The 57275-nt window shown below is 47.7% G+C and carries 54 protein-coding genes (2 of these 54 only partly in view); 20 read left to right on the forward strand and 34 right to left on the reverse strand.

From position 1 onward, the window contains the following. Nucleotides 1-940, forward strand: the 3' portion of a protein-coding gene (locus tag J0A67_RS02145) for an amidohydrolase family protein (protein WP_206567625.1). Its footprint begins 146 nt before the window's first position; 940 of the gene's 1086 nt are visible here — the last part of the coding sequence; its start codon lies beyond the left edge, outside the window; it ends in the stop codon at nucleotides 938-940. 29 nt (nucleotides 941-969) lie between these two features. On the opposite strand, the gene J0A67_RS02150 is transcribed toward J0A67_RS02145, so the two are convergent. From J0A67_RS02150 to J0A67_RS02175, 6 genes are all read right to left on the reverse strand, one after another. Continuing rightward, entirely contained in the window at nucleotides 970-1593 is a 624-nt protein-coding gene (locus J0A67_RS02150) for a hypothetical protein (protein ID WP_206567626.1), read from the reverse strand. Between the two features lie 31 nt (nucleotides 1594-1624). After that, nucleotides 1625-2884 (reverse strand): LVIVD repeat-containing protein, encoded by a 1260-nt coding sequence (locus J0A67_RS02155; RefSeq protein WP_206567627.1) that lies wholly within the window; start codon nucleotides 2882-2884, stop codon nucleotides 1625-1627. Nucleotides 2885-3085: 201 nt separating this feature from the next. Next, nucleotides 3086-3424: an avidin-fold protein gene (locus J0A67_RS02160; protein ID WP_206567628.1), complete on the reverse strand. Its 339-nt coding sequence runs from the start codon at nucleotides 3422-3424 to the stop codon at nucleotides 3086-3088. Nucleotides 3425-3591: 167 nt separating this feature from the next. Next, the gene (locus tag J0A67_RS02165) at nucleotides 3592-4212 is read right to left on the reverse strand and encodes an MCP four helix bundle domain-containing protein (protein ID WP_206567629.1); all 621 of its coding nucleotides are present in this window, start codon (nucleotides 4210-4212) and stop codon (nucleotides 3592-3594) included. Nucleotides 4213-4239: 27 nt separating this feature from the next. Next, a complete protein-coding gene (locus tag J0A67_RS02170) occupies nucleotides 4240-4632 on the reverse strand; it encodes a GreA/GreB family elongation factor (RefSeq protein WP_206567630.1) in 393 nt (130 codons plus the stop codon). Nucleotides 4633-5024: 392 nt separating this feature from the next. Beyond that, complete coding sequence (locus J0A67_RS02175; protein ID WP_206567631.1) at nucleotides 5025-6026, reverse strand: amidohydrolase family protein; 1002 nt, start codon at nucleotides 6024-6026, stop codon at nucleotides 5025-5027. A gap of 349 nt (nucleotides 6027-6375) precedes the next feature. On the opposite strand from J0A67_RS02175, the gene J0A67_RS02180 reads away from it, so the two are divergent. Next, entirely contained in the window at nucleotides 6376-6990 is a 615-nt protein-coding gene (locus J0A67_RS02180; protein WP_206567632.1) for a hypothetical protein, read from the forward strand. Nucleotides 6991-7044: 54 nt separating this feature from the next. Further along, the gene (locus tag J0A67_RS02185) at nucleotides 7045-7791 is read left to right on the forward strand and encodes a hypothetical protein (RefSeq protein WP_206567633.1); all 747 of its coding nucleotides are present in this window, start codon (nucleotides 7045-7047) and stop codon (nucleotides 7789-7791) included. Between the two features lie 125 nt (nucleotides 7792-7916). Here the strand turns inward: J0A67_RS02185 and J0A67_RS02190 are convergent, their stop codons facing one another. The 4 genes from J0A67_RS02190 to J0A67_RS02205 all read right to left on the reverse strand — a co-directional run bounded on the left by J0A67_RS02190 (nucleotide 7917) and on the right by J0A67_RS02205 (nucleotide 11996). Continuing rightward, a complete protein-coding gene (locus tag J0A67_RS02190) occupies nucleotides 7917-9068 on the reverse strand; it encodes an eCIS core domain-containing protein (protein WP_206567634.1) in 1152 nt (383 codons plus the stop codon). Nucleotides 9069-9246: 178 nt separating this feature from the next. Next, entirely contained in the window at nucleotides 9247-10278 is a 1032-nt protein-coding gene (locus tag J0A67_RS02195) for a YncE family protein (RefSeq protein WP_206567635.1), read from the reverse strand. Nucleotides 10279-10346: 68 nt separating this feature from the next. Further along, the gene (gene tssD / locus J0A67_RS02200) at nucleotides 10347-10853 is read right to left on the reverse strand and encodes a type VI secretion system tube protein TssD (protein WP_206567636.1); all 507 of its coding nucleotides are present in this window, start codon (nucleotides 10851-10853) and stop codon (nucleotides 10347-10349) included. 303 nt (nucleotides 10854-11156) lie between these two features. Further along, entirely contained in the window at nucleotides 11157-11996 is an 840-nt protein-coding gene (locus J0A67_RS02205; protein ID WP_206567637.1) for a TlpA family protein disulfide reductase, read from the reverse strand. Between the two features lie 469 nt (nucleotides 11997-12465). Here J0A67_RS02205 and J0A67_RS02210 point away from each other — a divergent pair, with 469 nt between their 5' ends. The 3 genes from J0A67_RS02210 (at nucleotide 12466) to J0A67_RS02220 (ending at nucleotide 16432) form a co-directional block, all read left to right on the forward strand. Next, entirely contained in the window at nucleotides 12466-12813 is a 348-nt protein-coding gene (locus tag J0A67_RS02210) for an MmcQ/YjbR family DNA-binding protein (RefSeq protein WP_206567638.1), read from the forward strand. 128 nt (nucleotides 12814-12941) lie between these two features. Then, nucleotides 12942-13901 (forward strand): ABC transporter ATP-binding protein, encoded by a 960-nt coding sequence (locus tag J0A67_RS02215; protein WP_206567639.1) that lies wholly within the window; start codon nucleotides 12942-12944, stop codon nucleotides 13899-13901. 257 nt (nucleotides 13902-14158) lie between these two features. Then, nucleotides 14159-16432 carry a glycoside hydrolase family 20 protein gene (locus J0A67_RS02220; protein ID WP_206567640.1) on the forward strand — a complete coding sequence of 758 codons (2274 nt, stop codon included), beginning with the start codon at nucleotides 14159-14161 and terminating at the stop codon, nucleotides 16430-16432. Between the two features lie 69 nt (nucleotides 16433-16501). Here the strand turns inward: J0A67_RS02220 and J0A67_RS02225 are convergent, their stop codons facing one another. After that, nucleotides 16502-17086, reverse strand: a complete 585-nt coding sequence (locus tag J0A67_RS02225; RefSeq protein ID WP_206567641.1) for a hypothetical protein — start codon at nucleotides 17084-17086, stop codon at nucleotides 16502-16504. A 208-nt stretch (nucleotides 17087-17294) separates the two neighbouring features. Between J0A67_RS02225 and J0A67_RS02230 the strand changes: the two genes are divergently transcribed. Beyond that, complete coding sequence (locus J0A67_RS02230; protein WP_206567642.1) at nucleotides 17295-18137, forward strand: alpha/beta hydrolase; 843 nt, start codon at nucleotides 17295-17297, stop codon at nucleotides 18135-18137. A gap of 343 nt (nucleotides 18138-18480) precedes the next feature. Here J0A67_RS02230 and J0A67_RS02235 read toward each other — a convergent pair whose 3' ends face one another. Genes J0A67_RS02235 through J0A67_RS02245 form a run of 3 tightly spaced genes read right to left on the reverse strand, consistent with a single transcriptional unit; the run spans nucleotide 18481 to nucleotide 22150 of the window. After that, a complete protein-coding gene (locus J0A67_RS02235) occupies nucleotides 18481-19005 on the reverse strand; it encodes an FKBP-type peptidyl-prolyl cis-trans isomerase (RefSeq protein WP_206567643.1) in 525 nt (174 codons plus the stop codon). A 12-nt stretch (nucleotides 19006-19017) separates the two neighbouring features. Further along, nucleotides 19018-19749 carry a class I SAM-dependent methyltransferase gene (locus tag J0A67_RS02240; protein ID WP_206567644.1) on the reverse strand — a complete coding sequence of 244 codons (732 nt, stop codon included), beginning with the start codon at nucleotides 19747-19749 and terminating at the stop codon, nucleotides 19018-19020. Next, on the reverse strand, nucleotides 19736-22150 hold the full coding sequence (locus tag J0A67_RS02245) for a YfhO family protein (RefSeq protein ID WP_206567645.1): 2415 nt from the start codon (nucleotides 22148-22150) through the stop codon (nucleotides 19736-19738). Before J0A67_RS02245 ends, J0A67_RS02240 begins: the two co-directional genes overlap by 14 nt. A 275-nt stretch (nucleotides 22151-22425) precedes the next feature. Between J0A67_RS02245 and ffh the strand changes: the two genes are divergently transcribed. Next, on the forward strand, nucleotides 22426-23766 hold the full coding sequence (ffh, locus tag J0A67_RS02250) for a signal recognition particle protein (RefSeq protein WP_206567646.1): 1341 nt from the start codon (nucleotides 22426-22428) through the stop codon (nucleotides 23764-23766). 57 nt (nucleotides 23767-23823) lie between these two features. Here ffh and J0A67_RS02255 read toward each other — a convergent pair whose 3' ends face one another. From J0A67_RS02255 to J0A67_RS02305, 11 genes are all read right to left on the reverse strand, one after another. Next, complete coding sequence (locus tag J0A67_RS02255; RefSeq protein WP_206567647.1) at nucleotides 23824-25089, reverse strand: NAD(P)/FAD-dependent oxidoreductase; 1266 nt, start codon at nucleotides 25087-25089, stop codon at nucleotides 23824-23826. Between the two features lie 101 nt (nucleotides 25090-25190). Further along, on the reverse strand, nucleotides 25191-26297 hold the full coding sequence (locus J0A67_RS02260) for an Ig-like domain-containing domain (RefSeq protein WP_206567648.1): 1107 nt from the start codon (nucleotides 26295-26297) through the stop codon (nucleotides 25191-25193). Then, complete coding sequence (locus tag J0A67_RS02265) at nucleotides 26297-27415, reverse strand: hypothetical protein (RefSeq protein WP_206567649.1); 1119 nt, start codon at nucleotides 27413-27415, stop codon at nucleotides 26297-26299. The genes J0A67_RS02260 and J0A67_RS02265 overlap by 1 nt, the downstream gene beginning before the upstream one ends. 356 nt (nucleotides 27416-27771) lie before the next feature. Beyond that, nucleotides 27772-28710 carry an FAD-dependent oxidoreductase gene (locus J0A67_RS02270; protein WP_206567650.1) on the reverse strand — a complete coding sequence of 313 codons (939 nt, stop codon included), beginning with the start codon at nucleotides 28708-28710 and terminating at the stop codon, nucleotides 27772-27774. A gap of 7 nt (nucleotides 28711-28717) precedes the next feature. Beyond that, nucleotides 28718-28885 (reverse strand): hypothetical protein, encoded by a 168-nt coding sequence (locus J0A67_RS02275; protein WP_206567651.1) that lies wholly within the window; start codon nucleotides 28883-28885, stop codon nucleotides 28718-28720. After that, entirely contained in the window at nucleotides 28830-30509 is a 1680-nt protein-coding gene (locus tag J0A67_RS02280) for a serine hydrolase (RefSeq protein ID WP_206567652.1), read from the reverse strand. The genes J0A67_RS02275 and J0A67_RS02280 overlap by 56 nt, the downstream gene beginning before the upstream one ends. Before the next feature lie 275 nt (nucleotides 30510-30784). Continuing rightward, entirely contained in the window at nucleotides 30785-31360 is a 576-nt protein-coding gene (locus tag J0A67_RS02285) for a hypothetical protein (protein WP_206567653.1), read from the reverse strand. 575 nt (nucleotides 31361-31935) lie between these two features. Continuing rightward, entirely contained in the window at nucleotides 31936-32640 is a 705-nt protein-coding gene (locus J0A67_RS02290) for an SGNH/GDSL hydrolase family protein (RefSeq protein ID WP_206567654.1), read from the reverse strand. 84 nt (nucleotides 32641-32724) lie between these two features. Continuing rightward, entirely contained in the window at nucleotides 32725-33201 is a 477-nt protein-coding gene (locus J0A67_RS02295) for a nucleoside deaminase (RefSeq protein WP_206567655.1), read from the reverse strand. A 212-nt stretch (nucleotides 33202-33413) separates the two neighbouring features. Further along, complete coding sequence (locus J0A67_RS02300) at nucleotides 33414-34157, reverse strand: LytR/AlgR family response regulator transcription factor (RefSeq protein WP_206567656.1); 744 nt, start codon at nucleotides 34155-34157, stop codon at nucleotides 33414-33416. Continuing rightward, nucleotides 34154-35236, reverse strand: coding sequence for a sensor histidine kinase (locus tag J0A67_RS02305; RefSeq protein ID WP_241265039.1), 1083 nt, complete (start codon nucleotides 35234-35236; stop codon nucleotides 34154-34156). The genes J0A67_RS02300 and J0A67_RS02305 overlap by 4 nt, the downstream gene beginning before the upstream one ends. Nucleotides 35237-35494: 258 nt before the next feature. Between J0A67_RS02305 and J0A67_RS02310 the strand changes: the two genes are divergently transcribed. Next, nucleotides 35495-38026 carry a TonB-dependent receptor gene (locus J0A67_RS02310; protein WP_206567657.1) on the forward strand — a complete coding sequence of 844 codons (2532 nt, stop codon included), beginning with the start codon at nucleotides 35495-35497 and terminating at the stop codon, nucleotides 38024-38026. Between the two features lie 270 nt (nucleotides 38027-38296). On the opposite strand, the gene J0A67_RS02315 is transcribed toward J0A67_RS02310, so the two are convergent. From J0A67_RS02315 to J0A67_RS02325, 3 genes are all read right to left on the reverse strand, one after another. Further along, the gene (locus J0A67_RS02315) at nucleotides 38297-39277 is read right to left on the reverse strand and encodes a pyruvate dehydrogenase complex E1 component subunit beta (protein WP_206567658.1); all 981 of its coding nucleotides are present in this window, start codon (nucleotides 39275-39277) and stop codon (nucleotides 38297-38299) included. Nucleotides 39278-39362: 85 nt separating this feature from the next. Continuing rightward, nucleotides 39363-40733 carry an NAD-dependent succinate-semialdehyde dehydrogenase gene (locus J0A67_RS02320; RefSeq protein WP_206567659.1) on the reverse strand — a complete coding sequence of 457 codons (1371 nt, stop codon included), beginning with the start codon at nucleotides 40731-40733 and terminating at the stop codon, nucleotides 39363-39365. Next, entirely contained in the window at nucleotides 40730-41125 is a 396-nt protein-coding gene (locus tag J0A67_RS02325) for a rhodanese-like domain-containing protein (RefSeq protein WP_206567660.1), read from the reverse strand. The genes J0A67_RS02320 and J0A67_RS02325 overlap by 4 nt, the downstream gene beginning before the upstream one ends. 70 nt (nucleotides 41126-41195) lie before the next feature. Here J0A67_RS02325 and J0A67_RS02330 point away from each other — a divergent pair, with 70 nt between their 5' ends. The 3 genes from J0A67_RS02330 (at nucleotide 41196) to J0A67_RS02340 (ending at nucleotide 43697) form a co-directional block, all read left to right on the forward strand. Further along, nucleotides 41196-41699 carry a metallophosphoesterase family protein gene (locus tag J0A67_RS02330; RefSeq protein WP_206567661.1) on the forward strand — a complete coding sequence of 168 codons (504 nt, stop codon included), beginning with the start codon at nucleotides 41196-41198 and terminating at the stop codon, nucleotides 41697-41699. A gap of 143 nt (nucleotides 41700-41842) precedes the next feature. Beyond that, entirely contained in the window at nucleotides 41843-42649 is an 807-nt protein-coding gene (locus tag J0A67_RS02335; RefSeq protein ID WP_206567662.1) for a helix-turn-helix transcriptional regulator, read from the forward strand. 223 nt (nucleotides 42650-42872) lie between these two features. Further along, nucleotides 42873-43697 carry a helix-turn-helix domain-containing protein gene (locus J0A67_RS02340; protein WP_206567663.1) on the forward strand — a complete coding sequence of 275 codons (825 nt, stop codon included), beginning with the start codon at nucleotides 42873-42875 and terminating at the stop codon, nucleotides 43695-43697. On the opposite strand, the gene menD is transcribed toward J0A67_RS02340, so the two are convergent. The 3 genes from menD to J0A67_RS02355 are packed head-to-tail and all read right to left on the reverse strand — an operon-like array spanning nucleotide 43678 to nucleotide 46993. Beyond that, nucleotides 43678-45420, reverse strand: a complete 1743-nt coding sequence (menD, locus tag J0A67_RS02345) for a 2-succinyl-5-enolpyruvyl-6-hydroxy-3-cyclohexene-1-carboxylic-acid synthase (RefSeq protein WP_241265040.1) — start codon at nucleotides 45418-45420, stop codon at nucleotides 43678-43680. The two genes, J0A67_RS02340 and menD, sit on opposite strands and share 20 nt — an antisense overlap. Further along, nucleotides 45357-46574, reverse strand: a complete 1218-nt coding sequence (locus tag J0A67_RS02350) for a chorismate-binding protein (protein ID WP_206567664.1) — start codon at nucleotides 46572-46574, stop codon at nucleotides 45357-45359. The genes menD and J0A67_RS02350 overlap by 64 nt, the downstream gene beginning before the upstream one ends. Continuing rightward, nucleotides 46571-46993, reverse strand: coding sequence for a hotdog fold thioesterase (locus tag J0A67_RS02355; protein WP_206567665.1), 423 nt, complete (start codon nucleotides 46991-46993; stop codon nucleotides 46571-46573). The genes J0A67_RS02350 and J0A67_RS02355 overlap by 4 nt, the downstream gene beginning before the upstream one ends. Nucleotides 46994-47046: 53 nt before the next feature. Here J0A67_RS02355 and J0A67_RS02360 point away from each other — a divergent pair, with 53 nt between their 5' ends. Beyond that, the gene (locus J0A67_RS02360; protein WP_206567666.1) at nucleotides 47047-47676 is read left to right on the forward strand and encodes a histidine phosphatase family protein; all 630 of its coding nucleotides are present in this window, start codon (nucleotides 47047-47049) and stop codon (nucleotides 47674-47676) included. Here the strand turns inward: J0A67_RS02360 and J0A67_RS02365 are convergent. From J0A67_RS02365 to J0A67_RS02375, 3 genes are all read right to left on the reverse strand, one after another. After that, the gene (locus tag J0A67_RS02365; protein WP_206567667.1) at nucleotides 47636-48076 is read right to left on the reverse strand and encodes a hypothetical protein; all 441 of its coding nucleotides are present in this window, start codon (nucleotides 48074-48076) and stop codon (nucleotides 47636-47638) included. The genes J0A67_RS02360 and J0A67_RS02365 overlap by 41 nt on opposite strands. Before the next feature lie 103 nt (nucleotides 48077-48179). Then, nucleotides 48180-48950, reverse strand: coding sequence for a zinc ribbon domain-containing protein (locus tag J0A67_RS02370; protein WP_206567668.1), 771 nt, complete (start codon nucleotides 48948-48950; stop codon nucleotides 48180-48182). Nucleotides 48951-48953: 3 nt separating this feature from the next. Next, nucleotides 48954-50054 (reverse strand): Nif3-like dinuclear metal center hexameric protein, encoded by a 1101-nt coding sequence (locus J0A67_RS02375; RefSeq protein ID WP_206568608.1) that lies wholly within the window; start codon nucleotides 50052-50054, stop codon nucleotides 48954-48956. A 41-nt stretch (nucleotides 50055-50095) separates the two neighbouring features. Here J0A67_RS02375 and lpxK point away from each other — a divergent pair, with 41 nt between their 5' ends. The 7 genes from lpxK to pnuC all read left to right on the forward strand — a co-directional run. Continuing rightward, entirely contained in the window at nucleotides 50096-51142 is a 1047-nt protein-coding gene (gene lpxK, locus J0A67_RS02380) for a tetraacyldisaccharide 4'-kinase (RefSeq protein ID WP_206567669.1), read from the forward strand. Then, nucleotides 51139-53088, forward strand: coding sequence for a putative porin (locus J0A67_RS02385; RefSeq protein WP_317195030.1), 1950 nt, complete (start codon nucleotides 51139-51141; stop codon nucleotides 53086-53088). The genes lpxK and J0A67_RS02385 overlap by 4 nt, the downstream gene beginning before the upstream one ends. A 123-nt stretch (nucleotides 53089-53211) precedes the next feature. Further along, nucleotides 53212-53823, forward strand: coding sequence for a MiaE family protein (locus J0A67_RS02390; RefSeq protein WP_206567670.1), 612 nt, complete (start codon nucleotides 53212-53214; stop codon nucleotides 53821-53823). 119 nt (nucleotides 53824-53942) lie between these two features. Then, nucleotides 53943-55187 carry an ABC transporter permease gene (locus J0A67_RS02395; protein WP_206567671.1) on the forward strand — a complete coding sequence of 415 codons (1245 nt, stop codon included), beginning with the start codon at nucleotides 53943-53945 and terminating at the stop codon, nucleotides 55185-55187. A gap of 378 nt (nucleotides 55188-55565) precedes the next feature. Next, the gene (locus J0A67_RS02400; protein ID WP_206567672.1) at nucleotides 55566-55910 is read left to right on the forward strand and encodes a PadR family transcriptional regulator; all 345 of its coding nucleotides are present in this window, start codon (nucleotides 55566-55568) and stop codon (nucleotides 55908-55910) included. Next, nucleotides 55907-56521: a hypothetical protein gene (locus J0A67_RS02405; RefSeq protein WP_206567673.1), complete on the forward strand. Its 615-nt coding sequence runs from the start codon at nucleotides 55907-55909 to the stop codon at nucleotides 56519-56521. The genes J0A67_RS02400 and J0A67_RS02405 overlap by 4 nt, the downstream gene beginning before the upstream one ends. A gap of 359 nt (nucleotides 56522-56880) precedes the next feature. Continuing rightward, nucleotides 56881-57275: the 5' portion of a nicotinamide riboside transporter PnuC gene (gene pnuC / locus J0A67_RS02410; RefSeq protein WP_206567674.1), read on the forward strand. 232 nt of this gene lie beyond the right edge of the window; 395 of the gene's 627 nt are visible here — the first part of the coding sequence; its start codon is at nucleotides 56881-56883; its stop codon lies beyond the right edge, outside the window.

Here is a 57275-nt window from a genome sequence, read left to right on the forward strand (position 1 = left end):
GACGGAGGCTGCGATTGAAGCGAATTTTCACTTGCTCACTGTGAGTGTGGATGTGCCGGACTATCCTAGCCTAGATGAGCAAATCCGGCTGGCTTTGCTGCAAAAAAGTCAAAACCCAAACGCGATAGATTTTCTTGCGACCATTTCCCTTGAGAATTGGACCGACCCTGGCTGGGCAGAACAGGAAATAGCGCGAATAGAAAAGGCATTTGAACAGGGCGCGCTGGGGATTAAGATTTGGAAAAATATAGGCATGACCTACCGGTATGAAAACGGTGACTTCATCATGGCGGACCATCCAAGGCTGGAGCCGATATTCCGTTTTATACAGGCGAAAGACAAGACGCTGATGGCTCATCTGGGCGAACCGCGAAATTGTTGGTTGCCGTTGGAGGAAATGACTGTAAACAATGACAGAAGCTACTTTGCCAGACATCCTGAATACCATATGTACCTGCATCCCGAGTTTCCCGGCTACGAGGAGCAACTGGCCGCGAGGGACAGACTCCTGGCAAAGTTTCCCGATTTAAGGTTTGTTGGCGCGCATTTGGGAAGTCTGGAGTGGAGCGTGGACGAACTTGCCCAGCGCCTTGACCGCTATCCCAACCTTTCAGTGGATATGGCTGCTAGAATAGGACATCTTCAATTTCAAAGTCAGAAAGATCACGAAAAGGTCAGGGACTTCATGATCCGCTTTCAGGATAGGCTGATATACGGTACGGATCTGGAAATCTCGGGGGAAGTTGATCCAGAAAAAGTCAAGATCAATGCACTGGCCGTCTGGCAAAAAGACTGGAAATACCTGGTAAGTGAGGAATGGATGGATTCAGGGGATGTGAATGGAAGTTTTCAGGGACTGAAACTTCCCCAATCTGTCGTGGACAAGATCTATTTTCACAACGCACTGAAGTGGTTCAAGATCGCTTCGACTCCAGGATAGTAGGCTTGGATTTTCCAGACTGGGAGAAATCAGAAACTCAAACCTACCCGCAACACCATGCTTTGCAGCAAATAGTTTGTCTCCGTAAGGTAGCTGAATCCTGGGGGAAGGTTCGAATTGGCAATTTGTAATGCTGGATTCACCTGGTCATAGGTGCCGTTATACTGGAATACCTCCTGTCGCTTGTAGGCGACGGTGACGGTCAGCGATGTTTTACCATTTTTTCCGGGAAAGAAGCCACCGACCGACGGGCTCAACATCATTCCACCTTCCCACCAGCTTTCACCCCACTCGGTTTTTTCCTCGTCCTGCAGTATCGTGGAGCCGCCACCGATATCAAATCCTCCGATTAATTGCGCTTTGCCTTCATCTCCAAAAAAACCTCTCCAGCCGAAGGCGACGGGGATGATCTTGACACTCTCATAATTATCATAGCCTAGAGAAAGTCCCACCACATGATATCTGGCTACCCATGCACCGTGGAAGGTTAGCATACTGAAGCCGACGCGGTCTTCGGTGGTTCCGCTCCATTGGTCCTCTACCTTGCCAATCATCACGCCCAGCTCGGTCTGGTTGTAATAGGCTTTTTCTTGGGCGTAGCTTGTGGTGATGGCGAGGAAATAGATGAACAAAAACAGGAACTGAACTTTCATTTTCGGACTCTTCGACTGCATGCTGGATTGATCATTTGACTACGACAGGGTTTTTCACATCTATGCAGCTTAGCTTTTTCAGTTTGGAAGGTGTGCTATAGTCAAACTGGCACACGCCATCCGGTCCGATTACGATTAGGGATTTTGGTCCAGGGATCAGATCCACTGACTTCATCGATTCCAGAAATTCCATTTGGTTTTGGTCAATCGCCATCACGTCACTCACTTTGAAGCTTTTTAGGCCATGTTGTCCTTCTGCAATGTAGAGGTTGTCGCCAGCCAAGCCGAGACCGTGGGGATTGAGCATGGGATAGGACGTCATCATATAAGGTCTATAAGGATCTTCGATGTTAATGACCTGGAGTTGGTTGATGTTGTTGACACAGAAGTTGCCGCTGCGTAGGGTGACAAAGGCGAAGTCCTCATTGACTACGACGGGATCACAGGCCACGATGTGTTCGTACACAGCCATTCGCGTGGGGCTTGCCGGTGTAGATGCATCGTAGATGTGCATGCCCCTGTTGGAACCAATGAACAGTTTGTCCTGAAACGGGAAGATGGTCTCTATACCCCAGCCTAGGTCTATGGGCTTTATGAATTTGGGATCTGCGGGACTCTTCACGTCAAAAACCCGCATGGTACTCTCATCAACCGCATAGAGATGTCCACTAGACAGCGTAAATCTCGCCATCGAGCCTCCTGTGCCGTAGCTCTGCGCTGCTGCGGCGTAGTTGGCTGTGAAGCTCAAGCTGGCATTCATGGTATAAAACTCGCAGTTGGCGCATCCTCCCCAGTAGGGATTTTCGGTAGTGAGTACGGTGTCCTTGTACGTGATGATCTCACCGGTATCGTGGCGATAAAGGTGGGTAAACACGTCCTCGACCCGCTTCACCAGACGGATGTTGCTCAGGTTGCTAATGTCAAAGGCCAACAAATCAACATAGTTGTCTGCATAGAGGATGTTGTTGTTAATTGCCAAATCCACATTTCCCTCGATGGGGATAAAGTTTTTGTTGATGGGATTTGAAGGATTGGTGTTGTCCAGGATATGGATTCCCTTGGTGGGTTCATTGATCAGCAGATAGTCTCCGTAGATATAGATTTTGCCAGGATTGTCGAGGGGTTGCGCAGGTTCGATCTCGATGGTTCTGGCCCGTATATCACTCATTTCGAGATAAACAGGGACCATGGTTCGAAAGGTGTGGGTGGTTGTGATTTCGTCTTGGCAGGAAAACGAAAGAACCGAAACCACCAAAATCCAGAGAAGGGAATGTAATCCTGAAGTTTTCATAAGCGAAAGGTTTGGTTGTTGGAAAAATCCTAGCTTACTGTCCAGACGGGAGAAATTTATCCATTGCTACAATCAAGAAATAATATTTTGAAAAAAAGTAAGAATTTCCAAAAAAGAGTAAGCTTCAGGATGAAATTGAAGTACAACTGAACATTGCGCTACTTCAAAAAATGGCAGGCGAGCCATTGCCGAGAGACGAATTTAAACCTCTTCCAGAATGGATTTGCCGTTTGAAAGGTCACCAGACGTCCAAAGCCAGGTTTCGTGTAGGCGTATTTTTCCATTGGGCAGCAGTTCAGGAACGGACTGGCAGATACCTGTCATCAACTCATTGCTGGAGTTGACCTGATGGTAACGCATCTCGATACGACCCTGTTCATCCACAAGACCGATCAGGTGTCCTGCTTTTATTCTTCCCCCTGAGTATTCGGACGTGAGGATGTTTCCTTTTTGAACATAGTGAAAAACCGTCTCAGCCGAGGTCTCTCCATTTACGGAGTTTTGGACAGGACGGAAGATTTTGCCGTGATAGTCGATCATAGGGGTGAAAAATACCGGATTTTGCGAAAGTACAAAAAGAAAAGCTTTCTCGGCGAATCCTATTGGTCGCCATAAAATGGGATGTTGCTCCCATTTCCAATCAATCCTCTAAGCAAAAGCAATGAACAGGCCTTTGAATCAGCAAATTCAAAGGCCTGTTGTCACTTCTAGTTTAGATTTTCCGGGACTTGTTTTTCTCGAACTTGCAGCGATTTGGAAGCGAATAACATCCCCTGCACCATCAATCCAATCAAGATCACCAGCCCTATTTCAAATTGTGAAATGAGCGATCCCGAACGGAATATCTGCGCAGTTTTTGTTAGGAGGCTTTGTGCTTCGGAGACCTGGATTTCCGAAAGAAGGTGCAGGTCCCTCAATGCAGCATCGATATCGGATATAGCTCTTTTATGCTTGCCTTCTCTGAGCGATTTTGTGATTTCCCAAGTGAGCGTTTCGAAGTGATCGAAGTGCCTCTCTTCGTCTTCAGTCAGTTTGGTGTCCAGGTAAAGGAGGTTGATCCGGTCGATTTCCGAAAGATTTTGTTCCAAGGCCTTGTCTTTGTCAGCAGGGGATGTCTCCAGCAATTCTTGGATTTGGTGCAGTTGTTCCGAAAGACTGAGAATGTAGCTCTCAGCCATCAGGCGGTCCGCATAGATCGACTCAAATGCCGTTTCGAGCTGTTTTGAATTTGAACGTTCCCTAAGGTTGTTGACCAAGACTAGTGCCAATACGACCATCAGCAATAGGGAGGTGCCAAGTTTGTTCGGAATACGGTAAGTCCATTTCATGTTTTCGATGTCAGCGTAGGAAGATAATCAGAATTTGGACACCTGAGGACTGTTGTCCACTTTCAAGATCTTTAGTCTTTTAGGACCGCCGGGCAATACCCAGTCAACAAGCATCCCTTCTCCAAATCCAATCAAAGCCACGCCTAGAGGACTGAGGATCGAGATTTTTTGCTCGGCAAGGTTTGCCATTTTGGGCATGACGAGCCGAAGCTGAAAGGTTTTTCCGCTGTCGAGGTCCATCACTTCGAAATAGGAGTTGATTCGGATGATGCCAGCTTCGAGCCCTCCATCCGGAACTTTGGTGGCGGATTCGATCTCATTTTGCATTTGGCCCATTTCTTTGGTGCGCTGTGAAGCTGGCAGGTCTTGGATTAGGGAATAGATGGCTCTATAGTCGGTATTTGAAATGATAGGTTTCATAATGTGTAGATGTAAATGAATAATCACTTTCCGGGGAAATCAGAAAGCGTAATAATTGAAAAAGACGGAAAGGATGCCCTCCGTCCAAGATCCCAACGGAGGGTTAGTTGATAAAGGCCTTGCTATGGGATACAATTCTCCCGCATGCTGTCAGGCCGGTTTTACCTGCAGGTTTCAAAAATTCAATGGATGGGAGGCTGTACGTGAAAATCATCGTGTTACCTAATGTAGGCAATTTGCCGCACCAGACAAGTAAGTGACGTTTAATAAGGGGAAATGGTTCCAATATGGGTTTTTCTCAGATTCCACGGGATGTAGAGGGAAGAAAAAAAATACGGCCCGCATTGCTACGGGCCGTGATCTAGGGTAGGTGGTCTATTGGGTAAACTTTGCTATTCAAACTTTTTTGGGTCCCAGTTGAAGAAGCGAATGGCGTTGTTGAAGAAGATGTCCCGCTTTTGGTCTTCGCTGAGGTAGTTGGCGTTTTCGATCACGCCAATGGATGTCTCCAGCAGCTCAGGCCACATCATCAGGTCGGTACCGTAGAGTATTCTTTTTCCAAAGCCTGCCTGAACCAAGCGACGCAGATACATGTGAATCTCCTCCAAAGGATAACTCCAGATAAAACCCGCCAGATCCACATAAACATACGCGTTAGCTCCCATGAGGGCAATCATCTCGTCTATCATGGGATAGCCGGCATGCATCACCCAGATTTTCAGCTTGGGATGGCGCGCCAACACGTCTTCCAGCAAAAAGGGATTTCCCATTGAAGCCCTATACTTGGGAGAGGTTAGGTTTGCCATGCCGTTGCCACCGGTACCCATGTGGATGCCCACCGGGATTCCCAGCTTTTCAGCGACCCCGAAATATTCGTCCAGCGTCATATCTGCGGGTGACATTCCCTGGTACTGTGGGGCGATTTCTCCCATTACTTGATAGAAACCATTGTTTAAAGAGTCCTCAAAAGCCTGTACACTCATGCCGGGACTAACACCAATCGAAGGAACCACGCGTTCCGGTGCGGCATTTTTCCAGCGGTGCAAAATCTCTGCGTCCCCGGAGGCCACAAAGGTGATGTTTAGCCTTTCAGCCGTCTCCATCAGTTTCTGCTGAAACTCCTCGTTTGATTTGGCGGCTTTCAAAGGACGTGCGCAATCAGTGTTGATAAAAGATGGGGCGTCAGCTCCGGGAATGCTTCCCGGCATGCTGCTGAGAAACCAAGGGCACAGATCGGCTGAGAAATTCGGGTTGACCTTCATCGCGTGGACATGGACATCGATGATGGGCTTGGGCTTCGGTTTGTCTTGGGCGATGGCGAGTGTCGCCTGAAAAATAAGGGTTGACAATGTAAAGAAAGCCGTCCAGATGTGACGAGAAAGGATAGGTTTCATGGGCTGAGGTTAATGACCAACTATGATTTTGCCTGTCCAAAATAAATCAGAAATTCTATTAATCCAAATTGAGACAATAGGATGACAGGTATCACAACTGTCGAAAAGTTTTTATGGGAGGCTATCTCTGGAACTACTTTTTTATCAGCTAAAATCGAAGATTAGCACAGAATATGAAATTTAATCAAGTAGCACGCTGCAAAAAGCCGCTCTCCTAATCGTAAAGCGGCGCTGAGGCAAAATTCCAAAATTGTAGAGTGTGTCTTAGCTGGTCGGATTGAGGAGGTTCGCATCTAAAATCATCGGCGTGTCGAAGCTTTTTTTAAACCTAAAATTTAAAATAGAGCCCATGAAAATCTTATCTAACGTTTTTTTTAAACCTGTTTTTTTGATCGGGCTCCTTTTAGTATTCGGTGGCTGTGATCTGATTCAGGATACCTTTCCCGAAAGTGATGCTAAAGGAAAAATTTCCTGCAAGGTGAACGGGGAGGCATTTGAGGCTGCCGGCAACAAAAGCATCGCTGCAATGGATTTTGTTGTAGCGGAGATGGAGCGGGAGGGCAATACTTTTTTGTTGACGGTTGTCGGAGTCAGTCAACACGACGGAGGAGGGGCTTTGGCAGTTGGCTTCAAGCTAGGCGGCTACTCCTTGGCAGATATCCAGGCCGGCACGACACTGACTCAATGGAACTATGACGAAAGCATCATCGGGGACTTTGAGGGCGTGATGGGTGGTGTGGAAGAAAGGGCTTCGGCCAATTCTGACGAGGCGAAGTATAAGGCGAGCTCCAACCATGCAGACCTGATGAGTCTGACGGTGACGGAATTTGATACACTCCAAAAGAAACTCTCGGGTACTTTTTATTTCAAAGCCAAAGATCAATACAACGGGACAGAAGTAGAGGTGACCGAGGGGGAGTTTTTCAACCTAAATTGGACTGAAAAGGGATCGGTAACAGATTAAAAATCAAGAAATACAAGTCAAAATTCAAACGATTACTAACCAAAACTATCTACCATGAAAACAATGAAAAATTGGAAGACAATCTTCCTGGCAGGTTCTGCCGCCGCAATGCTTATTTCTTGTACGGAGAACAAAGACGATCAACCCTTCTTAGGTGAGAGTGAAGTAACTATCTCTGCCACCGTCGGCAACAGCGAGGAAAGTCCTAATGCACGTACCAATAGTCTGGTGTATGGCAATATTGCCATCACGGATGTACGACTCTCTGTAGACAACGTTAAGTTGCACCTGAGGACAAAAAGTGAGGATAACAAAAAGCCCAATATCGCTCACATCAAAACCAACCAGCCGATCACGCTTACCTTGGTCAAGGATGGTCAGGTCTTGGTAGCTCCTATCGCGAGTAGCATGGTTGCGCACGGTATCTATGGCAAAGTGGATTTTGACTTGGTCAAGGCCGCCGATGTGCCCGAGACAGATGAGATGTACGGTTATTCGGTGATTGCCAAGGCAACTTGGTTTAATATTCCGGCAGTGATGTACCTCGATCTCGAAGACGAAGTGAGTATGCAGTTCAATAAAGGCTTGGAAGTGAAGGGTGCTCAGGAACTCTTGCTGACGCTATACATGGACAAGTTTCTTGAAGGAGTAGCTCCGGCCTTGGTTGCCGATGGCAACAGTGATGGGCTGATCGAAGTCGGCCCTAACAATGAGGACGGAAATGCAGAAGCCTATGCTGCTATCAAGGCAAATATCAAGGAAGCCTTGGTCTTCAAAAACGGAGACTTCAAAAACAATTGATAAAAAGTGCTGAATTTTGACAGTTAAGGATCCGACAGCTTCCGCTTGTCGGGTATTTTTCAGATAGCATCGGGAGGTTCTTCCGGTGCTATTTTTTACACAGGTAAGAGCTCGTGGGATCTTCGCTATTCGGCTTGATTGAAATTCCAATTATTTACCACATTTGATGCTCCTGCCCCTGTGAGTACTCCTTGAGCATCGACATATCCATCTGCGACCAAGGCCGCGAAAAAATCCCCTAGCAAATTTCCGGTTGGTGCAATTGTTCGTTGTTCGGCAGTTGGCATGTCAGTCATCTCAGCCTCTGTCCAGCTTTCTCGATTTGTGAATTTAAAACATTCAGCAATGACTTGCGGAAGGTCTGCCCATTGTACAGGGATCTTCACTGTATTTCCGAGAGTTGACAACTTAATTACTTTGAGACGTCGATTATCAAGTGAAAAGATCCGTTCTTCATCATCCGCTGGGTTTTTGATGCTGAAGACTCTTATGCCCTTAATCCACGCGGGCAGCGCCTTTCCTTTGTCTATCTCAGCTGCTGCTGCTTCGAGTTTACCCAGTCTTTTGTGGACTCCCTCCGGAACGCTTGTGAATGAGGCTCCTATTGATGCCTGTGTAAAAGCTATTTCCCAAGCTTCCAGCTCGTCTCTTCGCATTTGAGCGACCTTGTTCGCTTTTGACTGGATCAATTTCTTCTGTGGCGTGGAGTTAGCGCCAATTTGATTGGAATTAGGAGCGGGGCCGGCCGAAACTGCCCTTCCTCCCATGACATCCGCTTCTTTCTCCAGTGTGGCATCGTCATTGACCTTTACTTTTTCTTTTTTCAGCTGCAGCGTAGGCTTAACCTTTCCCTGCTTTTGTTGCACCACATGCCAAGCCTCATGGGGCAGGTGCTTCTCCTGTCCTGGCGCCAGGTGAATATCCCCGCCTTGTGCAAAGGCATGCGCTTGAAGCTGGGCAGGTTGGTCGGAGTTGCGGTGTACTCGAGCGTCATCCATGGAATAACCCGAGAGGTTTTCGATGCCTGATTTCAATTGATCCGGCAGACCGGTGTTGTTTACCTTCATCTGGATGGGAGGAGGAGTGGCTTTGTTGGAAAAGGCCCTCAGAGAGTAGGAGGGGCTGTTGGCAAGTCCGGCAAGCTTCCGCTGCAGGGCTGTTTCCGTCCGATTGTCCACCAACGGAAAACCTTCCTTTTCTTGTCTTTGCGCGGATGCGGCGTTGGAACTTGCTGCGTTTTTTTTGCTTTCAGTAATCGTGAGGGCGTGGCTCGACATGGTGGCTAGAGTTTGATCGATGTGCCCCCAACACTGCTGGATCGGGGGGGAAGGAACGCTAAAAATCAGGCCTCTACACCGAAGTGTCCGAAGCTATCCTCAATATACCAAGCACCACCGAAAGTTTTGCATTGGAGCTTCTCTTTTCTAAATCGCCTTGCTGTCAGCTCTTTGAAATTTATTTCGCGCTAAACCAATCCATCCCATCAGGATTCTGAAGGTCAGGTATTTCTTTGATTACCGTCATCGAGTCGGTGTCAATCACGACCAGCTTGTTGCCGGCGCTGACCGTATAGTAAGCGCGGGGACGTACCGGATCGATGTAGATGCCTTCACCACCGGCACCCACGTCAATACGTTTGACCTCCTGACGCGTAGCCACATCCCAAACACGCAGCTCATTTCCCTGAAGTTCATTCATCAAGACGTATTTTCCGTCCTTTGTAAACTTGATGCGGTTGTTCAGTCCTCCTTCAAAAGAAATGGTGTCCACCAGTTTTTTCTCCCGCACATTGATGATTGATATTTTCTTTGCATGCATGTGCAGAGCCCAAAACTCGTTTCCATCCGGTGAAAGCGCCATTCCTTCCATGCGAGTGTCTCCGGGAAATGTAGTGAACACCAAATTTTTCTGGCCTCGATCATTGGTTACTCTATCGATGATGGCAATCAATTGGCCATTGCTGCTGGCGGTAAAGATCCGCTGCTCGTCGGGAGTGACGATAAGCATATGCGATCCTCCAGGAAGTCCGATGATCTCGTCAAACTGCTTGGTAGCCGGATCATATCGTGAAATCAGGCGGTTAGTCTCATGGCCCACATAAAGATGACTGCCTGCAAAAGTAATGGCATGACGATCCCCAAATGCACTGATGTCAATGGGCTCCACCCGCCTTTGCGTTATCACATCCACAACCGTAATTCCGGGAAGATTGGACCCGATGTACGCGTACCGCCCGTCGGTTGCCAATTCATGAAGATTTCCTCCTGCCGGAATACGTGCCACGATTTCAAGCGTTTCCGGATCTATGATTACCAGGCGGCCCGCTGCCTTTTCTCCCACAAGCAGGGCCTCCCTAGGTGTGGGTCCAAAGCTTACTACCGGTGAATCAGGATCAACTGCCCGGTTTTGCCCTTGGGCAAACAGCGTATTTACTTCAAAAAAGAGAAGGGTAATCAGCAGGTGTAAAAAAGGCCTTGCGTTTGGCATGACGGGAGTTTTGGACAGCAAGAGTTATGCAAACTGCTTCTAGAGATTGTCCTGTGCTGTCTTGAGACTCAATCAAAGCCGTTTTCCCAGCTATCCATTGCAGTTTTGTTTCCCAGATGCCAGCGGAATTCAATTTGTTCGTACATAAAGGATATTTCTTCAGTACGCTCATATCTGGTGAGTTCTGGGTTTTTGTTATTCAGCATGGCACTTTTGATTCCCACAATTCTGGCATTGGTTAATGTAATGCTGTATGATAGCATTTCCTTCCCAGTTCCACCGGCTGTTCCCAACTTATTAGGGGTAAAATTCTTCAGTTCGACCGTTGTGAGTACTTCATTATCAATTAATGCCTGAAAAAAGGCGATGGTGCTCTGGTCGATTTCCTTCCACACAACCAGGGGTTGATGCTGTCTTTTACCTGTAGCCAACCCGCTCGATGTATCGAAAGGCGACAGAATTTCGTGGTTGTAGGCAATAATTTCAATCCATCCCTCCCGGCCTCTTTGGATACTTCCTCCTCTGATTTGCCCCTGGATTTGTCCTTCTACGATGAGGTAACTGCTAAGTGCCATAAGTGAATTTTTCTATTTAAGTTAGAAAAGGTACGCTCAGAAAATGCATTCTATGCAATATTAATTTCTCGGATTTTTGTGTTTCACACGCCGGCTCAGGCCGATTTTGGCAATACAAAGGTGAATCTACTTCTTCCGCCCGAACAGTGATGGGACTCCCTCCGGTAGTAGAAAATCTCGCGGTTCCGTCTAGTAGGTCTATTGAGTTTTTCCGAAAAAAAATGCTGCCAAAAGTCTCAACATTTAAGAAAAGTAACGACAACAAAACCACCAGTATTAATATCCGAAACCCCTGATTGAAAATTACCTCGCTGAGGTAAATGATGGATTTTTTTCGGCCAGTTTGATTTGATCTTCGAGAAACAAGATCATGTCCGATGCCTTATTGAACACTTTGGAAATGGATCCGTTTTGGTCCACGATCAAGTGGGTAGGGTAAAGCTGCAATTCCAGCTTTTCCTTGATAAGCTCTTCTTGTGACGCGACTACCTGATAATCAAAGTTCTTCTTCTTCAAAAATTTCTCCAATTCAGCTTGGGAATCCAAGGCGAGGCTGATGAACATCAGGTCATCCTGATTGCTGTACTTTCCAACTAATTCATTTAGCTTGGGAATCTCCTCCAAACAGGGTTTGCAGGCAATAAACCAAGTTTTCAGGACCAGGGTTTTGCCCTGAGTGTTTTGGCTGGTGTAGTGATTCCCCACCAGGTCGGTAAAGTCAAATTCAGGAAAAGGCGCACCTTCCATCGTGAAATAATTGAGGTTGGTCTTCGATTCATTTTCAATCGTTGGTCCAATGCCTTCATGGGCAAACCAGTCAAGCCTATAAAGTTGATAGGTATCACGTCCCTTGTCGGAGGCCAGCTTCAGAGGTATGTATTTGCCTGTTCCCAATTTTTCCAAAAAACCCTTCTTTCCAATCGTGTCCGAATGCTCGTCAAACCCCACGAAATCCGATGAGAGAGAAATCGAACGTGAATGGTAAGTCCACCATTTCATGAAGTCGGATTGGAGTTCCTTGACATCTACGTTCGGAGCAAGAATCCCAACCGTTTCTGGGCTTTCGCTGTCCTTAGACTTTCCCCCGCAAGAAACCAAGGCTACCAGGAGAAACAAGATGAAAATCGTCTGTCGGTTTTTCATGGATTTAAAATAGTTAGGGTTTGTAGAAGGTCGAAGCTGTGAAAGGGAATGTATGTGCTAAAGTGTTCTAATGAATTTAGGTTACTGCTATCTCAGCCATCAAAAATTGAAGTGTAACCATAGCTTACGGATATCAGTTTGGGTATGGCAAAAGACGGGAGTTTTGCTGCATGTGCTAATTCCTAGGAATTCATCGGACAAATGAGTTTGTTTGCCAGCTTGTTCCAAGGTCTTTAGTCAAGATAGGTTTCGACAGTCTTTTTGCCAAGCCATTCTTTTAATTTGCTCCGTTTATTTTAATTTGACGATCATTTGATTAGGATTCTATATTGAATTCTCGAAAATTAGGCAGATTGCTTCGGTCATTTGGATTTCGCAATGAAGTGAAATCAGAAACCTGTGCTGACACTTCGACTCCGCTCAGTGTGACATTAATCGAAGCATCCAAAATCCCACATCCGATATCGATATGACCCTAGACTACTTCCGCGACTATTGTCTTGCCCTGCCCAATGTGACCGAGGATACGCCCTTTGGGCCGGATGTGCTGGTTTTTCGGGTGGGAGGAAAGATTTTCGCCCTGATGGATCTGGAGACTTTTCCCTATGTGAATCTAAAATGCGACCCTGAGCGGGCCATAGAGCTTCGGGAGCAATATCCGGGGATCACACCCGGCTACCACATGAACAAGAAGCAGTGGAACTCGGTCTCCACCAAGGGCAATGTACCGGATCCCCTGATCCTGGAGCTCGCCAGAGATAGCTACACGCTGATCTGGGAGAGCTTGCCGAAGAAGGTTCGTGACAGTCTGCAATGAGTAGTCTCAGTTGGCAGTCTGGGTGGTCGGCAGGTAATCTGCTAACTGCGACTAGCTACTGATCACTTTCAACCTTCCGGTTTTTCCATTAATATCGAATCTCGGTTCTGCCTACTGATCACTTAAAAATGTCCTACTTTTCCCTCCGCAAACTCACCAAGGCCTACGCTTCCCAAACTGCCCTGCATGAATTTTCCCTGGATTTGGGGAAAGGGGAGATGATCGCCGTGGTGGGAGAAAGTGGTTCGGGCAAGAGCTCCCTTTTACGCATCGCTGCCGGACTTTTGACCCAAAGCAGCGGCGAGGTTTGGCTCGGGGATACACGGATTCTGAATCCCAAGGAGAAGCTGGTCGCGGGATACGATGAGATCAAGCTGATCCACCAGGACTACCAGCTCTCGCCCAGTACGACGATAGAAGAAAACATCGCACGCCCGCTCTTGCTCTTTGATCCGGGATATCGAAAAGCTCGGGTGGAAAAGCTGCTGATGCAGTTTGGGCTGGATCGCTATCGGGATCGCCTGCCCCGAAACTTGAGTGGTGGGCAGCAGCAAAAGGTGGCGATTGCCCAAGCCTTGGCGGTGGAGCCGGAGGTGTTGTTGCTGGACGAACCCTTCAGCCACCTGGACACGATACAGAAACACCGGCTGATCTTTGAATTGAAAGAGCTGCTGCAGGAGTCTGGAACGACGGTGATCTTTGTGACCCATGACCTTGACGATGCCCTACGCCTCACGGACACCATTTTGATTCTCCAAAAGGGGAAGGTGGTGCAAAAAGGCAATTCTCGGGAGCTGTGTCTCCATCCGAAAACGCGCTATGTGGCCCGGCTTTTTTCACCGATCAATCTGATCCCTGGCCGTTTTGACAGCTATATACGCCCAGCTGACGTGCGGCTCCGCACCAAGGGGGAGCTGCTGGGACATGTGGTCGACCAGCGCTTTTTGGTGCATTATAATTCCTTGCTAGTTCGTCTGAAAGATGGCGGGGATGTATGGGAAGTTGATGATCCCTTTCGCAAGTATCAGGTTGGAGATCGGGTTTACCTGCATTTTGATGAGGAAAAGGTGCTGGTGCTGAAAGGGTGATACTTTAGATTGAAGGAAATACCCAGCACCCCTTCAGGAAAGGGGGAGTCTGGAAACGTCAAGAAGTTAAATGATCACTCTCTGGTAGTGGCGTCCAATTCTGCATGTAATTGATCGAAGTAACGATCAATACAACTCCACCTTCTCAAAGGAGCTAGAGCGATTTGTTTTAAGCGGGTCGACCGATAACTGAGACTTCCTACCGAAAACTGCTCCGCTTTTCTATCTTTACCCCTCATTTAAGATTCCGATTACCCTTGAAGTATGTCCCGTTTTTTCTGCTTGCCCTCCTGATCGGATCGGCCTGCAGTCCAAGTGCCCAGCCCGAAGTGGCCGTGGTGCCCCAGCCCGCCCGGCTGGAAGTCAAAAAAGGAGCGTTTAAGCTCAGTTCATCCACGCAGCTGATCGTCTCGGACGAGGGGCATTTTGGCAATGAAGTAACTTTTCTCCAAAGTACTTTGGAGGAAATGCTCGGTTCCGAATTGTCCAGCACAGAGGGACCCAACCAAATTGAGCTGATTTATTCCGCTGAACTCAGCCAGCCTGAGTCCTATCAGATGGAAATTACCGAGGACAAGATTTCCCTGAAAGCCGGTGATGCACAGGGGATCTTTTACGCGATTGAGACCCTGAGACAGTTGATGCCGGCGGACTTGGAGGGAGAAAAATACGCCACTGAAATCCCGATTCCCCTGCTGGCTATCTCCGATCAGCCGAGCATAGCCTGGAGAGGGATGCACTTGGACGTTTCCAGGCACTTTTTCTCCATGGACTATCTCCATCGCTATGTAGACCTTTTGGCGCTTTACAAGATGAATAAGCTTCATCTCCACCTCACCGATGACCAAGGCTGGAGACTGGAGATCAAAAAATACCCTCGATTGACCGAAGAAAGCGCCTGGCGGACTTTCAACAACCAGGATTCGGTCTGCATAGAAAAAGCAAAAGAGGATCCCCGCTTCAACCTCGAACCCAAACACCTGCGAGAGCGCAACGGCGTGACCGAGTATGGTGGATTCTACACTCAAGAAGAAATGCGCGAGCTGGTGGAGTATGCGCAGTCGCGACACATAGAGATCATTCCCGAGATAGACATGCCGGGCCACATGATGGCTGCGATCAAAGTCTATCCAGAGCTGGCATGCACTGGCAGCGCGGGCTGGGGCAAGGTGTTTTCGACCCCGCTCTGTCCCGGAAATGAGAAAGTCTATGAGTTTGTGGAAGGCGTCCTGATTGAGGTGATGGATATCTTTCCTTCCAAATACATCCATATCGGAGCCGATGAGGTGGAGAAGTCCACTTGGGAGGAGTCCAAAGCTTGTCAGGACTTGATGGTAGCCGAAGGCATGAAAAACGTGGAGGAATTGCAGAGTTACTTTGTAAACCGGGTGACGGATTTTATCAAAAGCAAAGGCAAAGAGGTGATCGTTTGGGATGACGCCATTCATCCGGGCGTGGATTCAAGCCTTTATGTGATGTATTGGAGAAATTGGGCCGGAGGAGTACAAAACCGCGTAGCGAAAAATGGCAATCCCATGATCTATACACCGGGCAATCCCATGTATTTCTCCAGACTGGACGCCCAGATGTATCCGATCTACCATTTCGAATTCTTTGGCAACCACTATCCTGAGGATAAGAAGTACCTAGCCTATGGACTTCAAGCCTGCGTATGGACCGAAACGGTTCCTTCGGAAGCTTTGGCCGATGCGATTATTTTCCCGAAGCTTCTCGCACTTTCCGAAAGGGCTTGGTCACCAAGAGAAGTTCACAATTGGGATGGCTTCAAGGAAAGACTCCAAAGCCAGCTGCTCCGCTTGGATCAATTGGGCGTAAAATACAGCTACGAGGTTACCAAGGAACTAATGACCTTCTTACAAGTAGACACGGTCAATCAGCAAATCGGGGTTGTTTTGGAAAGTGAGCTGGTCAAGCCGACGATCTACTACACGACGGACGGGACCGAGCCGACGACCGAATCCAACTTGTATACCGGGGAGTTTTATGTATCAGGAAGCGCTGAAGTCAAGGCAGCGATCTTCGAGAACGGTCAAGCTAAAGAGCCGATTCTCAGCAGAAAGGTGGATTACCACAAGGCTATCGGCAAGAAAGTCACTTACCAAACTCCCTGGAATACGGCTTATCCTGCGGGGGACGCGGGTAGTTTTACCGATGGGCTTCGTGGAGGGAAAGAGAATGGAGATGGCAAGTGGCAGGGCTTTACCAACCATATTGACGTGACAGTTGATATGGGAAAAGTGCAGGAGCTACACAGCTTCTCGGCCAGTTTTCTTCAAAATATCGGCCCCGGGATTTTTATTCCCGATTCGGTGATCGTGTCGGTATCGATCGATGGTGAGAACTTCCAACCCGTGCTCCAGCTTGCCAACGATATCCCCAGAGATCAAAAGGGCTTAATCTTCAAGGATTTTGCGGGAAGCCTGGAAAATACCCAAGCGAGATATGTCCAGGTCAGGGCGATCAATGGCCGGCGGGCATTCATCTTTACTGACGAGCTGGTGATTAATTGACCCCAAGGGAATCCGATTCAAGTGGGTGGTAAATTGAATTAGTAAAAGATTTGCTACCCCAATTTTTTCTCAGACTTTGTTTGCAGCTCTTTTCCTAAGCTGAAGGGAAATCCAAAGTACGGCGACCAGCAACAGGAAATCCGTTAGATGGGCGACTTCTATTTTTCGAAGTATTCTTCCGAGTGGAAAGGCAAGGCCGGAGGAGGAAAGCAGTAAGCCTGAAACCCAATTGACCTTCTTTTTGTAAGCCAGGACTATCCCCAAAATCAACAGAGACAAGGGGAATGCGGGTCCACTTTGGTACATGATCAGATTGAGTGCGAGCGGAAAAGATTCGGACGCTTCTACTCCTGCCTTTTCGCTGAGTCCGAATACTTCTATAAAAAGTCCTTCCATGGCAAAGGCAGAGCCCCCAAATGCGCCATAGAGCGCATAAAGCAGTCCTATTCTGGAATAAATGGGTAACTGGGAAGAAAGCTGTCCGAAGAGTCCGACGAATCCCAGAGCCCAAAAGACCATGGAAAGGAACATAAAGGTGGCGGAATTGACCGAGTAGGTGCCAGACTCGGTCCAGAAGAAAGTGGAACATGAAAAAAGCAGCTGGCCTAGTATCAGGCATGCGAGCTGGAAGTTTAAGTTGGATTTTTCCTGCATTGAATGTTTTGAGGTGACTAGGGTTTGATGCTTAGATGCAAAGCAGGGGGAATGGGTTACAGTTTGTTGAAAACCAGGCCATGTAAAAAAGAAAAGAGCCTTGGTCGCCTGTCTGGGTCTTTACATTCACTGTTTCTTTGTTCAAGAGTTTTATGTAGGTTCAGGAAGTGTGGATAGCATTTTGCTCCTCACTTTAAAAAGGAATACGATGTATAGAAGGTTTATTTTGACCATCCTTATCGCGTGGATTGCTTGTCTATCTGGTTATTCCCAAGAACAAGTCTTATACAAGCAGATTGATTCGGTTAAGTTGTTTATGGAGGTATTTCGTCCAAAAACCATAGAAGCCGCGGAGAAATATCCTGCGATGGTTTTCTTTTTCGGAGGTGGTTGGAATAGTGGCTCGATCAAGCAGTTTGAGCCTCAAGCCATGTATTTTTCCCAAAGAGGGATGGTTTGTTTTCTCGTGGACTACAGAGTAAGAAATCGACAGCAAACCACGCCTTTTGAGTCCCTGAAAGATGCCAAATCGGCGATTCGGTTCATTAGGGAAAATGCAGGGGAATTCCATATTGATACCGCAAGAATTGTAGCTGCCGGCGGTTCTGCGGGTGGACATCTGGCGGCAGCCACCGCATTGATAAAAGATTTCAATGAAGAGGCCGATGATATTTCGGTGAGCTGTGTCCCAAATGTCCTGGTGCTTTTCAATCCGGTCATTGACAATGGGCCGGGTGGCTTCGGGTATGAGCGAATCGGAGATGCCTACAAGAGCTTTTCGCCGCTTCACAACATAAAAAGAGGGGCACCACCGACGGTTTTATTTCTGGGGACCCATGACAATCTGATACCGGTCGAAACTGCCCATTGCTATCAAAAAGTCATGGAGAAAGTGGACAGCCGCTGTGATCTTTATCTGTATGAAGGACAAAATCACGGGTTCTTCAATTACAGCAACTTTGAATACTATAAAAAGACTCTTTCAGAGGCCGACAGGTTTTTGCAGTCACTCGGATATCTAAAGGAGGAACCGATAATAGAAATTGAATAGTAGGAGGCGGTATTCCAAATTACCAATAGGACTCCGCAACAAGTTCGCGAACCAGTACCTAAACTTCAGGTTGGACATAAGCTTTCCGTCGAATTTTCGCCTGTCAGCTTCCATGGCTACAGCCGACTTGCTGATTTCTTAGAAATCGGTCATAAGGGTGCAGAGCTCTCAAGCCAGTCTTTAAAAAAAAGAGAAAACCGGACGACTACCCGTCCGGTTTTTCTGTTTCTGGAGTTGAGTTCTAGTGTTTGTTAAGCCAGCCTGCAAACTCCCTAGCCTTGTCAGGCTTTCAGCTTTCAAAGTTTAGCTTTCAGACTTTATGCTCACTGACCATTGCAAACTGCTAGTCATGCTCCCCATACTCGCCGTGCACATGGCCGTGGGCGATTTCCTCTTTGGTCGCTTCGCGTACTTCGATGATCTTTCCTTCGAAGTGGAGGTCGAAGCCTACCAGGGGATGGTTGAAGTCCAGAAGGAGGTTTTCTCCCAGGTCTTTTAGGACTTTGGCCTGCATGCTGTAGCCATTTTCGTCCATCAGGGGAAGGAAATTGCCTTCCTCCAGCATTTCTGGAGAGAAGCCTCTTTCGCCGGAAAACTGGCTTTTCGGAAGTGTGATGACCAGTTCATCGTCCGGTTCACCATATGCTCCGTCCACAGGGATGGAAAAGGAAAAGTCCTCTCCGTCAACTTTGCCGGCAAGAAGCTCCTCGAATTTTTCCGGAAGGCCACTCTGCCCGAATAGAAAGTAAAAGGGATCGTCTTCTTCGCGGATTTCCACGCTAAATGGAGCCGACTCAATCTCGTCCTCCAGCTTGCTCACCTTGAGTTCGTAGGTCAGGCCTACCACTTTGTTTTCCTGTATTTTCATGGTTCTCTGATGTTATTTGGTTAGGCCGTATTTCAGGCGTATTTGAATCCGCTCTTTTAACACGGTCCATTTACTGCGTGGAGTGGAGCTTTGGAGGGGTTTTGCTGCGCGGAAGACAAAGTATTGATAGTCCTTTTCTTCATAGAAAAGGGGATAAGTTTCCATCTTTTCCAAGTAAAAGCCATTGGCGGTGATACTCTTGATCAGGTCGCCGGAATCTAATGGCTGGTCAATCACCTGTAGCTTTTGGGGTTCGTTGTCTATCATCCACTGCAGGTATCGCGGCGCGGGGATATGGATAAAGATCACCGAATCGGGATGGGAATGCTTTTGGATATTTTGGAAGAGGCGGAAATGCTGGTCTACGGGAATGTGCTCCAGCACATCTGGAAAAACGAAGAAGTCAAAGGTTTTGCCCTTTTTGTCAAAGTCCGACATATCCGACACTTCGAAATTCAAGTTGGTTTGGGACTTCCAAAGCACCTTGGCTTTCTCTATACTTTCCGGGGAAATGTCCACGGCCAAGACTTCACCTTGGGGTACCTGGGTGGCCAAGAGATGCGATACCGTGCCAATGCCGCAGCCCACTTCCAGGATTTTGTGTTCAGATTTTAGTCCTGCCTGCTTGACATTGTCGAGGATACTCAGGTGACGGGAGTTGATTCCGGTCTTTTGCTGCTTCTCAGCAAACTGGTCATAGAAGCTCACCACTTGGTCTTTTTGGTCTTCCTTAGGCGCTTGCATGGGATTCTTTGTATGATAGGTAAAGGCCAGCCAGAAGCGTCAGCACGATGAGGTATTGGAAAATCACCATGGGCGTCTTGGTTGCATAGTAGCTGGAAGGCGCAAAGGTAAAGACTACTTCGTGATCTCCCGCTGGAATTTCCAATCCGCGCAGGAGATAGTCCACGCGAAGGATGGGAACTTCCTTTCCATCGATAGTCGCAGCCCAGCCCTTGGGGTAGTGGATTTCTGAAAACACGACCAGTCCACCCTGTGTCATAGAAGCTTGGTATTTCAGCTCATTCGGAGAATTGGAAGTCAAAGTTACTTGTCCAGCTCCCGCTGAGACGTTTCCAAATTCCCCCGCATTTAGCGTCGCCTGTGCTTTAGTGTCGATCTCTCCTAGGAGCGCGATTTCCTCATTGTTGGACTGTACGGGGATGATTTCCGAAGGCACCCAGGCAGGGCCGTTGGCTTCGGGGTTTTCAAAAACCGTGTTTGCTTCCGATCCTGCGATGAGGTATTTGGTGTTGAGCATGTTCATCACTCCGACATTTTCCCAGTCAAAGGTTCCCTCTTGGGCCTTGGCGATAAAGGCTTCCAGCTCAGGTTGCAGGCTGTTTTCCACCAGATCCTGATAGCGTCTGAGCTTGGCACCGTGGTAGCCTCCGAGGCTGTTGAATCGGTAGGCGGTGCGTGCACCTGTGGTCAGTCCCTCGGTGAGCGGCAGGACGCGGAAGTAGCCATGATCGGCCGCGATGGATTTTTCAGCGGGCGTCTCAGCGAAAAACTGTCGGGAAGGATTGCCTTGGAAGGAGTCCCCGTTGAGATATCTTCTGTTGATCGTCCAGACGTCGAGGGTAATAAGCGCGATCAACGCCGTACCGAGGATGAGGTCGGATATTTTTCCTTTGATATAAAAATAAACCAAGCCTGCCGTCACGGCGACGAAGGCGAAGCTTTTCCAAGCGGACGCGGAAAGCATGGCTTTGCGGTCGCTTTTCAAGGCGGTCACCAGCCATTCGGGGAGATTGGCATCACCAGCTCCTTCAAAGCGGAAGAAAGCCCCGGAAGCCACCGCCAAGATGAGCGTCAGTCCTCCGACGATTCCCCCAGCGTAGAGCAGAGGCTTGAGTTCGCCTTTTTTCGCCAACCTTTCCAGAGAGATCATGCCCAAAACCGGAATGGCAAACAGCGTCATGCCCAACGCCATGGAGACTGCACGGAACTTGTTGTAGCCAGGCAAAATGTCGAAAAGCAGGTAATTGAACCAAGCCAGGTTTTTGCCCCAGCTCAGCATTAGGGAAAGAATGATGATGGTGCCAAAGGTGATGAGGCTTTCTTTTGGCGCAGCCCAAATCCCCAAAATGGCGAGGAAAACCAAAATCACACTGCCGTACATGGGGCCGCCGGTGAAAGGTTGGTCGCCCCAATAAGTTGGCGCGCCCTGTACGAAACCGTTGACTTGGGCGGCGTCGATTCCCTGTCCGCGGAGGGCCTTTTCCGAAGCGGAATCTTTGGGAAGGGGCGTATTGCTGCCACCTCCGTAGAAATCGGGAACGATCAATGTCAGAGTTTCCACAATGCCATTGGACCAGCCAAAGGCATAATCCCGGTCGAGCCCGGCAGATTGGGTTTCCAGCGTGGCATTGCCCCGGGTAGAATAGGGGCTATATTCCAAAGCGGTTGCGAGTCTGCCGATATTGCCGCCTACTGCCAAGATTGCTCCGAGCACGAGGAAGGCCAAGGACTTGGAAAGGCTGGCAATCCCCTCTTCTTTCCAATCAAAAACCAGTCTGACTACCACATAAATCACCGAGATAATCAACGTGTAGTAGGTGATCTGCAGGTGGTTGAATTTCAGCTGAAGCAAAAGCCCCAAAGCGAGCAGGGCTGCGCCGAGGATTCTTTTTCGCTCAAAGGCCAAATGGATACCGGCCAAGATCAGCGGAATCAGGCAGACTGCCCAGATTTTGGCATTGTGTCCAGCCTCCAGAGAAAGCAGGTTGTAAGTGTTGAAAGAAAAGGCGATAGCTCCGGCGATGGAGAAGACAGGCCGAACTCTGAAGCTGAGCAGCAAAATATACATGCCTAGCATTCCGAAAAACAAGCCATTGATCGGGTGGGGAAGCCCAAATGTCAGTACTTTGATCAGCGCATTGGTCAGGTCTCCGGGGAATTCCAAGCTCACGAAGTAGGAGGGCATTCCGCCAAACATGCTGTTGGTCCAGAGCGCTTGTTCCCCAGTCTCCGCGCGGTAGTCGAGCACGGCCTTGGCCGAGCCTTCCCACTGGAGGATGTCGCCTTGGAAGATGATCTTGCCGTCGAATACCATGGGGGAGAAATACAGTACGACGATGAGGTAGAAAAGAAGTATTCCCAGCAGGTGGGGAAGCAGGTCTTTCTGAAAATTGAGCTTCATGAACCGGTTTTCAAAATTTAGCCTGCAAAATAGGGATTTCGTAGGAAAGGATTGGCTGGGGGGCTGGGAAGTTTGGGAGCTGGGATGTCGGGAGACTAGAAAATCGGGATGCTTCGGCAAGCTAAGATGCACAGCCCTCTACATCGGACATCAGACATCCGATATCGAACTTCCAACACCATGACCTCCCGTTCTCCATACACGGATAATCCCATTTATTTTTCATTCCAAACCCCCAAAATCATTACTTTTGCAGCAAATAGACGCAGAGCCGAATGTTTGACAATTTAAGTTTGAAGCTGGACCGGGCTTTCAAGACCCTAAAGGGAACCGGGAAAATCACCGAAATCAACGTAGCATCCACCGTAAAGGAAATCAGGAGAGCCCTGATCGATGCCGACGTTAACTATAAAGTAGCCAAGGAAGTCACCGACAAGATCAAGGACGAGGCCATGGGCCGCGACGTATTGATCTCTGTCTCTCCAGGACAGCTCTTGGTGAAGATCACCCAAGAGGAGCTCACCAAGCTCATGGGCGGCTCCAAGGTGGACATCAAACTAAGCGGCGATCCTGCGGTGATTTTGATCTCTGGTTTGCAGGGTTCGGGAAAGACTACCTTCACCGGCAAATTGGGAAGCTTGCTGAAAAGACAGGGCCGACAGGTGTTGTTGGTTGCTTGCGATATCTATCGACCTGCGGCGATTGACCAGCTGAAGGTTTTGGGTGAGCAGATAGGAGTGGAAGTCTATGCCGAACCTGAAAACAAAAACGCCCTTCAGATCGCTAATAATGCGATTGCCTATGCCAAAAAGACAGGCAAAAAGACCGTAGTGGTCGATACCGCGGGTCGTCTGGCCGTGGACGAGCAGATGATGAAAGAGATCGAGGAGCTGAAAAAGGCCCTCAATCCTTCCGAAACTTTGTTTGTGGTCGATTCGATGACCGGTCAGGATGCGGTGAATACTGCGAAGACCTTTGACGAGAGACTGAACTTTGACGGAGTCGTACTGACCAAACTCGACGGTGATACTCGCGGTGGTGCGGCCATTTCCATCCGCCACGTGGTAAACAAGCCCATTAAGTTCATCTCCACAGGCGAGAAGATGGAGAATCTGGACATTTTTCACCCGGATCGTATGGCCCAGCGTATCCTCGGCATGGGTGACGTAATCTCCCTCGTGGAGCGTGCCCAGCAGTCTTTTGACGAGGATGAAGCCAAGCGAATCAATGCCAAAATCCGCCAGAACAACTTCAACTTTGACGATTTCCTTTCCCAGCTCGAGCAGGTGAAAAAGATGGGGAATATCAAAGACCTGATTGGCATGATCCCGGGCATGGGCAAAGCGATGAAAGGCATGGATATCGATGACGATTCTTTCAAGCCTATCGAAGCAATCATCCGCAGTATGACTCCAAAGGAGCGTCAGAATCCGGATATCATCGATGGAAGAAGAAGAAAGCGTATCGCTGATGGTTCGGGTAGAACAATCATAGAGGTAAACAACCTGATGAAGCAATTTGACGACATGCGAAAGCTCATGAAGCAGATGAACAAGATGGGAGGAGCCAAGCAGGCGATGAGCCGCATGATGCCTCCCGGAATGGGAAAACGATAAACGAAGAGAGCGGAAGTGATTCCGCTCTTTTTGTTTGGGCTATTCTGAATTGGTCTGTCAAGCTTTGCCGCGGAGCATCAGATTCCAATACATAAAAGGAAGTCCATATTTTTTAAGGAGCCACATGCTGTATTGCTCTTTGGTGGTGTCCACAAATTTGGAGATCAGAGGATCGCTGTCCCGGACGTTGTCGTACTTAAACTCCGCCAAAACCATTCGCCCGTATCGGGTGACTATGGGGCATGAAGAATACCCCTCGTAGGATTTGTGTCCCACTGTTCCGGTCTTGATCAGGGAAAGTAGGTTTTCTACCAAGACTGGAGCCTGTTTTCGGATTGCCGCTCCGGTCTTTGCCGTTGGGAGATGGGCGACATCGCCGAGCGAAAAGACATTGGGGAAACGCTTATGCTGCATGGTGTGGATGTCCACATCGATCCAGCCTTTTCCCGGACCTTCCTGAATGGAGAGTTTGGATTCCTGGACAAATTTGGGCGCCGTTTGTGGAGGCGCGAGATGCAGCATGTCATAGTGGACTTTGATTTCCAGTGCCCCGATCAATTCTTCTCCAAGTGGATTCCCTTCCATGATGGTACAGTTGCTTTCCCCAGGTTTAGAGTATTTGAATGTGATCTCCTGCTTTTCAGAATCGATTTTTTCAGGGGCATAAAAGGGCTTGAAGATGATGTCTCGATCATGGATGATCTTGTTCAGCGTCTTCGCGAAGTCAGGTACTCCGAAAATAATCGTGCCCGGCGTCGCGTAGAGTACGTTTGTTTGATCTCGGATTCCTTTTTTTCTAAAATAGTCCTCCGCCAAATACATGATTTTTTGCGGAGCTCCCCCGCACTTGATTGGTGTGGTGGGCTGGGTAAATACCGCGTTACCTCCTTTGAATTTTTGCAACACGTCCCAAGTATGCTCTGGGTTGGTATAGATAGAACAAACCACGCCTTTGTCTAGGATCTCAGTCAAACCTGGTAGCAGCTCGGGGGCCATGAATAATCCAGGAACGGGAATCAAGAAGTCATAGGTGAATTTTCCGGAATTTTTGGTCCCAACACAATTTTGATCTGGCTCTATAGCCGTGGCTTTGTCCTGTATCCAGGTTACGCCTTTAGGGATATAGTCCGCCTCCTTTCTTTCCGTGTCTTTGAAATCATATGTGCCTGCTCCAACCAAGGTCCAAGCTGGCTGGTAATAATGCTTGTCTGAGGGTTCGATCAATCCGATGTCAAGAGAGGCATCCTTGAGCTTCAGCTGGGCGGCGAGGGTGATGCCGGCGGTTCCTCCGCCAATGATGAGGATCTGGAAATGGGTTTTCACGGTAGGGCAAGTTTGGATCAATCCGAAGCTGCTCTTTTTCCCAGACAATAGCTGTGATATTAGTCACCCAGGACTTTGGTATGTATTGGTCGGATCAAGATTCAATCCTTGATTTCAAACTCCAGACGCTTAATGTCCGAGGGTAAATCGGATTCAGAGCGATTGAGAAGGTCTGTTTCAAAAAGGCGATTGAGGTTGTTTCCTGCTAAGTCCTCCAGTCTGCTCTCAATTTCGATCACATATTGCCCTCTTGACCAGGGGTCTTTTGGGATAAACTGGATGCTTTTTTCCTCAATTCCGATTTTCCAATTCCCCTGAATGGCTCGCCCTGCGGCATTCTTGATGGTGAAGACATTGGTTAGCAAGCTGAAGTCCAATGCTTCCAGAAAATCTAAAGTGAGGGCTGCATTGGTGTCTGCCTTTGGAATGTCCATCACCCAAGAATCAGGTTCAGGTGATATGCTGTCTCTCGCGCTTGCCGTAAATTTCTTGCTAAAGCTTTGGCCAAGTTCTCCTCCATTTTTGCCTTTCCAGCGAGCCGATATGACGAGGTTGTAGGATTCTCCCTTAGTCAAAGGGGCTCCCATTTCTAGATTGGGGATCAGATCACGTTTGATCCGGCCTGGATCCAGCCATAGCGTAAGCAGCGTTTGATCCTCGTTCCAAAGCTCGGGCTGCAGGTCTAAAAAGGCACCTTCAAGCGTGTCTTTATTACTGTCCAAGAGGAACACGTTAGTTGACGACTTCCCCTCTCGCATGGGCTTTGAAAATTTGACAAAGAATTTAAGCAGGTTTTCTGGGAGGAGGTTTTGGGTAGGATAGATTTCCATTACCTCCAGCTTTGCTCCCTCCTCGGACAATTGAGGGATAGAAATTTGTCCGATTGAGGCACCTTCGTAGCGTACTTCGTAAGTCTGTCCTCTCGTAAGGGGGATAAGTGGGGTAAAGAGGAAGCCGCTCTCGCTTTGGATAAGGTCTCCCAGGATTGGGGGATTGTCACTGTTTCCAGAAAGATGGATGGTAAAATAGGCCTGTTCGGGATTTTCTACCAGGCCAGACGGCAGGATCAGTCCTAACGCTCGCTCGTCCTCCCAAAGGATGGAAATCTCATCCTGTGGTTCTTTCGTACAGGATAGGCTCAGAAATATGCCAAAAAAAATCAGGCTGTTCGCAAAAAACAACCTGATCGAAATGAGTTTGAAAGCCATTATCTCAGTAAATGCTCCGCTTTTTCGCTAGTCCAAAGATCCAAAGAACCATTGGATTTGCGTTGCAAGATCACCATGGTATCGTCCGTCATCTTGTCCAGTTGCAATACATTCGTCATCGGCATCGAAACGAAATCCACTCCATCGGTGGCAAAGTTGGCGGTGACAGGCTCCGTAAGAGAGCCCTCAAAACTTTCTATATCCTCAAAGTTGACGCGGAATACAGGCCGATTGGAGTTGGACATCACTAGGTAAGATTTGCCGTCTTTCTCCATATTTACAAGATCCAAAGGCTGGTTTCCACTGCCCATTTCCGCGATGGTTCTGCCCTTCACGTGGGTGCCGGCTTTCAATTCATCCATAGGGAAGAGTACTAAAGGGGTGCAGGTGTAACTCGCGATTAGATATTCTTTTCCGTTTACCTCAGCCGTGGTGAAAGTCTTGATCGGAGAGGTAGTTTCGTATCTGCCATGTGCGGCATGGAAAATTTCCAAGGAGGCGTAGTCTTCTTTGCCGGTAAAAGGAAAAGGAATGCTTCTGAAAGTGGAACTAAACTCCTGATTTGAGAGGCCGCTCACAAGTAGTTTGCCATCTGCATATCCCAAGTCGGAAATCGAGGAGACGCGCAAAGGTCTTCCTCTTCCATCCTTAGCATCTTCGGCTGGGGAATTGTTAAGCACGACGGCGTCAAATTCAACGTCTTTCAAGGGAACTGGCGAAAAGGTATCACCATCCATTCTGAGCAATACCGGAGTGCCATCCCCAGACTGTATAGCCAAATAGACGTTTTTTGAGATTGGGTTTACGGCCATGTCCAGGATGGAAACGTTATCCGCGGTCGTACCAAGCATTCCGGCAATTTTCTTGTCTATTCCTGCTACTTCTATTGCTTTTGCCTCTGAATTGCCGGCGTCTTTCGTGTTGACGGCGAAGACAGAAGCGCTCTTAGAGTCACCGATAAACAGAATTCCGTCTGGACCAAAGGCAAGGGAGGTAATGGATTTAATCTCTGGTGTGCCCACTTTCATTCGATAGGGCGACTCTTCGGTACGAAATGTGAATGCGGCGATCACCGCGATCAGTGCGCCTACTCCAAAAATTGTCAAATACTTTTTCATGGTATGCAGGGTTTATGTTTTATCTAATTGTGAATAAGGAATTTATGCAAAAAATGCCTCGATTCAAAGGCGAATTGGATAAGCGGGGCCAGGGCAAGTCTGTTGGATGGGCATGGGGATTTGCAGTTTTTTGCCCATCGTCTAGGCTGTGGATTTCGGCGTGTTTGAAAATGTAGGAATGATAACCCTGAATCTTCAATGTTCTGTGAAATACAAAATGAGGTAGATAGTATCTGTGTCACCTTGAGCGTAGTCGAAAGGTGATCTTTTGAAATCTTAGTTAATTAGGCTTCGACTAGCTCAGCCTGCCCCGAGCTACTGCCCGTGATTGTTAGCAACTTCGGAGGGAGGAATACCTAAATCAAGTTTTTGAGTTTTTTAGCCAACTCCAAAGCACAGCCCCAGGCGACGGTAAAACCTGCGCCTCCATGCCCATAGTTGTGAAAGACCCCAGGATAGTTCGCATCAAACTCAAATCGAACTTCTGATCTTCGGGGTCGGAGACCGACCAGGATTTCCAGGATTTTTGGATCTTGAGAAATTCCGGTGTCTTTTAGTCGATCTAGGATCAATACGGTATCAGCCGGATCCGCTTTCTCATTCCAATCATTTTCATAGTCGGTTCCGCCGATGACGCTGTCTTCACTTCTGTTGATCACATAGCTCAGTGCGCCTTTTTTGGTGGGATTTGCAAAGGATGCGACTGGTAGTTTTTCGCAGCGGAGGATTTGTCCACGCATGGGATGAAGGTCTTCGTCCTGACAGATTTCCTTCGCACCCAAGCCGGTACAGTTGGTAACCAGCTCATCCAAAGCCGCCAATTGTTCCATGGACGAAATCTCCTGATTTTCAAAGGAGCCTCCATTTTCGATAAATCGCTGGTAAAGATGGGGCAGGTATTTGGTCGGCTCCGCTAAAGGAACAATCGAGATAAATGCTGCCTCCATTCCCTTTGGCAACTCTGAGGATAAAGCGTTTCGAACCGATCCTTCTGGCAGTTGATTGGTCCAATCGTTATTGCTCTCAGCCGTGTATGCCGTCAAAAAGGGAATGAATGAAACTCCTTTTGTAGGGTTAGCTTCCTGATGGTAGCGTCTATAAGCCAGAGACGCCCAAGTATTCGCCTTTTCCTTCGGCTCTATTTCAAAAGGAAACCAGATAGCGCCGACCTTGCTGGAAAGGGTGCTGTCGTATTTTTCTTTGGCAATTATTTTGACTTGAAAGCCCTGCTCTTGCAGCGTGATAGCTGAGGTCAAACCTACAATGCCGCAGCCAACGACTGTCGCCGATCTCATGGAAAGTTTACTTTTTGGTAGCGGTGAAAGTTCCGTTGGGCTGAATCAATACCAGGTTGAAGGCCGTGTCGCTCTTTTGGAACCTCGCCTTGTAGCCACTCAGGCCTTTGATCACAAATTCATCCTGCTTGGTCGGGATGAGCGTGTACTCTGGCTGGCCCGGGACCAGAAGCATCAGCTGCTTGTTTTTGACAGATACCTGCAGCTCCATTCCGGACAGGAGGTAGCTGCCCACGTAGTTTTTCCAGTGTATCTTCAGTTACGGTAGCCGTCTCTGGGCTTCTTGTGAAGAAGAGGGGATCGAGGGTAGGCTCGGCTTTGATATCCGCGCCTGCTATATCCCCGAGGTCATTGGTTTGGAAGTTGACGTTGATGCCCACAGTGGAGAGGGTGTCTACCTTGCCGTCTTTGACCGGATAGAGCGCGAATACATCGTAATGCGTATGGCTGAGATAGGTTCTTTGCCGGGTAAATTGCGCCCAAAGCGAGTCGTTGGCCAATTCCACTTTGAAGGCGCCGTAGCCGGGATGCTCGTATTTTCCGGTGTACTCCACGAGGCTGTGGGATGGCCGGGTGTTTGGGATCTTGCTGGACTTGTCGTCTTCTTTGGACTTGGCCTGTTGTTCTTTCGCCTTTTCCACAATTTTTTCATAGTGGCTCACCCAGTCCGTTTTCGTCAGGCCAAGGAGTTCATCAGAGATGGTGTTTCTGACCAGGGTGGGCAGTGCGGAGCCGTTTTGGTTGCTTAGCACGACGATGCCGAGGCTGTCGCTGGGGAAGATGGCGACGTTTGCCGAGAACCCGTCAATGTTTCCCCCGTGCTCCATGCGGTAGTGGCCCTTGTAGGAAGAGGTAAACCAGGCATAGCCGTAGCTGTTGAGGTGTTGGTCGGGGAATTTGGGATCCGATATCCCACCGCCTACGAGCATGAGGGGATTGGCCGCTTTGGCTACATAGCTTTTTGGTAGGATTTGGGTCTCACCAAGCATTCCATCATTCAGCCAGATTCGCACCCAGTTGGCCATGTCCTTCACGCTGCTGTTGATGCTGCCAGCCGGGCTGATCGCGGCGATGTTGTAGTAGGGGGTGACTTTGCTGCTTTCGAAGTTTTCCAAAGTGTAGCCCTTAGCGCTATTGGTTTGCTGCTGCAGCTCGGCGATGCTGAGGTTGGAGCGCGTCATTTGCAAAGGCTCAAAGAATCGCTCACGGATGTTGTCCTCCCAGCTTTTGCCGGTGAGTTTTTCGGTGATCAGACCTTGGGCGAGGTACATGAAGTTGTTGTAGTACCACTGTTCCCGGATTCCGGTAAAAGGTTCCTGGTATTTTACCCTAGCGAGGAGGCTGTCCTTGCTTTCCGTGGGGAAGAGGTACCAGGACAGGTCGTGTCTGGGAAGTCCCGTGCGATGGCTAACCATGTCCAGGATGGTCACTTGGTCGTTTAGTTCGTCGTTGTAGAATTCCAGTTGAGTTAGATATTTTCTGGGACTGTCGGTGAACTTCAGCCCCTTTTCCTCCTCCATGATGCCCAAAAGCGCCACGGTGAAAGCCTTGGAAGAGGAGCCGATGGCATACAGCGTGTTTTCGTCGGCATCCACCTTGTTTTCCAAGTCTCGGTAGCCAAAGCCTTTGGAATAGATCACTTGGTCGCCTTTGACTATGGCGACCGAAAAGCCCACGGTCTTGGTGGCCGCCTGAATGGCAGTTAGTTTTTCTTCCAGTCTTTTGGTATCGAGAAGTTTCTGAGCACAGCTCAAAGTGGAGGTGCAGAGTAAAAGAAGAGCAAAGAGTAGTTTGTTCATCAGAAGATTGGTGGGTTTGGATTAATGGCTCGAAAAAGTCACGTCAGATTTGCTATTAATTTCTTCTTCCAAAATAGCCCAATTGCAGAGTTTTTGGACGGGTGTCTAGCAGTTATTTTCGCCATAATTTACCAGTATGGAAGAAAGTTGGCTTTTTTTTGGATCGGATGGCCTAGCAACTAAGCCGAAGGTGCTAAAAAAAAGCTAGGCGTACTTGACTACGCCTAGAAAAATTTGATCTGCTAAAATGTGTCGAATCTTGGATTTGGAGCGATTCAAAACTTAAAATGGCCTCGGTAGGGATAGTTGCCTGCTTCGATGTCGTCTTTCATATCCAAGCGACCAGAGACCCCTTCGAAGACCCCTTCACCACTGCCTTTGACTATCGGGTGCTGGCAACGTCCAAAGATCTCCAATCCCAAGTATGATCCGTCCTCAGCGCACCCCTCATATTTTGCTTCAAACTTGTAGGTAGTCCAAAATGAGCCAGTTTCCCCGCCGTAGGTACCAACGAATAGTTCCCGACCCTCTTCATAGTAGACACCGCTGGGTCTGCATGTATAGCTGTCTACAAAAATATAAAGACAACCCTCGACGTCGCCGGTCATGGTAACCGCGAACGTGGCACCCAGAGCTCCAGAATCGCATTCGTCGGCCGCGTCATAATAACCAATTCCGGAAACCTGAATTGCACCATTTACCCTCGCTGCTGGAGATGACGATTCGTCCCCTGCAATATCCGCGGAGACAGGCAGTGCTGTGTCAAAGTCATCGGACACAGGCAGTTCTGTGCAGCCAAACTGGAGTAGGCAAAAGCACAGAATCAAGCGAACAAAGTTTTTGTTTTCCATCACTTTTTTTGGGTTTTATTGAATAAATAAGAAAATGTACAATGCCCCGGAGTCTTCCTGAGAAGTTTAAAAATCTCCAAGGGGAAATCTGTGGTAGAAAAATAAAGTTTTACTAAGGAGTTTAGTAAAAGAAAATTTACGGCGTAATCAGATGATTAGCTAATTGATTTTTGCCAAAAAAATAATATTTAGTCCGAAAGAAGTTTGCTCGGTTTTTGAAGGATGTTAGTTGTTGTAAAATATTGATATTTAATAATATATGATTCTGACCATGTGTTCTGAGCTAGAAAAGTGATTTTTTTATACCCTATGAATCAATTGCTTCAGTTTTTTATAAGATCTGAAATTGGATCGAAAAATTTAATGCCTTTTGCCAGTTTAGATAATACTTAAGTAAGGTCAAATTGGGGATATTTAGTACAGTCCCTTAGTATATTTTATTAAAAATAATTTATGCATTAAGTGCAGCGTGGATTTAACTAGTAGCTAACAACTGTGTAAAAACTGCAGTAATACTTTTATTGTTGGATCCTCGGTTTTCTGGAAAGTGCTTTCTGCCGAAACGGGTTTCGCTTTCAATCCGGAAAAGCCAAAAAAGCCACTTGCAACTCACCCAATTTCTTGTATCCTTCCGCATTCATGTGGATGGGATCGACGTAATAGAGGTCTTTGTTGTAGACATTGTAGCCGCCTAGGGTGAACTGATCCAAGTAGGGGATGCCGTGAAGTTCACAGATTTGTTTTTGGATTTCCACGTAGCGAACCATCCCATCAGATACGGCTGGATCGTAGCCCCCGCGTTCGTTGAAAGCTTTGCTTGAGGTGAAAAAATAGATCTGTGCCTTGGGATTGAGCTCGTAGATTTTTTTGATGCAATAGTTGATGCCTCCGGCTTGGGTGATCAGTTTGCTGCTGTCGTATCCGTCAAATTCCGTGAAGTCGGTATAACTTCCATTTTCCCGCTTGTTGGTGTAGTCATTGGTGGAGGCCCAGAGGATGTAGATGTCAAATACTCCAGCTTCGTCGACCTGCTTCTGCAGGGATTTTCCTTGAAGCGAGGAGAATCCCGCCCCCGGTACGCCGTAATTGGTAATGCTCATGCCCAGTCGCTCCTTCCACAAGATCTTGGCACTGTCGCTAGGAGGGATCACCGAGACAGAACCACCAAAAACCGCCACAGATTTACCATAATTGAAAGAGGCTTTTAAGTCTTGCTGGGCAGAAAGGCTGGAGGAAAGTAGAAGGAGAAAAAGGAGGAAGAAGTGTTTTATTGGTTTCATTTTGTGAGTTTTTATTGGAGGAAAGATATTGGCAAAAGGAGCCTTACACCGCTCTAAACAAGGTGATTCGTAAATCAGAAACTCTCAATATAGCGTCTTGTCCCCCTTTTCTTTCCAAAGCTCAAATGCCTTCATGCTTTCTTCGCGGAGTATGGAGAGCATCGGGATCTTGCGTAGTTCGGGTTGCACTTCTATTTCTTGGTATATGAAATCGTCGTCGAAACCTGCTGCCGCCGCGTCCTCCTTGGTGCAGGCGTAGTAGACTTTGGCTGGTCTCGCCCAAAAAATCGCTCCCAAGCACATGGGGCAGGGTTCGCAGGAGGTGTAAACCTCGCAGCCCTCAAGCTGGAAATGGTTAAGATTTTTGCAGGCATCGCGGATGGCCACAACCTCGGCGTGAGCCGTCGGGTCTTTGGTGATGAGCACACTGTTGCTTCCGCGACCGACAATTTCACCGTCCTTTACGATCACACATCCAAATGGCCCACCGTTGCCAGCTAGCATTCCGTCTTTAGCCAATTCAATAGCCGCACGCATGTATTTCTTTTGGTCCTCGGTCATAGACCAAAAATAGGGAATTTGTTAGAAGGGGATGCGAAAGGCGCTGCTTACCATTGCTGCAAATGCTTACCGAGACTGCTTTCCCGAAGGATGGGGACAGGCTGTCGTGCCTCTTTGCAGTGAAAGTGTTGCTGACCTTAGGACCGCTTCGTCGTACTTCCTCGCAGTGACGATACAGCTGATCTCTGCGACTGCTTACTGACCACCGCAATTCAACTCATCCACTTAGCCAAAAACTCCAGGAATTGCTCCTTGTAGTTTTCGCCGACGGCAATTTGATGGTCACCGATTTGGATGACGTTTTTCGCCACAGAATCAATCTGGTCGAGCGCTACAATGAACGATCGGTGCACTCGCATGAACTTGTCGGAGGGAAGGAGTTCCTCCATATTTTTCATACTCGTTAGAGAGAGTAGGGGGTTTGCCTTGGATCTCAGGTGAACTTTGACGTAGTCCTTGTAAGCTTCCACATGCGTGATGTCTTTGAGCATTACCTTGACCAGCTGGTATTCGACTTTCAGAAAGATGTAATCCTGCTGTTGCGCGGGTTCAGCGGCTTTCGCGGCAGGCGCATTGTTTATCCGTTCGAAATACTGGTAAGCCTTGGTCGCAGCGCCTAAGAAATCCTCGTAACCGTAGGGCTTCAACAGATAATCCAGCGCTTCAACTTTGTATCCTTCGATGGCAAACTGATGATAAGCCGTGCAAAAAATAATTCTCGTCTTGTCGGAGTTTTTCTTCCCATCTAGGATTCTTGCCAGCTCCATGCCCGATAAGTCGGGCATTTGGATATCCATGAAGATCAACTGAACCTCGTTTTTATTGATAAACCCCAAGGCCTCGATAGCACTCGAAAACTTTGCCTCAAGCTTTAGAAAGGCCGTTTGGCTAATGAATTTCGCCAATAGCTCGAGCGCCAGGGGCTCGTCATCGATGGCGACGCATTTGAGAGTCATGAGAGATTGATGGTCAGGTTTACCCAATACTCCTGTTTCGCTTCGTCTTTACCAAATTTGAGACGGTGTTTATTAGGATAGATGAGGCTAAGTCTACGCTGGGTATTGACTAGGCCAATCCCGCTTTCGTGTGCTTCCGGGCTGTCCGGGTTGATCGGGAAAATATGGTTTTTGGTCTCGAAAAACAGGGTGTCTCCCATGATTTCCACCTTGATCAGGATTTCACTTTCGTGTTGGGAACTCACCCCATGCTTGAAGCAATTCTCGAGAAAAGGAAGCAAAAGCATCGGAGCGATGATCAAGTCTTCTTTTGGCTCCTCTATCTGGATGTTGAGCTTGACTTTGGAAGAAAGCCGCATTTTCATCAATTCGATGTAGTCTTCGATGAAGCGAACCTCTTTGGACAGGAGGGTTTCATTCTTCTGGTTTTCGTAGAGCACATAGCGCATCATTCTGGAGAGCTTGAGCAAGGCCTCCTGCGCCTTTGCCACGTCCAGATTGGTGAGCGCATAGATGTTGTTGAGCGTGTTGAAGAAAAAGTGTGGGTTGATCTGAGCCTTCAGGTAGGAAAGTTCAGTGTTGACGCGTTGACGATCGAGTTCTCTTCTAAGACTTTCATCCTTTTGCCACTTCTGCACAAGCGCGACGGAGGTACTCAAGCCTATTGATATCACGTAGAGCAAAACCTGAAAAACGTCTCCGGGTATCCATCGTTTTTTGGGATCCCAAGGACGGTCGGGATTGAAGGTGTCGTGCATCGCCTTGCTATATCCGATAAACTGCTCGAAATAGACGACCAATCCGTAAAACAGCACCGCACCTATTAGGATGCCCAGTAGGTAGATATAGTTTTTTCCCTCGAGTAGTACCCGTGGCACGAGCACGGATGCGTTGGAATAGAAAATCGCGATAAGGATTCCAACTAGGAAAATCTGCTTAGCCCAGAATTGCGTTGGTAGTTCCACTTCCCCCATTCTCCAGGAAAGCGGGGAAAGGAGCAGGAGCACCACACAGAGCATGATCCAACCGAGCAAGTGTACGATCAGTGAAAGGTTCTTTTTGGGGATGAATAGTGCCATTCCGTTGGTTTTCAGTTTCCAAACTAAGGGAAATTACTTTTTACTCTCAAATCAAATCTACAAACCTGAACATTCCACCCACAAACATCCCTTTTGGCCGGACGAAGCGGCTTTGTCGTGGCTTTTTGGGGATTTGTCCCGATGGATAGGGCATTTGTCGACACGATGCACCCGCTGGTCTATTAGATTTTCTGGAGCAAAACATTGAGGGCAACTTTGGGGTATCAATTGGCAACAGCCCTTTTTGAAAACAAACCCATGAAAAATTTACTCAATCTAGCACTTGCTTTTTTCTTCGTAGGAACGAGCATGGCCTTTGCCCAGCAGCCACAGGCTGGCGCAACTTCAGGCCGAATCATCGGGATCGCCAAAGATCTCAAAACTGGCGAGCCCGTAGGTTACGCGACTGCCGCTCTATATAAAATAGGTACGGATGTCAGTACTTCTGGAGCCGTGGCCGATGGAGACGGGGTCTTCTACATCACCGGTTATGATTTGGGTGAATACGAACTCCATCTGACATTTTTGGGATACGAAACCGCCAAAAGAACTGTCAACATCAATACTTTGTCCTCAGAAATCAACCTCGGAGAAATCGGAATGAGCGACGAAGGCGTTGCTTTGGAAGAAGTAACGGTGCAGGGTCAGCGAGAACTCATCGAGGAGCGCGTGGATCGAACGATTTACAAAGCAGAAAATGACAAAACAACTGCCGGAGGTGACGGTACAGATGTATTGAGAAGAGTGCCGATGCTTTCTGTGGACTTGGACGGCAACGTTTCCATGAGAGGTAGCTCTAACATCCTCGTATTGATCAACAACAGACCATCTGCGATTGCTGCTTCTTCCATATCTGATGCGCTGAAGCAAATCCCCGCCGACGAAATCAAAGCCGTGGAAGTGATCACCTCGCCGTCTGCGAAATATGATGCGGAAGGTACCTCCGGTGTCATCAACATCGTGACCAAGAAAAACAACCTTCAAGGAGCTACCCTCAATGTCAACACCGGTTTTGGCTTGAGAGGATCCAATCTGGGACTTCAGGGAAGCGCCAGAAAAGGCAAATTTGGATTCTCCCTCGGTGGATTTGGTAGAGCGGGCTACAATATACTTGGTGGCTTCGAAAACACCCAGTTGACCAATAGAGCGGATACGTTGTACACAACTCTCCAGTCTGCTGACACCGAGCGGAGAGATGTTTTTGGACGGTATAATTTCGGTGTGGACTACGATATCAACCAGTACAACTTCCTGACCGCTGCGGTGAATTTTGGGCTAAGAAACTCAAAGAACTGGAGAACCAATTTTCTTACCGAAAATTATAAAGAAGATATTCTGTCGGGAATCCAAAGCCGAGAAACTTACACCTTGGACAATTCCAATTCCATTGATGTTAGCTTGAACTATACCCGGACTTTTGAGAAAAAAGGAAGGGAACTGAGTCTCCTGACACTATACAGCACCAATGATCGGGAAAATGAGTTTACCAATACGCTGTTTGACAACCAAGACTTAGAGGAGATCTTTTCGAGAACGAAAAACATCAACCCGAGCAAAAACGAAGAGTTCACGGTTCAGCTGGATTATGTGACGCCCTTGGATGAGAAAGGAAACAAAATCCTAGAGTATGGAGCTAAGAATATCCTAAGAAAAGCCTACTCTGATTTCTCGTACTATCTGGCCGAAGGCGCCGATGGTGAATACGTGGAGCTGGAGGATGCAGACCTTAACAACGAATTCAGCTATGATCAAAATGTGACCGCGGGATATGCTTCCTACACGACTCCAGTCCTGAAAAATTATACATTGAAGGCTGGCGTGAGATACGAATACACCAATATCAATGCGGATTTCAAGACCGAGTTTGAAGCGGATATTCCTTCGTACGGTACGTTTGTGCCCAGCTTGAATGCCAGCAGAAGATTGAAAAATGGCAACTTGATCAAAGCGGCTTACAACCGTCGAATCCAACGGCCTTCACTGAGATTCCTGAATCCCAATATAGACACCTCCAACCCGCAGCAAATCTCTAAAGGTAACCCAGAATTGGATCCTGAGATGACTGACAACTACGAACTGGGCTACAGTACCTTTATTAAGAGCACCACGCTTAACTTTACCGGTTTCTATAGAAATACTACCGGATCTATTCAGCCTATCAGAACTCCGCTGGCGAATAATGTGGTTTCCACTGAATATGAAAATATCGGACAGGAACAAGCAGTTGGTGCAAATATTTTCTTCAATATCAACATCAGCAACAAGCTGTCCCTCAATGGGGGTACTGATCTCTACTACGCAATGCTGGACAATGGATTGACAGATCCTCAATACGCAGCAAAAAATGATGGATTCGTAATCAGCGGTAGATTGTTCGGTAACTACACCCTTCCTAAAAATTGGCAGGTTCAGGTCTTCTCCTTTGCGAGAGGCCGTCAGGTACAGCTCCAGGGCAGCTCAGGAGGATTCGCCATGTATGGCCTGAACTTCAACAAACAGTTTGACGAGAAGAGAGGCTCTATCGGCTTCGGTGCGGAGAACTTCCTGATGAAGGAGTTTAAGATCAAAAATGAGATTGTCACTCCTACAATTGTGTCCAACGACATCAACACTATGCGCAACATGAACTTCAAGGTGAACTTCAGCTACAGAATCGGTAAGATGAGCATGGATCAGCGTACTCGACGCAGAAAATCCATCAACAACGATGATATGAAAGAAGGAGGAGACGGCGGAGGCCAGATGGAAGGTGGACAGACTGGGGGAGGAGCGCCAGTTAGAAACAAATAAACAATGAAAAGATGGCCGGTGACTAGTCTATTTCGTCACCGCTCCCGTCTTTCATACAACATAAATAGATAGATTGGGTAACAAAAAATCCGGCCACTTTGGGGCCGGACTTTTTTTTGCCAATTCCAATTTTCCTATAAAGCGTAGGGGTAGAAAAAAAGCCCGGTACAATTCCGAGCTTCTTCACTAAAATTAATCCATTCTTAAATCGTCAACCTTTTTGGAGCACATCACATTGAGTCGGGCTTTTCGATTTATTGGGTGCGCCTGTTAGGCTTTGTACATTACTTTTTTGATGGCTTCCACCGTGCGCTTGATATTTGGCAGAGTCGCCTCGATGTAGGTTGGCGAGTAGCTCAACGGGATATCCATGGAATTAACTCGGATTACCGGAGCATCCAAGAAGTCGAAGGCATGGCGCTGGAAGTGGTAGGTCAGTTCGGAAGAGATGCCAGCGATTGGGTTGGCTTCTTCCACGATCACAACGCGATTGGTCTTTTTCAAAGATTCCACGCAGGTAGCATAGTCGATTGGGCGTACAGTCCTCAGGTCGATTACTTCGCATTCTACGCCCTCTTTGGACATCTCCTCAGCAGCTCCCAGAGCTACTTTCATCATTTTTCCAAAGGAGATCACGGTGACATCCTTGCCTTTTCTCTTCACGTCCGCCACTCCGATTGGAAGAAGGTATTCTCCTTCAGGTACTTCGCCCTTGTCGGAGTACATCACCTCGGATTCCATGAAGATCACCGGATCCGGGTCGCGGATCGCGGCTTTCATGAGGCCTTTCGCATCGTAGGGATTGGAAGGGACGATGACTTTCAAGCCGGGAGTGTTGGCAAACCAGTTTTCGAAGTTAGAAGAGTGGGTAGCGCCCAACTGACCGGCGTTTCCGGTGGGTCCGCGGAAGACAATGGGCACGGAATAAGCGCCGCCTGACATGGAATACATTTTGGCGGCGGAGTTGATGATCTGGTCTATAGCTACCAGAGAGAAATTGAATGTCATGAACTCAATGATTGGCTTCAGTCCGCTCATCGCAGCGCCCACGCCCAAGCCAGCAAAGCCCAACTCGGCGATAGGGGTGTCGATCACGCGCTCTGGACCGAATTCGTCCAACATCCCCTGGGATACTTTGTAGGCACCGTTGTACTCGGCTACTTCTTCACCCATCAAAAAAACGTTCTGATCACGTCTCATTTCCTCGGACATCGCTTCTCTCAAAGCTTCCCGAAATTGTATTTCTCTCATTGCTTAAGACAAAATTTTGGCTCGTAAAAATAGAAAGGAATCGGGCAAAAGCAAAAGCCGCCGGATTCTTTATCCGGCAACGATTTCAGCCCAGATACACGGTCTTGGTGTTGACAAATTCGAGGATGCCATTGCGGCCCAGTTCCCTTCCAAAGCCTGATTTTTTGATCCCGCCAAACGGAAGCGCGGGCTGAGAAGCCACCATGGCGTTAAGAAATACTGCTCCGCTGTCGATTTGGGCAGCCAATTTTTCCCCTTTTTCCAAATCAGAAGTCCAGAGGGATCCCCCCAAACCAAACTCTGTCGCGTTGGCTAATCGGATCGCTTCTTCCGTCGTTTTGACTTTGAAAACCAACGCAACCGGGCCAAAGAGTTCCTCCTTAAACGCAGGAGATTCCTCGGGAATATCTGTCAAAACTGTGGGACTAAACTGTGCACTTCCTTTTTTGGGCTTCTGTCCGCCCAGGAGAACGGTCGCACCGAGATCTACCGACTTTGTAACTTGAGCATAAAGCTCTTCCGCCAGATCCGGCCGGGCCATGCAGGCAAAGTCGGCGCTTTCGTCCAAAGGATCGGCCATCTGGAGCAGGTTGATCTTTTCCGTAAATGCCTCCATAAAGGGCTCGAAAACCTCTTCCTCGATGATGAATCGCTTGGCGGCGATGCAACTCTGACCAAAGTTGACCATGCGGCCTTTGACGGCAGTCTCGGCTGCTTTTGCTATGTCTGCATCGGCCAGGACGATAAATGGATCACTGCCGCCTAGCTCCAAAAGTGACTTTTTGATGTTTTTTCCAGCTGCTGCCGCTACTGCGGCGCCAGCTTTCTCGCTTCCGGTCAAGGAGACAGCCTTGATTTCATCATTGTCCAGCAGAGCCAAAGTGGCTTTAGAATCGATGAGGAACGTTTGGAAAACGCCCTTTGGAAATCCTGCTTCCGCAAAGATCGACTCAATGGCCAAGGCGCATTGGGGAACGTTCGAGGCGTGCTTTAAAACACCCACATTTCCAGCCATCAGCGTCGGTGCGGCAAAGCGAAACACCTGCCAAAAAGGGAAGTTCCACGGCATCACCGCCAATATCGTCCCCAAAGGCTGGTGGAGGAGTTTGGCTTTTTTGCCATCAGGTAGATTGATGGTTTCCGGAGCGAGGAAAGTTTCGGCGTTTTCGGCGTAGTAGTCGCATGCCCAGGCACATTTTTCGACCTCGGATCGGGACTCGCGGATCACCTTGCCCATCTCGGCGCTGATGAGGCGAGCGTAGTCTTCTTGGTTTTTGCGAAGGACTTCTGCCGCCTTCTTCATCAAAGAAGCCCTCTCTGCAAGTGGCACTTTTTTCCAGCTTTCAAAGGCTGAGGCGGAACCTGCGACTTTGGCGTCGATTTGTTCCTGCTTCAAAAGGTCATATTCCCCGAGGAGTTCTGAGGTCCACGGGTTGATCGATTTGATTTTGCTCATTTTTCTATGGGTTTTCCGGCGTCCTTCCACGCGGTGATCCCTCCATCCAGCATGTGGACCCGCTTGAAGCCAGCCTTTTCAAGCAAATCAGCGGCCGATCTGCTTTTTTTGCCGGTTCTGCAGTAGATGAGGTAAGTGTTCTTTTTGTTCAAAGCTTCGATTTCGCCGGCGAAATTTTCACTGAGAAAGTTGATGTTCAAAGCGCCATCGAGATGCCCATCAGCGACCTCTTCCGGAGTTCTCACATCTACCAGCACCACGTTTTTCTTGGTGAGTTTTTTCTCAAAATCCGTTACAGAAAGGACGCTAATGGAGTCTTTTTTAGCCGATTGTGCAAAGGTCGCTGCGCTAATCAACATCAAGGCGAATAGAAATAACAGTCGGATTTTCATGGGTTCGGGTTGACTAAGCGGTCTAGGTCTGCCATATTGAACCGAAAATTTACCCCCTTTCGTTTCAAAAATGCCCCAAAAGATAGGATTGATTTCAGATTCCCACAGTTACATCGATCACACAACGCTCTCCCACCTGCAGGATGTAGATGAGATCTGGCACGCGGGTGATATCGGGCTGAGCTCGGTGATGGCGGCCTTGCCGAGCGGTAAAACTATTCGGGCCGTATTCGGAAATATCGATGACCTGGAGGCACAGCAGGCCTATCCGGAGTGGCTGGACTTTGAGCTTGAGGGAGTGCGGGTGCAGATGACTCATATTGGGGGAAAACCACCCCGTTACGCCAAAGGCGTGAAGGAGCGAATCCTGTCATCTGGTGCCCGACTTTTCATCTGTGGTCACTCGCACATCTGCAAGGTGGAATTTGACCCGGCATTAAACTGCCTCTACATGAATCCCGGCGCGATTGGACAGCAGGGCTTTCACCACATGAGGACGATGTTGCTTTTTGAACTGGAAGCTGGAAAAGTCCAAAACCTGCGCGTGGTCGAACTTGGGAGAAGAGGTGTATAAGGAAGCTGCTTTTTCAAGTCAAAGCCTTTATTTTAACCTCAAATCGAAATGTCGGGTAAATGTCGGGTGAAAACCGAGTCCCGTACGTCCTTTGTCAAAAATCGATAATAGAACTTGCCATGGTTAAACAAAACCTATTTCATATGAAACAACCAGAATTGGGCAAGAAGATCTCTGAACTGAGAAAAGCCAAAGGACTCACGCAGGAAGAACTCGTGGAGAAATGCAATCTAAACGTGCGGACGATTCAGCGTATCGAATCGGGAGAAGTGACCCCGAGAAGTTATACCGTAAAGGCTTTGTTTGAAGCCTTGGATTACCGTTGGGAAGAGGTGAAAAGCGGCTTTACCGATGAAGAACGCAAAGTCCCCACCTACCTCTATTTTACCTTCGCTGCGGGCTTGGTTTTTTTCTTTCTGGCTTTTTTCGAGATAGGAATGGAGTACGAGTGGATCGAGGAGGGGAAAGTTCAGAACGCCAATTCTTTCCTGTTGGTGAAAATCGGGACGTTCCTGACCTACGCGGCCTTTATCTACGGTTGGATCCGGCTGGAGTCTTTTATCCCCAACCAAGTCTTGAAAATCGCCCTTTGGACCATGCTGGGCGCTAATGTGATTTGGTACGCGGTCGACTGCTTCGGCCTGATCACCGGACAGTGGGTGATGGAAGACTACTATCTCGTCAAGCTGAGTTCCTTTGGACTGTGCTATGCCTTTTTGGGAGTCGGTTATCTTTGCTACAAGCGGCTTTGGTCAAACATTCCGCAGATCATCGGGGCGCTGGGTGTGATAGCAGGGATCCTAATCTTTTCGGGAATTGGCGTGATCTTCGGTTTGATTCCCTTGACGCTATTTGAGGTCGGTCAGCTCGGGATGATGATCTGGGCCATAAACCATATCGGGAGAAGCTCTTCTCCCGATTCTGCCTTTTCTACTGAATTGCAGTCTTGATTTTCTCCTTCACCACTTTTAGGATCGCAGGATTTTTTGGTTGGCAGTCGAGGTTTTTAAAAATGGGATAAGGAGGTATTGCACACTAATGCTTAAGTTTATTTTTCTTGTTTCAGTCTCAAGGCGGAATGGCGGGTAAATGTCGGGCCAAATTCAGGATAGTTTCGTCCCAAGTTAAAATACAATTGAAGATATTGCCATAGTCGATAAAAAACAGCAACTTATGAAACAACCTGAATTGGGCAGAAAGCTCGCAGAGATGCGAAAGGCAAAAGGATTGACCCAGGAGGACTTGGTCGCAAAGTGTAACCTAAGTGTCAGAACCATACAGCGTATTGAAGCAGGAGAGGTGGTACCTAGGGGATATACGATTCGAGCCCTGTTTGAAGCCTTGGAAATGGATTGGAATAAAACGGGAGTTGATCAGCAGCCTTTTTTTCTAAAGGAGCTTCCTTCTTCCCTGAAAAGCTCGATTTATTTTTCGTTTGGGGCAGGGGTGTTATTTCTATTGGCTCTGATTGTCCAAACTCCTTTGGATTTCAAAATCACAGCTGGATCCAAGGACGTTGGATTCGAGTTGTATTTTTTGATTAGGCTTGCCGCTTTAGTTTTCTATTCGATTTTCATGACGGCATTTGTGAAAATTGCCACTCATTCAAATAACCTTCCTTTGAGAAATGCTTTTTGGCTGATGCTTGTGAGTTTTTTTGTCGGCTCGTGTGCCGATGTCTATCTATATTACCTTTCGGCTTTGCCCTACAATTTGGTTGGTGGAATTATCGCTTCCGTCGCTTTTGGAGTAGTCTATTTGTTTTTTGGATTCAGCTTGACAAGGTTTGAACTGACCATGAAGTCAGTCGCACAGCCATTGGGAGTTTTGGGGATTGTCTCTGGTTTCCTTTTTATAACAGTAGTTGGGGCGGTTTTGGGTGTTTTTACGATGATCGCCCTCTACATCGGTCTTTTGTATTTCCTGATTTGGTTTGTGAAAAACTCTAGTGAGACTGCTCGTCCCGATTCTGCCTTTTTTACTGAATTGCAGTCTTGATTTTCTCCTTTACAAGTTTGAGAACTTCCGCATTTTTTGAACTGGAGGTCTCGATTTCCAGAATTTTTGGGAAAAGACTCGGTTCGTAGAAGTTCTTCAGTGCGGTTTCTAGTTCTTCCTGATTTTTTGCCAAAGTATATCCAAAACCAAACTCCTGCGCCAGATGGGCAGCGTTCAGCTTTTGTCTGGTTTCGAAAAACTCCTCCAGTTCAGGTTGCTTGGCCGGTCCGTCGATGAGCCGGAATATGCCGCCCGCGTGGTTGTTCAGCAGGACGATCCGTAGATTGGGCATCGCGTAATTGTGCCAGAAGGCGTTGCGGTCGTAGAAAAACGCCATGTCTCCTGTGACTAACGTGACCGGGTCTTTGGTAGTGAAAGTACAGCCGACTGCCGTGCTATTTGAGCCATCGATACCGCTTGTGCCACGGTTGCAGATGATTTCTTGGTCCCTTTTTCCGAGAAAATTCACATAGCGCACAGCCATGGAGTTTGCCAGATGGAGTTTGGAGGCTGCCGGGATTTTTTCCAGCAGAAAATGCAGCGCGGGGTACTCCCCAAAGTCCGAGGCTTGGAATATGGCGGGAAGTGCTGCTTTTGATTTTTCCTCGAGGATTTTCCACTTGTTTGAATAGCCTTCATCTTGGATAGGGAGGTGTTCTTCCAGCCAAGCGAGAAAGTCTATGGGCGCGCAAGCCAAGATCCGAGTCAAATGCTGGAAAGTATCCCTCGAATGACCGTCCGATTGGATATGCCAGTGTGAGGCATCCGATTTTCTAAGAAACTGTTTGAGGCTTTTGGAGATGACCGATTGACCAAAGGTTATGATCAAGTCGGGAGCGAGGTCGACCTGCTGGCTATCGTCACCTAGCCAATGGTCGTGAAGTGTGAGGGTATGGTCGCTCTGCAGGTTGGAGATCACATCCGTCACGACAACAACGTTTTTACTGCTCGCCAACTGGTCCAGGAGCTTTTGGATCCGGGGATTCGGGCGCTGTTGTCCCGGCACGATCAGCAGTCTTTGGACATCAGTAAGCCGGTTTTTGATATGCTTTAGACTTTCTTCAGTGAGCTGGCTATAGCTGGAAATCGGCGTGAATTCGCGGGGATGTTCTGGATATTCGAATTTTTCTCCCTCCAGAGGATAGAAAGGCTCGCGGAGCGGAATGTTGATATGGACCGGGCCAGCTGGAAATTGCTTGGCTAGATTGATGGCTTCGTTGACGATTCGTCCGGCATGCCAAGTCTGCTCAACAGCGACAAAGGAATCAGGAAAGCGGAAGCTTTTCTTTACGTGCTTTCCAAATACTTCCTCCTGATGGATCGTCTGTCCGTCCCATTGGTCTATCCACTCCGGGGGCCGATCTGCAGTGAGAATCAGCAAGGGCACACGCTGGAAATACGCTTCGGCAATCGCCGGATAGTAGTTCAGTGCTGCGGATCCGGAGGTGCAGACTAAGGCCACCGGCTGTCCGAGTTGCTGGGCCATGCCGAGTGCGATAAAGGCCGCTGAGCGCTCGTCAGAGATCGTGCGCGAGTGGATGTCCGGATGCCTGACAAAGGCCAAAGTCAAGGGCGCACAGCGTGAACCTGGCGAAAGGATGGCGTTTTCGATTCCTTTTTTGGCGCAGATGGCCACTAAGTCGAGGATGGGTCGGATGATCAAGCGCTTGGTTTTTGGATGAACTTGCCGATGATCTGACACTTGAGCTCCGTTTCTTCCCATTCTTTTTCAGGATCAGAATCTTCGGTCACTCCCGCTCCCGCATACAGCGTCGCAAAGTCCCCATTGAGGGAGGCGGTTCGGAGGTTGACGTAGATGGAAGTTTCTTCCTGAATGTTGACCGGACCTATGAATCCGGCAAAGAACGAACGATCAAAGTCCTCATTTGCTTGTAAAAATTCATGAGCCTCTTTTCTCGGCATGCCACACACCGCCGAAGTCGGATGCAAAAGATCCAACATCACGGAGCCCAGCTGGGGAAATCCAGTGGCCTTCATGTCCACTTTGAAATCTGAGCGAAGATGGAGGAGATTTCCGGCCATCACGGTTTTTGGTCCATGCTCTTCGTACTCCCTGAGTCGGATTTTCTTGAAACAGTCCACAATATACCTACAGACCAAGGCTTGTTCTTCAATTTCCTTTTGTGTCCAAGCAGCCGATTTTAGAGGGTTTTCGCCCGATGCCGGCTGAGTTCCTGCCAAGGCCATCGTATAAAAATGGTCTCCTTTGGTCTCAATCAATACTTCGGGGCTTGCTCCGATCCAGGTGCCACCATGGGGTATGTGAAAAAAATTAACGAAAGAATTGGGATAGGCTTCGAGCATTTTGAGAAAGGCCTTAGCCAGATCAAAATCTTCGGATACCGAGATCCTCTTTGTCCTAGCTGGGACCACTTTTTCCAAAGTTCCCGCCTCAATTGCAGCTATTCCGTCCTGGACGAGTCTGATAAAATGCTCTTTGCTTTGTGATTCGATTTCGCTGGCGTTCTTCGACTCGGACTGTAGCCTTATTAGCTGGGCTATTCGGGATTTGGCGGACTTTTCAGTTTCGCCAGCTTGACTTTTTATCCACTGAGGTGAGTCTTCTGCGTCAAACTCCTGATCGAGTTGCAGGCTGAAGTAGTAGCTTGACTTGATGAAAAAGGCCTTTTTGTCCTCTTGATCCGCGAAAGGATGGACGATAAATCCCGATGGAAGATTTTCGAAATTTAAGCTGACCCGCTCAGGTGTTTCACTGTCATCCAGCAAAAACTCCAACTTTTGGGACTTGGGTTTCCGCCAGATGGCGAATGAACTGCCCGATTCCAGACCTTTGAGAAAAAGCAGGTCGAGGAATTCTGACTGGGAGGTGGGTGTTGAAGCTTCGGTGTAATTCATTTTTTCTCCAAAATAGCCATGGTGATCCGGCTAATGCAGCACAATTTTTCGCCCTCGTCAAAGATTTTTATCTCCCAGATTTGGGTGGATCTACCTAGATGGATAGGCTTTGCAATTCCTTTCACTAGTCCATCATTCACAGCTCTTACGTGGTTGGCATTGATCTCCAAGCCTACGCAAGTTTGTTTGGATCGGTCCAGCGTGAGAGAAGCTGCAAGGCTGCCCAAGGTCTCCGCCAGCGCTACACTAGCACCGCCATGTAACAAGCCCATGGGCTGCTTGGTTCGGTGGTCAACGGGCATACTTGCTTCCAAATAGTCCTCACCAATGGCAGTAAACACTATTCCGAGATGGTTGATCATGGTATCCTGCCGCGTTTGGTTAAGCTGGTCTAGGGAAGGACTTGAAAGAAAAACCATTAAAATTCGGGTTAAATGAAGTTTATTTGGGTTGCGGACAAAAATAAAGAAACTTGAATCGAAAAAAAATTTACCTGGTAAGACACGGACAAACCGATTTTAATCTTCAGGGGGTGGTGCAGGGCAGTGGCATAGACGCACCGATCAACGAAACCGGCCTCGCCCAGGCCAAGGCATTTTTTGAGGCCTACAAGGATACCCATTTTGATCAAGCCTATCACACGGCTTTGATCCGAACTCGACAGTCCATCCAGCAGTTTATTGATCTGGGTATTCCTAGCCAAGCTTTGCCTGAATTGAATGAGATTTCGTGGGGGGACTACGAGGGCACTCCTATGACTCCTGAAGAGGGAGAATATTACCGCCATATGCTACATCAGTGGCAACAGGGAAATCTGGACTATGCCATTGCCGGTGGCGAAAGTCCGAACGTAGTGGCAACCAGAATGAGAAAGGGGATAGAGAAAATCCTGACTGGCCCAGGGGAGACGATTTTGGTCTGTATGCACGGACGGGCGATGAGAATTTTCCTGAGTCTGATCCTGAACTATGACATGCGTCTGATGGATCAGTTTGAGCACAATAACCTATGCCTCTATGTCTTGGAACAGTTGCCCGATGATACTTTCGTGGTTAGGAAATTCAATGACCAGACGCACCTCGCTGCTCTGAGTCAGCTTTGAGTGCTTTTGCTGCCTTCTTCTTGGCTATTAAGCTTTCCTCATACATCGCCAAGTATTGCTGATGAAGGGCTTGGTTTTCGGTAAGGTCAAAAAGGCGAAATGCAATTTGTTGAAGCTGGACTCGCTGCCCATTTTCAAGTTCAATCAAAAATTCTCCCAAAAAACACGCGTCGAAATCGCAGGAAGGGACCTCGATAAGCAAAGCCAACTCGGAATTTCCTGTATAGTGTTTGGTGTCGAATGCAGTGGCGAAGTGGGACTCAATATCCCTGATATTGGTTTTCAATTCTTTCAATTCCTTGCTCTTGAAGAGCACCAGAAAGGTCTTGGACTCGGGATCATTCGCAAATGCCGAGCTGAAGCTAATCAGAAACAAAAGAAGAAATGCCAATCTTTTCATCGTCAACAATATAGTGGAATTAATTTCCTTATTGCAAGTGGCATGCCGATAAAAAAAATCCCTGAAGGGTCGCCTCAGGGATTTTTCTATGGAAGGGAGAATATTACGCTTTCGCTGTCCTCTTTTTGGTTTTTGCGCCCTCTTCTTCGATCTCATCTTCGACTCCGGCGAGGATTCTTCCGCAGTGTTCGCAGACGATCAATTTTTTCTTTTCACGAATATCAGCCTGTCTTTGTGGCGGAACGGTGTTGAAGCAACCTCCGCAAGCGCCTCTTTTTACCATTACTACCGCCAGGCCGTTTTTGGCATTTGCGCGGATCTTGGTGTAAGATTTAGCAAGTCTGTCTTCTACTTTTTTGATGGCTTTGTCACGCTCAGATTGGAGCTTTGACTCTTCTGACTCGCTCTCGGCAACGATAGTGTCCAGTTCGTCTTTCTTCAAATCCAGATCCTTCTGACGGTCTTTCATCAAGTTGCTCAACTCTTCCAAATCGGCCTTTTTCTGCTCGATCTTCACTCCGGATTCAGCAATTTTCTTTTTCGAAACCTGGATTTCCAAATCTTGAAGTTCCAATTCCTTGGTGATGGCATCGTACTCACGGTTGTTTCGTACGTTCATCTGCTGCTCTTGGTACTTCTTGATCAGCTTTTCGGATTCCTTGATGTTTTCCTTAAACCGCTTGATGTCGTCTTCGAAAGATTCGATGTCGTTTTGGAATTTTTCGAGTCGTGTTTCGTAGCCTGCTATCTCATCTTCGAGGTCTTGTACTTCCTCAGGAAGCGCTCCTCTTACTTTTACGATGGCATCTAGTCTTGAATCTATAAGTTGAAGGTTGTAGATAGCTTCTAGTTTTTGTGCTACTGTACTTTCCATGTACTATCGGTAGGATGTGGGATTAGTAACTACTTTTGTCAAATAGAGTGCAATATTAGGGAAATTTTGTGACAAAAACTCCCCGAGTAATTCTTTTGTGAAAATTTCACTTTCGTAATGGCCTATGTCACAAAGTATCAACTGCCCCTCTGCATCGAAAAATTCGTGGTATTTGACGTCTGAGGTCACAAACGCATCGGCCCCGGCACGCTTGGCGTCCGAAAGCAGAAAGATCCCAGCACCCCCGCACACTGCCACTTTGCTGACTTTTTTTCCTCTCAGGGCGGTGTGCTTGATCGTGCCGAGATTCATTTTTTCCTTTAAATAGTCCAAAAAGTCAAGCTCGTCCATTGGGCTTTCCAGCAGTCCCACCATACCCGCTCCGACCTCCTGGTTTTCATTTTCCAAAGCGGACAGGTAATAGGCAACTTCCTCGTAAGGATGCGCTCTTTTCATCGCGCTGATGACTTGCCTGCTCAAAAAAGAAGGTAAAATCACTTCTATTCGGATTTCTTTTTCGGATTGGGGAATACCGCGCTCGCCTAGGTGTGGATTTGCTTGCTCAGATGGGGTAAAAGTTCCCACTCCTTCCAATTGGAAAGAACAGTCTTTGTATTCTCCAATCTGCCCCGCACCAGCTGAAAAGACTGCGGAAAGGACAGCGTCTTTGTTTTTCGGTGGGACGAAAAAGACCAGTTTGTTGAGTATCTGTTTTTTCGGTTGGAGGATCTTCGTTTGACTGAGGCCTAAACGATCGCAGATCCGCTTATTGACACCGGTCGCGACGTGATCAAGATTTGTGTGTATGGCATAGATCGCAATGTCGTTTTTGATAGCCTTGATCACGGTTCTTTCCACGTAGTTGCGTCCGGTGAGGCTCTTCATTCCTTTGAAAACGATGGGGTGGTGCGCGACGATAAGATTGGCTCCAAGTGCGATCGCTTCTTCGACGACCGCTTCCGTGCAATCCAGGCTGCAGAGGATTCCGCTGACGGTTGCGCTCCTTTCCCCGCAGATTAAGGTAGCGTTGTCATAGCTTTCCTGATAGGCTAGGGGTGCCAGCGCCTCCAGACAAGAAATCACATCCTGAATCCTGTATCCCATAATTTTTCTTTTTCTTTGGTCAAAAATAGTAAATCCTGCCAATGCCTTGGTATGCCTTTCTGCTTGCTCCATTTGCGCTGATTTTTCGGATAGTCACCGGCATTCGTAATTTTTTGTACGATCACGGCTTCTTCAAGAGTTCAAGAGCACCTATTCCCACCCTCGTCGTCGGTAACATCAGTGTAGGCGGTACGGGCAAGACGCCCATGGTGGAGTTTTTGATTCGCCATCTGATAGGTGATGTCTCCTTGGCATGCCTTAGTAGGGGCTATGGCAGGCAAACCAAAGGGTTTCTCAAGGCTAGTCTGGACAGCAACGCCTCCGATATAGGGGATGAACCCCTTCAGATATTTCAGAAATTCGGTGGAAAGGTGCCGGTGTTTGTGGGGGAGGATCGGCTAGCAGCATTGAAGAAGATGGCTGTGGGCTCTCCCGGATTTCAACTGGCGGTATTGGACGACGCTTTTCAACACCGAAGACTAAAAGGAGATGTCTATATGCTGTTGACTCCTTTTTCAAAGCCCTTTTTTCAGGATTTCATCATGCCGGTAGGTCGGCTTAGGGAGAGTAGGTCTGGAGCCAAAAGAGCGGATTTGGTCGTGGTGACCAAATGTCCCGAGGAGATTTCTTCCAGGGCAAAGGCGGAGATAAAGCGAGGCCTTAACCGTTATTTGGACCGGAACGTGCCTGTTTTGTTCTCAAAAATCGCCTATGGATCCGTCTATCCGGTCGGTCATACGCATCCCTTTTCCGGAGCGGTGATCCTGCTTTCCGGGCTGGCCGACGAGTGGCTTTTTGTCAGCTACTGCAGGGAAAAGTTTACTGTGCTGGAAGAGCTCGCCTTTCCGGACCACCATGATTATGGAAATACGGAACTTGAGAAAATCGCAAGTCTTGCAAAAAAACATTCGGCCCAAAGTCCCGTTCTGTTGACTACAGAAAAGGATGCCGTCAAACTTAATTCTTTCGCAAATCAGGGTTTTTTGGGGGAAATTCCGATTTTTGCCCTGCCTGTGGAGGCAAGATTTGAACCAGAAGACAAGCAAATGCTCCTGAGCTATATCCGCGAAAAATTCAGAAAAAAGTGATCAGAAGAGGTTTAGTTTTCGGGATTTTATTCGGGTTGCTGACGGTTCAGATGCTTTTTGCACAGCGACCTATCCCGAGAGGGCAGACGAACAATGGGACGGGCCAAGCCGAAAGGCAGGGAGCAGATCCTGAAGAAGAGGAGGTCTCGGACGGACGCAGACCGCTTTTGGACGACAGCACCCGGCAGGTTTACGGACCCAAAACCTCTCTTTTCTACTTTGAAAGGGACTTAAAGCGAAATCGGCTACAGCTCTACGAGCAAGATACTTCCCTTACGAATTTTCACAACTACGATCCGGTAGCCAAAGGGGGCTGGAAATACCAGGACTTGGGAAATATCGGAAGCGCAGCGAAGCCCGTTTTCTACGAAATACCAGAGGTCATCGGCCTTCGATCCGGATTCCAAGCCTATGATCTCTACTATCACGATCCGGCAAAGCGGAGGTATTTTGACACCAAATCTCCTTTTACCGAGATGTCGGCTTTTTTTGGCGGGGGCAATCGAAACATGTTGGACATCGCTTTTGCCCGAAATATCAACCCGAGGTGGAATGTCGGTTTTGAACTGCATACCGAGCGTATCAGAAAAACCCTCAACCCAGTTCAGCGAGATGACCACATGGCTGAGCAGAATGCCTACACCTTTCACACCAACTATCGCTCTGAGAATGGAAAGTACTGGCTCCTGGGGGGCTTTTCCAGGATGCGGCATGTGGTGTATGAGATCGGGGGGATCATTCCTCCAGAAGTAGACTCTACTTCTCTCTATTTTACTTATGAAGACGCCAAAGTCTGGCTTCACAACTCCAGAGCGAGGGACCTAAGGCAAGATTACCATATCTATCATGAGTATAAGCTGGGCAATGGACTCCAGATCTATCATACCTTTGATAACCGAAACCAAAACGTAGTCTTCGGATCGGACCTCACTACTAGTGATTCTTTGTTTTTTAATCAAGAGAGGCTAAATGCTCAGGAGGATACCACTCGAAACGAGAGTGACTTTGCAGAGTGGAAAAATGAATTTGGCGTCAAGGGTTCTTACAAGGGTTTTTACTACAATGCGTTCACTCGGGTCAGAAACGGACGCATGGAAAGTCCTTTTTTTCCCGATAAAAGGGAGACATTTAACGAAGTCTTTATCGGAGGGGAGCTGATTGGCAAAATCTCGGACAGGTGGTCTCTCAGCGCTGATGGAGAATATTTGATTCCTGGGGCCTTTCGTATCCATGGGCTTTTTGTGTCGCCGTGGCTGGAATTAGAATATACCAAGGCGCTCTACAAGCCGACCTCCCAGCAGCAGATCTATTACGGCAACCATTATCGTTGGGAAAATAACTTTGACAACATCGGAGTCGACCAGATCAAGGGCCGGATCAAGTTGGACTTCAATAAAATAAGTCTTAGACCCAATCTGACGATCAATCGGGTGAATAACTACGTGTATTTCAACGAGGACAGAATCGCGACCCAGGCTAGTGGCGAAGCCTATATGCTCATGCCAGGTTTGATTGCCAATTTCCAGATTGGAAAGAAATTCCGTTGGGATTCCGAGGTGATATTTACTGAGATTTCGGGAGAGGGTGCGGACAATTTCCGCATCCCACAGCTTTATGCCAATACCCGGTTTTACTTCGATAGCCCGATGTTCAATGAAAACGTGTTCGTACAATTGGGCATCGATGTCAGATATAAGTCCTCTTATTACGCGGAGGCTTACAATCCTTCTTTCCAGCAGTATTATCTGCAGAATACCTTTGAAGTTTATGCCTACCCGGTGGCGGACCTCTTTCTTGATTTCCGCATCAACCGAACCCGCGTGTTGTTCAAATACAACCACCTGAATGCAGGTCTGATGGAGCAGGAGGGCTATTTTGTCACGCCTGACTATACCGGATATAGGTCCTTTCTGGATTTGGGAATTACCTGGTATTTGTTTGATTGAGAAAGAGATTCAAGACGCTAGATTATGAGATAGAGAAGTCGAAAATCAGAAATCTAAAGCCTGAATTTTGAAATGTACTCCCACAAATTTTCGGTAGCCAATAACCATAACCTAACCAATAACATGTCTTGGGAAGATAGCACCAGACAAAAAATGCTTCATCTGAAGCTCCCTACCGACCCGAGATGGGTTGGGATCGCCGAGATGCAAATCGAGGATATCTTGGTAGACCACGCCTATTGTGAGCAGAAGGCTGCTTCCTCTTGCATCAGTCTGATTCTCCGGTTCAATGATTTGGATGATATCGTGGATACGCTGACCCCGATTGTAGCCGAGGAATGGGGACACTTTGAGCGGGTGCTTGCCCAACTGCGGAAGCGGGGAATGAAATTTGGCGCTCCCAGAAAAGACGAGTATGTGATTAAGCTGAATGAATTTGTAAAAAAAGGTGGGAGCCGAATTCAACAGCTCACCGAGCAACTTTTGCTGAACGCTTTGATCGAAGCACGCAGCTGTGAGCGGTTCAAGCTTTTGTCAAAAAATGTCGCAGATGAGGACCTGCAGAAGTTCTACTACGAACTGATGATTTCCGAGGCAGGACACTATGTGACCTTCATTGAGCTGGCGAGAAAATATGACGATGTCGAGAAGGTCAACCGACGTTGGCAGGAATGGCTGGACTACGAATCGGAGGTACTGAAAAAACTGGAAGTCCGGGGTGACCGCATGCATTGATTGGGACTGCGTTGACTTCATAAAAAATGTCAATCATCCACCCAATTATTCCGTATTTGTGTATTATTAATCTGATTTCCTGACGAATTTTTAATTAGCTGTTCCAAAACGAACAATCCATGAATCTGATCGAAAATGTCCGCGAGGCACTCAACTCTGTAAAGGTCCATTTACTCCGCACGGTGCTCACCGGGGCGATCATCGCCATAGGGATTTCCTCCCTGGTTGGAATGCTGACTGCCATTGACGGGATCAAGGCACAGATCGCGGAGAGCTTTGCCGGGTTGGGGGCAAATTCCTTCGAAATCCGCAACCGCGGATTCAGCGGGGGCAGAGTGGTACAGGAGGGAAAGAAAGAGAAGACCTACCCCAATATCACTTATAGAGAAGCCGCTCAATTTAAGAAGGACTACGGATCGATAGGGATCTCGACGATTTTCACCTCGGTCACGGGAATCGCTGAAATTAAAAGAGGATCAAAAAAGACCAACCCAAATACAAGAGTGCGAGGTGCGGATGAAAACTACCTCGCTATCAAGGCGGTAAAGCTGGGCAAGGGCCGTAATTTCAGTAATATGGAAGTTCGCTATGGCAACTCGGTGGCTTTGATAGGGAAAGAAATTGAGGAGACGCTTTTCAACCCAGGCGAAGATCCGATCAACCAGAAAATCACTGTTTTGGGCAGACCCTACACCATCGTGGGTGTCTTGGATAAGCAGGGCGGAGTAGGCCAAGACCAAGGTGCCGACCGACAAGTGCTGATCCCAATCGAAAACGCAGCCCGCTTGGACAAAAACGGGAACTTCTATTACCGTATCACTGGGGTGGCTTCCGATCCGGGAAAGATCGAATACGAAATGGGCCAGGCCATAGGCATGATGCGAAAGATCCGACAGGATCGGGTCGCGCAGGAGGATTCTTTTGAGCTCACCAAAAGCGAGTCGGTGGCGGAAAGCCTCGAAGAGGTAGCCGGCTATCTTAGAATAGGTGGTTTCGGGATTGGCTTTATTACCCTTTTGGGAGCGTCCATTGGTTTGATGAATATCATGTTGGTATCGGTGACGGAGCGAACTCGTGAAATCGGAATCCGAAAAGCTCTTGGCGCTACTCCACTCCGGATCCGTCAGCAGTTTTTGATCGAAGCCATCGTGATCTGTATACTCGGAGGCATCTTTGGGATGTTGCTGGGCTTGGCGATAGGCAACGTGATTGCCAATTTCATCGGCCCGGGAGGATTCCTCGTGCCGTGGGTATGGATGTTTATCTCCTTTTTGATCTGTATCATCGTTGGCCTGATCGCCGGATATATCCCAGCGTTCAAAGCCAGCAAGCTCGATCCCATCGAGTCGCTGAGGTACGAGTAGGTTTTGAACAATAGTTGATAGTCGATGAACCAAGGCCCGTTAGAATAGAGGGAATCAGAGTTCAGGTACGTAGTTCAGTCCAATAGACTGAAGAACGCTTTGCGAAGAACCAGTTAGATGGATATCCAAAAAAAGTGATACATGAGAAATAGCCGCAATTGCGGCTATTTTGATGTTTAAAAACAAGGAATGCCCATAGCAAACCACGGCTTCGTTCAACACAGTCTAATTCCAATCCGGGATGCCTTCTTCTCACTAGCTCTTTTTTTTGCGCGGATTGCGTCTAACTCTTTACGTTGACCGCAATGCCGTAAGAACTATTTTTAAATTTTAATACATAGAATTTTGATGTATCATGTTTCTATGTAAATTGGCGTTATGAATTCAACAGAACTGATAAAAGGAACTCTTGCAACCATCCTACTTAAATTACTTGATGAAAATGGGAAAATGTATGGCTATGAGCTAACTCAAAAAGTAAAGGAACTATCAGACAATAAAATATTAATCAAGGAAGGTTCCCTGTACCCTGCCTTGCACAAGCTTTTGAGTGACGGTCTTGTGGAAGTTGAGACAGTGAATGTAGGAAAGCGGATTCGAAAATATTATTCTATAACGAAACAGGGACAGGAAAGAAAGATTGCTTTATATAATGAGCTCAGTGAGTTTCTTAAGACAATTCAGCACATTGTATTTCCTCACCAAAAAGCTTCATTTTTATGATTTTAGAAGACAAGGAGGTATCATTCATAAAAGGGGAAATTGAAAAAAGTAAAATTTCCATTTCAGAACTTAAAGATGACTTGCTTGATCATTTTTGCTGCTTTATAGAAAACGAACTAAATAAAGGGAGATCATTTGAATCTTCTTATGTAAAAGCCTTGAATCACATATGCCCCGATGGATTTGATGAAATTCAAAAGGAAACTATTTATTTGTTAAACTCTAAAAAGATAATTGCTATGAAAAGAATTATGTATTTAATCGGTCTTTTGGCTTCTATGAGCATGACCCTTGGGTGGTTGTTTAAGTATTTAAACTGGAAAGGTGGAGGAGACATGTTGACTTATGGGATGATTTTCTTTTTAGTGCTTTTTTTGCCAATGCTAGCTATTAATAGATATAAAATGACACTGAGTGGAGTTTTGTCCGAAAAACTAAAAATAATTTTTGGTTTCAGTGGTGCAATTGTAACCGGTTTAGGTGTCATATTAAGGACAAGCGGAATGCAATACGGAACTTTAATAGTTATTGTAGGAGCATTAATAATTGCATTCGGATTTCTACCTTTCCTGTTTTTTCGAATGTACCGAAAATCAATAGAGCAGATTTAATTAAATGGAAATATTCAGTGTAGACATGGTTAAGAGTAAGTGTACGGAAAGTGCTAAATTTGAAAGTAATTAACTTTGGTTGTGACGCAAAGTGAATCGGTTTTAATGCCCACCTGCTCTTAGACTTCTCCGTTTACGGAGCGCTGTACACGAGTTGACTTTCCGAATTCTAGAACTTTCCGTTGCCGATAGAGCTGTTTTCCCTATCTTCAAGCCATCATTTAAGGGGTGCCCCAAAATAAAGGGCTGAGATCATACCCATCGGCAGCATGCTGTCGTGCACCTGATCCGGGTAATGCCGGCGTAGGGATCGAAAATCAAGGTTAACCCTTATTTGGATAAAGGATAAATTTATTCAAATGGAATTTTCATTCGACGCGGATTTGCTCCTCGAGCAAATCCAAAACACCCGCTTGCTGGAGTGGGTCGCCGTGGCTTTCGGAGTTTCCGAAGTGCTCTTGGCTAAGAAAAACAACATCTGGCTCTATCCCACCGGAATCGTCGGGATTCTATGCGGATCGATCTTGCTGCTGGACTCCAAGCTCTACGCAGAGACACTTCTGCATTGCTATTATCTGGTGATGAGCGTCTACGGATGGGCCAACTGGAAAAACCGTTCCGCAACAGGAGCTTCCCAGATCACCAGAAGTGATTCGAGGGACTTTGCGATAACCCTCGGAATAGCCGGGTTGGGCTGGGTTTTCCTCTATTTTATGCTAACCACCTTCACCGACTCGGATGTCCCGGTCATCGA

The sequence above is a fragment of the Algoriphagus aestuariicola genome (assembly GCF_017254835.1).
GTDB lineage: Bacteria > Bacteroidota > Bacteroidia > Cytophagales > Cyclobacteriaceae > Algoriphagus > Algoriphagus aestuariicola.

Bases quoted from the DNA above. Each gene is read 5' to 3' on its own strand.
- J0A67_RS02235 (WP_206567643.1), bottom strand. From the start codon at position 19,005: ATGAAAATACAGGAAAACAAAGTGGTAGGCCTGACCTACGAACTCAAG.
- J0A67_RS02330 (WP_206567661.1), top strand. From the start codon at position 41,196: ATGCCCCAAAAGATAGGATTGATTTCAGATTCCCACAGTTACATCGAT.
- J0A67_RS02260 (WP_206567648.1), bottom strand. From the start codon at position 26,297: ATGGCTTTCAAACTCATTTCGATCAGGTTGTTTTTTGCGAACAGCCTG.
- J0A67_RS02335 (WP_206567662.1), top strand. From the start codon at position 41,843: ATGAAACAACCAGAATTGGGCAAGAAGATCTCTGAACTGAGAAAAGCC.
- J0A67_RS02340 (WP_206567663.1), top strand. From the start codon at position 42,873: ATGAAACAACCTGAATTGGGCAGAAAGCTCGCAGAGATGCGAAAGGCA.
- J0A67_RS02180 (WP_206567632.1), top strand. From the start codon at position 6,376: ATGAAAATCTTATCTAACGTTTTTTTTAAACCTGTTTTTTTGATCGGG.
- J0A67_RS02405 (WP_206567673.1), top strand. From the start codon at position 55,907: ATGATTTTAGAAGACAAGGAGGTATCATTCATAAAAGGGGAAATTGAA.
- J0A67_RS02365 (WP_206567667.1), bottom strand. From the start codon at position 48,076: ATGAAAAGATTGGCATTTCTTCTTTTGTTTCTGATTAGCTTCAGCTCG.
- J0A67_RS02215 (WP_206567639.1), top strand. From the start codon at position 12,942: ATGTCCTACTTTTCCCTCCGCAAACTCACCAAGGCCTACGCTTCCCAA.
- J0A67_RS02210 (WP_206567638.1), top strand. From the start codon at position 12,466: ATGACCCTAGACTACTTCCGCGACTATTGTCTTGCCCTGCCCAATGTG.
- J0A67_RS02290 (WP_206567654.1), bottom strand. From the start codon at position 32,640: ATGAAACCAATAAAACACTTCTTCCTCCTTTTTCTCCTTCTACTTTCC.
- J0A67_RS02395 (WP_206567671.1), top strand. From the start codon at position 53,943: ATGAATCTGATCGAAAATGTCCGCGAGGCACTCAACTCTGTAAAGGTC.
- J0A67_RS02165 (WP_206567629.1), bottom strand. From the start codon at position 4,212: ATGAAATGGACTTACCGTATTCCGAACAAACTTGGCACCTCCCTATTG.
- J0A67_RS02175 (WP_206567631.1), bottom strand. From the start codon at position 6,026: ATGAAACCTATCCTTTCTCGTCACATCTGGACGGCTTTCTTTACATTG.
- J0A67_RS02370 (WP_206567668.1), bottom strand. From the start codon at position 48,950: ATGGAAAGTACAGTAGCACAAAAACTAGAAGCTATCTACAACCTTCAA.
- J0A67_RS02300 (WP_206567656.1), bottom strand. From the start codon at position 34,157: ATGACTCTCAAATGCGTCGCCATCGATGACGAGCCCCTGGCGCTCGAG.
- J0A67_RS02320 (WP_206567659.1), bottom strand. From the start codon at position 40,733: ATGAGCAAAATCAAATCGATCAACCCGTGGACCTCAGAACTCCTCGGG.
- J0A67_RS02170 (WP_206567630.1), bottom strand. From the start codon at position 4,632: ATGAAACCTATCATTTCAAATACCGACTATAGAGCCATCTATTCCCTA.
- J0A67_RS02305 (WP_241265039.1), bottom strand. From the start codon at position 35,236: ATGGCACTATTCATCCCCAAAAAGAACCTTTCACTGATCGTACACTTG.
- ffh (WP_206567646.1), top strand. From the start codon at position 22,426: ATGTTTGACAATTTAAGTTTGAAGCTGGACCGGGCTTTCAAGACCCTA.
- J0A67_RS02230 (WP_206567642.1), top strand. From the start codon at position 17,295: ATGTATAGAAGGTTTATTTTGACCATCCTTATCGCGTGGATTGCTTGT.
- menD (WP_241265040.1), bottom strand. From the start codon at position 45,420: ATGGGAAGAAACGGAGCTCAAGTGTCAGATCATCGGCAAGTTCATCCA.
- tssD (WP_206567636.1), bottom strand. From the start codon at position 10,853: ATGGCACTTAGCAGTTACCTCATCGTAGAAGGACAAATCCAGGGGCAA.
- J0A67_RS02270 (WP_206567650.1), bottom strand. From the start codon at position 28,710: ATGAGATCGGCGACAGTCGTTGGCTGCGGCATTGTAGGTTTGACCTCA.
- J0A67_RS02275 (WP_206567651.1), bottom strand. From the start codon at position 28,885: ATGCTTCTGGTCCCGGGCCAGCCAGAGTACACGCTCATCCCGACCAAG.
- J0A67_RS02190 (WP_206567634.1), bottom strand. From the start codon at position 9,068: ATGTCGAGCCACGCCCTCACGATTACTGAAAGCAAAAAAAACGCAGCA.
- J0A67_RS02225 (WP_206567641.1), bottom strand. From the start codon at position 17,086: ATGCAGGAAAAATCCAACTTAAACTTCCAGCTCGCATGCCTGATACTA.
- J0A67_RS02205 (WP_206567637.1), bottom strand. From the start codon at position 11,996: ATGAAAAACCGACAGACGATTTTCATCTTGTTTCTCCTGGTAGCCTTG.
- J0A67_RS02185 (WP_206567633.1), top strand. From the start codon at position 7,045: ATGAAAACAATGAAAAATTGGAAGACAATCTTCCTGGCAGGTTCTGCC.
- J0A67_RS02150 (WP_206567626.1), bottom strand. From the start codon at position 1,593: ATGAAAGTTCAGTTCCTGTTTTTGTTCATCTATTTCCTCGCCATCACC.
- J0A67_RS02325 (WP_206567660.1), bottom strand. From the start codon at position 41,125: ATGAAAATCCGACTGTTATTTCTATTCGCCTTGATGTTGATTAGCGCA.
- J0A67_RS02265 (WP_206567649.1), bottom strand. From the start codon at position 27,415: ATGAAAAAGTATTTGACAATTTTTGGAGTAGGCGCACTGATCGCGGTG.
- J0A67_RS02350 (WP_206567664.1), bottom strand. From the start codon at position 46,574: ATGAATTACACCGAAGCTTCAACACCCACCTCCCAGTCAGAATTCCTC.
- J0A67_RS02310 (WP_206567657.1), top strand. From the start codon at position 35,495: ATGAAAAATTTACTCAATCTAGCACTTGCTTTTTTCTTCGTAGGAACG.
- J0A67_RS02155 (WP_206567627.1), bottom strand. From the start codon at position 2,884: ATGAAAACTTCAGGATTACATTCCCTTCTCTGGATTTTGGTGGTTTCG.
- J0A67_RS02285 (WP_206567653.1), bottom strand. From the start codon at position 31,360: ATGGAAAACAAAAACTTTGTTCGCTTGATTCTGTGCTTTTGCCTACTC.
- J0A67_RS02195 (WP_206567635.1), bottom strand. From the start codon at position 10,278: ATGCCAAACGCAAGGCCTTTTTTACACCTGCTGATTACCCTTCTCTTT.
- J0A67_RS02295 (WP_206567655.1), bottom strand. From the start codon at position 33,201: ATGACCGAGGACCAAAAGAAATACATGCGTGCGGCTATTGAATTGGCT.
- lpxK (WP_206567669.1), top strand. From the start codon at position 50,096: ATGCCTTGGTATGCCTTTCTGCTTGCTCCATTTGCGCTGATTTTTCGG.
- J0A67_RS02240 (WP_206567644.1), bottom strand. From the start codon at position 19,749: ATGCAAGCGCCTAAGGAAGACCAAAAAGACCAAGTGGTGAGCTTCTAT.
- J0A67_RS02315 (WP_206567658.1), bottom strand. From the start codon at position 39,277: ATGAGAGAAATACAATTTCGGGAAGCTTTGAGAGAAGCGATGTCCGAG.
- J0A67_RS02355 (WP_206567665.1), bottom strand. From the start codon at position 46,993: ATGGTTTTTCTTTCAAGTCCTTCCCTAGACCAGCTTAACCAAACGCGG.
- J0A67_RS02375 (WP_206568608.1), bottom strand. From the start codon at position 50,054: ATGGGATACAGGATTCAGGATGTGATTTCTTGTCTGGAGGCGCTGGCA.
- J0A67_RS02245 (WP_206567645.1), bottom strand. From the start codon at position 22,150: ATGAAGCTCAATTTTCAGAAAGACCTGCTTCCCCACCTGCTGGGAATA.
- J0A67_RS02390 (WP_206567670.1), top strand. From the start codon at position 53,212: ATGTCTTGGGAAGATAGCACCAGACAAAAAATGCTTCATCTGAAGCTC.
- J0A67_RS02160 (WP_206567628.1), bottom strand. From the start codon at position 3,424: ATGATCGACTATCACGGCAAAATCTTCCGTCCTGTCCAAAACTCCGTA.
- J0A67_RS02280 (WP_206567652.1), bottom strand. From the start codon at position 30,509: ATGAACAAACTACTCTTTGCTCTTCTTTTACTCTGCACCTCCACTTTG.
- J0A67_RS02400 (WP_206567672.1), top strand. From the start codon at position 55,566: ATGAATTCAACAGAACTGATAAAAGGAACTCTTGCAACCATCCTACTT.